This window comes from Type-E symbiont of Plautia stali (genome assembly GCF_059731115.1).
Genome location: NZ_AP035906.1, coordinates 2,184,977 through 2,242,647, shown reverse-complemented (window position 1 = coordinate 2,242,647; position 57,671 = coordinate 2,184,977). Strand labels below are relative to the sequence as shown.

50 protein-coding genes (2 of these 50 running past the window's edge) are annotated in these 57,671 nt (G+C 54.5%); 23 read left to right on the top strand and 27 right to left on the bottom strand.

The genetic code is table 11. The features are described 5' to 3' along the window. The 3 genes from AC6I8L_RS10255 to AC6I8L_RS10245 all read right to left on the bottom strand — a co-directional run. On the bottom strand, window positions 1–1,091 hold the 5' portion of the coding sequence (locus tag AC6I8L_RS10255; RefSeq protein ID WP_058959793.1) for a carbon starvation CstA family protein. It extends 976 nt beyond the left edge of the window; the window shows 1,091 of its 2,067 coding nt (coding positions 1–1,091); it begins with the start codon at window positions 1,089–1,091; its stop codon lies beyond the left edge, outside the window. Between the two features lie 184 nt (window positions 1,092–1,275). Next, window positions 1,276–3,210 carry an exoribonuclease II gene (locus tag AC6I8L_RS10250; RefSeq protein WP_058959792.1) on the bottom strand — a complete coding sequence of 645 codons (1,935 nt, stop codon included), beginning with the start codon at window positions 3,208–3,210 and terminating at the stop codon, window positions 1,276–1,278. A 126-nt stretch (window positions 3,211–3,336) separates the two neighbouring features. Continuing rightward, window positions 3,337–5,646 (bottom strand): FdhF/YdeP family oxidoreductase, encoded by a 2,310-nt coding sequence (locus AC6I8L_RS10245; protein ID WP_058959791.1) that lies wholly within the window; start codon window positions 5,644–5,646, stop codon window positions 3,337–3,339. A gap of 248 nt (window positions 5,647–5,894) precedes the next feature. Between AC6I8L_RS10245 and AC6I8L_RS10240 the strand changes: the two genes are divergently transcribed. After that, the gene (locus AC6I8L_RS10240; RefSeq protein ID WP_058959790.1) at window positions 5,895–7,484 is read left to right on the top strand and encodes a PTS transporter subunit EIIC; all 1,590 of its coding nucleotides are present in this window, start codon (window positions 5,895–5,897) and stop codon (window positions 7,482–7,484) included. A 252-nt stretch (window positions 7,485–7,736) separates the two neighbouring features. Beyond that, the gene (locus tag AC6I8L_RS10235; RefSeq protein WP_058959849.1) at window positions 7,737–8,633 is read left to right on the top strand and encodes a LysR family transcriptional regulator; all 897 of its coding nucleotides are present in this window, start codon (window positions 7,737–7,739) and stop codon (window positions 8,631–8,633) included. Here the strand turns inward: AC6I8L_RS10235 and AC6I8L_RS10230 are convergent. From AC6I8L_RS10230 to sapA, 7 genes are all read right to left on the bottom strand, one after another. Further along, complete coding sequence (locus AC6I8L_RS10230) at window positions 8,630–9,751, bottom strand: CMD domain-containing protein (protein WP_058959789.1); 1,122 nt, start codon at window positions 9,749–9,751, stop codon at window positions 8,630–8,632. The genes AC6I8L_RS10235 and AC6I8L_RS10230 overlap by 4 nt on opposite strands. A gap of 287 nt (window positions 9,752–10,038) precedes the next feature. After that, window positions 10,039–10,827: an enoyl-ACP reductase FabI gene (fabI, locus tag AC6I8L_RS10225; RefSeq protein ID WP_007892455.1), complete on the bottom strand. Its 789-nt coding sequence runs from the start codon at window positions 10,825–10,827 to the stop codon at window positions 10,039–10,041. A 140-nt stretch (window positions 10,828–10,967) separates the two neighbouring features. Continuing rightward, complete coding sequence (gene sapF / locus AC6I8L_RS10220) at window positions 10,968–11,771, bottom strand: putrescine export ABC transporter ATP-binding protein SapF (protein WP_058959848.1); 804 nt, start codon at window positions 11,769–11,771, stop codon at window positions 10,968–10,970. 2 nt (window positions 11,772–11,773) lie between these two features. Further along, window positions 11,774–12,769, bottom strand: a complete 996-nt coding sequence (gene sapD, locus AC6I8L_RS10215) for a putrescine export ABC transporter ATP-binding protein SapD (RefSeq protein ID WP_058959788.1) — start codon at window positions 12,767–12,769, stop codon at window positions 11,774–11,776. Next, entirely contained in the window at window positions 12,769–13,659 is an 891-nt protein-coding gene (sapC, locus tag AC6I8L_RS10210; RefSeq protein WP_058959787.1) for a putrescine export ABC transporter permease SapC, read from the bottom strand. The genes sapD and sapC overlap by 1 nt, the downstream gene beginning before the upstream one ends. Next, a complete protein-coding gene (gene sapB / locus AC6I8L_RS10205; RefSeq protein ID WP_034821411.1) occupies window positions 13,646–14,611 on the bottom strand; it encodes a putrescine export ABC transporter permease SapB in 966 nt (321 codons plus the stop codon). Before sapB ends, sapC begins: the two co-directional genes overlap by 14 nt. Before the next feature lie 2 nt (window positions 14,612–14,613). After that, window positions 14,614–16,236: an ABC transporter substrate-binding protein SapA gene (sapA, locus tag AC6I8L_RS10200; protein WP_058959786.1), complete on the bottom strand. Its 1,623-nt coding sequence runs from the start codon at window positions 16,234–16,236 to the stop codon at window positions 14,614–14,616. 170 nt (window positions 16,237–16,406) lie between these two features. Here sapA and AC6I8L_RS10195 point away from each other — a divergent pair, with 170 nt between their 5' ends. After that, a complete protein-coding gene (locus AC6I8L_RS10195) occupies window positions 16,407–16,589 on the top strand; it encodes a hypothetical protein (protein WP_058959785.1) in 183 nt (60 codons plus the stop codon). A gap of 210 nt (window positions 16,590–16,799) precedes the next feature. Here the strand turns inward: AC6I8L_RS10195 and pspF are convergent, their stop codons facing one another. Next, on the bottom strand, window positions 16,800–17,798 hold the full coding sequence (gene pspF / locus AC6I8L_RS10190; protein ID WP_058959847.1) for a phage shock protein operon transcriptional activator: 999 nt from the start codon (window positions 17,796–17,798) through the stop codon (window positions 16,800–16,802). Window positions 17,799–17,961: 163 nt separating this feature from the next. Here pspF and pspA point away from each other — a divergent pair, with 163 nt between their 5' ends. The 7 genes from pspA (at window position 17,962) to tyrR (ending at window position 23,792) form a co-directional block, all read left to right on the top strand. Next, window positions 17,962–18,627 (top strand): phage shock protein PspA, encoded by a 666-nt coding sequence (gene pspA / locus AC6I8L_RS10185; protein WP_034821385.1) that lies wholly within the window; start codon window positions 17,962–17,964, stop codon window positions 18,625–18,627. A gap of 59 nt (window positions 18,628–18,686) precedes the next feature. Further along, window positions 18,687–18,914 (top strand): envelope stress response membrane protein PspB, encoded by a 228-nt coding sequence (gene pspB / locus AC6I8L_RS10180; protein WP_034821383.1) that lies wholly within the window; start codon window positions 18,687–18,689, stop codon window positions 18,912–18,914. Continuing rightward, window positions 18,911–19,258, top strand: a complete 348-nt coding sequence (gene pspC, locus AC6I8L_RS10175) for an envelope stress response membrane protein PspC (RefSeq protein WP_034821381.1) — start codon at window positions 18,911–18,913, stop codon at window positions 19,256–19,258. Before pspB ends, pspC begins: the two co-directional genes overlap by 4 nt. A gap of 58 nt (window positions 19,259–19,316) precedes the next feature. Next, a complete protein-coding gene (gene pspD / locus AC6I8L_RS10170) occupies window positions 19,317–19,565 on the top strand; it encodes a phage shock protein PspD (protein ID WP_034821379.1) in 249 nt (82 codons plus the stop codon). Continuing rightward, complete coding sequence (locus AC6I8L_RS10165) at window positions 19,546–20,943, top strand: YcjX family GTP-binding protein (protein ID WP_058959784.1); 1,398 nt, start codon at window positions 19,546–19,548, stop codon at window positions 20,941–20,943. The genes pspD and AC6I8L_RS10165 overlap by 20 nt, the downstream gene beginning before the upstream one ends. Then, window positions 20,940–22,013, top strand: coding sequence for a YcjF family protein (locus AC6I8L_RS10160; protein WP_058959783.1), 1,074 nt, complete (start codon window positions 20,940–20,942; stop codon window positions 22,011–22,013). Before AC6I8L_RS10165 ends, AC6I8L_RS10160 begins: the two co-directional genes overlap by 4 nt. A gap of 213 nt (window positions 22,014–22,226) precedes the next feature. Continuing rightward, window positions 22,227–23,792: a transcriptional regulator TyrR gene (gene tyrR, locus AC6I8L_RS10155; RefSeq protein ID WP_034821366.1), complete on the top strand. Its 1,566-nt coding sequence runs from the start codon at window positions 22,227–22,229 to the stop codon at window positions 23,790–23,792. Window positions 23,793–23,868: 76 nt separating this feature from the next. Here tyrR and tpx read toward each other — a convergent pair whose 3' ends face one another. Then, window positions 23,869–24,372 carry a thiol peroxidase gene (tpx, locus tag AC6I8L_RS10150; protein ID WP_034821364.1) on the bottom strand — a complete coding sequence of 168 codons (504 nt, stop codon included), beginning with the start codon at window positions 24,370–24,372 and terminating at the stop codon, window positions 23,869–23,871. A 153-nt stretch (window positions 24,373–24,525) separates the two neighbouring features. On the opposite strand from tpx, the gene ycjG reads away from it, so the two are divergent. Next, a complete protein-coding gene (gene ycjG / locus AC6I8L_RS10145; RefSeq protein WP_058959782.1) occupies window positions 24,526–25,512 on the top strand; it encodes an L-Ala-D/L-Glu epimerase in 987 nt (328 codons plus the stop codon). On the opposite strand, the gene mpaA is transcribed toward ycjG, so the two are convergent. After that, the gene (mpaA, locus tag AC6I8L_RS10140; RefSeq protein ID WP_058959781.1) at window positions 25,481–26,194 is read right to left on the bottom strand and encodes a murein tripeptide amidase MpaA; all 714 of its coding nucleotides are present in this window, start codon (window positions 26,192–26,194) and stop codon (window positions 25,481–25,483) included. The genes ycjG and mpaA overlap by 32 nt on opposite strands. 211 nt (window positions 26,195–26,405) lie before the next feature. Between mpaA and AC6I8L_RS10135 the strand changes: the two genes are divergently transcribed. The 3 genes from AC6I8L_RS10135 to AC6I8L_RS10125 all read left to right on the top strand — a co-directional run bounded on the left by AC6I8L_RS10135 (window position 26,406) and on the right by AC6I8L_RS10125 (window position 29,674). Beyond that, window positions 26,406–28,025 carry a peptide ABC transporter substrate-binding protein gene (locus AC6I8L_RS10135; RefSeq protein ID WP_058959780.1) on the top strand — a complete coding sequence of 540 codons (1,620 nt, stop codon included), beginning with the start codon at window positions 26,406–26,408 and terminating at the stop codon, window positions 28,023–28,025. 212 nt (window positions 28,026–28,237) lie between these two features. After that, window positions 28,238–29,221, top strand: coding sequence for a zinc transporter ZntB (gene zntB, locus AC6I8L_RS10130; RefSeq protein ID WP_034821343.1), 984 nt, complete (start codon window positions 28,238–28,240; stop codon window positions 29,219–29,221). 306 nt (window positions 29,222–29,527) lie between these two features. Beyond that, the gene (locus tag AC6I8L_RS10125) at window positions 29,528–29,674 is read left to right on the top strand and encodes a hypothetical protein (RefSeq protein ID WP_167347098.1); all 147 of its coding nucleotides are present in this window, start codon (window positions 29,528–29,530) and stop codon (window positions 29,672–29,674) included. A 52-nt stretch (window positions 29,675–29,726) separates the two neighbouring features. On the opposite strand, the gene ttcA is transcribed toward AC6I8L_RS10125, so the two are convergent. Further along, window positions 29,727–30,662, bottom strand: a complete 936-nt coding sequence (gene ttcA / locus AC6I8L_RS10120; RefSeq protein WP_058959779.1) for a tRNA 2-thiocytidine(32) synthetase TtcA — start codon at window positions 30,660–30,662, stop codon at window positions 29,727–29,729. Window positions 30,663–30,932: 270 nt separating this feature from the next. On the opposite strand from ttcA, the gene AC6I8L_RS10115 reads away from it, so the two are divergent. Further along, window positions 30,933–31,133: a DUF2767 family protein gene (locus AC6I8L_RS10115; protein ID WP_034821329.1), complete on the top strand. Its 201-nt coding sequence runs from the start codon at window positions 30,933–30,935 to the stop codon at window positions 31,131–31,133. Between the two features lie 39 nt (window positions 31,134–31,172). Here the strand turns inward: AC6I8L_RS10115 and nifJ are convergent, their stop codons facing one another. Both nifJ and AC6I8L_RS10105 read right to left on the bottom strand, forming a co-directional pair. Then, entirely contained in the window at window positions 31,173–34,700 is a 3,528-nt protein-coding gene (gene nifJ / locus AC6I8L_RS10110) for a pyruvate:ferredoxin (flavodoxin) oxidoreductase (RefSeq protein WP_058959778.1), read from the bottom strand. Window positions 34,701–34,836: 136 nt separating this feature from the next. Next, complete coding sequence (locus AC6I8L_RS10105) at window positions 34,837–35,493, bottom strand: MgtC/SapB family protein (RefSeq protein WP_058959777.1); 657 nt, start codon at window positions 35,491–35,493, stop codon at window positions 34,837–34,839. A gap of 188 nt (window positions 35,494–35,681) precedes the next feature. On the opposite strand from AC6I8L_RS10105, the gene AC6I8L_RS10100 reads away from it, so the two are divergent. Next, window positions 35,682–35,954, top strand: coding sequence for a putative hemolysin (locus tag AC6I8L_RS10100; protein WP_058959776.1), 273 nt, complete (start codon window positions 35,682–35,684; stop codon window positions 35,952–35,954). Between the two features lie 16 nt (window positions 35,955–35,970). Here the strand turns inward: AC6I8L_RS10100 and AC6I8L_RS10095 are convergent, their stop codons facing one another. Continuing rightward, the gene (locus AC6I8L_RS10095) at window positions 35,971–36,963 is read right to left on the bottom strand and encodes a 2-hydroxyacid dehydrogenase (protein ID WP_058959846.1); all 993 of its coding nucleotides are present in this window, start codon (window positions 36,961–36,963) and stop codon (window positions 35,971–35,973) included. Window positions 36,964–37,128: 165 nt separating this feature from the next. On the opposite strand from AC6I8L_RS10095, the gene AC6I8L_RS10090 reads away from it, so the two are divergent. Genes AC6I8L_RS10090 through AC6I8L_RS10080 form a run of 3 tightly spaced genes read left to right on the top strand, consistent with a single transcriptional unit; the run spans window position 37,129 to window position 40,264 of the window. After that, window positions 37,129–39,747 (top strand): YdbH family protein, encoded by a 2,619-nt coding sequence (locus AC6I8L_RS10090; protein WP_058959775.1) that lies wholly within the window; start codon window positions 37,129–37,131, stop codon window positions 39,745–39,747. Beyond that, complete coding sequence (locus AC6I8L_RS10085; protein WP_013509194.1) at window positions 39,744–39,932, top strand: YnbE family lipoprotein; 189 nt, start codon at window positions 39,744–39,746, stop codon at window positions 39,930–39,932. The genes AC6I8L_RS10090 and AC6I8L_RS10085 overlap by 4 nt, the downstream gene beginning before the upstream one ends. 11 nt (window positions 39,933–39,943) lie before the next feature. Further along, window positions 39,944–40,264, top strand: a complete 321-nt coding sequence (locus AC6I8L_RS10080; protein ID WP_034821318.1) for a YdbL family probable chaperone protein — start codon at window positions 39,944–39,946, stop codon at window positions 40,262–40,264. Between the two features lie 104 nt (window positions 40,265–40,368). On the opposite strand, the gene azoR is transcribed toward AC6I8L_RS10080, so the two are convergent. Beyond that, a complete protein-coding gene (gene azoR, locus AC6I8L_RS10075) occupies window positions 40,369–40,968 on the bottom strand; it encodes an FMN-dependent NADH-azoreductase (protein ID WP_034821315.1) in 600 nt (199 codons plus the stop codon). A gap of 255 nt (window positions 40,969–41,223) precedes the next feature. On the opposite strand from azoR, the gene hrpA reads away from it, so the two are divergent. Next, on the top strand, window positions 41,224–45,120 hold the full coding sequence (gene hrpA, locus AC6I8L_RS10070) for an ATP-dependent RNA helicase HrpA (RefSeq protein ID WP_058959774.1): 3,897 nt from the start codon (window positions 41,224–41,226) through the stop codon (window positions 45,118–45,120). A 110-nt stretch (window positions 45,121–45,230) separates the two neighbouring features. Here the strand turns inward: hrpA and AC6I8L_RS10065 are convergent, their stop codons facing one another. The 6 genes from AC6I8L_RS10065 to rstA all read right to left on the bottom strand — a co-directional run bounded on the left by AC6I8L_RS10065 (window position 45,231) and on the right by rstA (window position 50,500). Continuing rightward, a complete protein-coding gene (locus AC6I8L_RS10065) occupies window positions 45,231–46,037 on the bottom strand; it encodes a trypsin-like serine peptidase (RefSeq protein WP_034821307.1) in 807 nt (268 codons plus the stop codon). A 116-nt stretch (window positions 46,038–46,153) separates the two neighbouring features. Further along, window positions 46,154–46,234 (bottom strand): small membrane protein YdgU, encoded by an 81-nt coding sequence (ydgU, locus tag AC6I8L_RS10060; protein ID WP_455843913.1) that lies wholly within the window; start codon window positions 46,232–46,234, stop codon window positions 46,154–46,156. Between the two features lie 82 nt (window positions 46,235–46,316). Next, on the bottom strand, window positions 46,317–46,796 hold the full coding sequence (gene asr, locus AC6I8L_RS10055; protein ID WP_479400860.1) for an acid resistance repetitive basic protein Asr: 480 nt from the start codon (window positions 46,794–46,796) through the stop codon (window positions 46,317–46,319). Between the two features lie 171 nt (window positions 46,797–46,967). Then, window positions 46,968–48,455: a carboxypeptidase M32 gene (locus tag AC6I8L_RS10050; protein ID WP_058962095.1), complete on the bottom strand. Its 1,488-nt coding sequence runs from the start codon at window positions 48,453–48,455 to the stop codon at window positions 46,968–46,970. Window positions 48,456–48,467: 12 nt separating this feature from the next. Continuing rightward, window positions 48,468–49,778 (bottom strand): two-component system sensor histidine kinase RstB, encoded by a 1,311-nt coding sequence (gene rstB, locus AC6I8L_RS10045; RefSeq protein ID WP_058962094.1) that lies wholly within the window; start codon window positions 49,776–49,778, stop codon window positions 48,468–48,470. Then, entirely contained in the window at window positions 49,775–50,500 is a 726-nt protein-coding gene (rstA, locus tag AC6I8L_RS10040; RefSeq protein ID WP_034830927.1) for a two-component system response regulator RstA, read from the bottom strand. The genes rstB and rstA overlap by 4 nt, the downstream gene beginning before the upstream one ends. 176 nt (window positions 50,501–50,676) lie before the next feature. Here rstA and AC6I8L_RS10035 point away from each other — a divergent pair, with 176 nt between their 5' ends. Continuing rightward, window positions 50,677–51,090: a hypothetical protein gene (locus AC6I8L_RS10035; protein WP_058962093.1), complete on the top strand. Its 414-nt coding sequence runs from the start codon at window positions 50,677–50,679 to the stop codon at window positions 51,088–51,090. Here AC6I8L_RS10035 and AC6I8L_RS10030 read toward each other — a convergent pair whose 3' ends face one another. Both AC6I8L_RS10030 and ydgH read right to left on the bottom strand, forming a co-directional pair. Further along, window positions 51,091–52,482, bottom strand: coding sequence for a basic amino acid/polyamine antiporter (locus AC6I8L_RS10030; RefSeq protein WP_058962092.1), 1,392 nt, complete (start codon window positions 52,480–52,482; stop codon window positions 51,091–51,093). It lies immediately after the preceding gene. A 211-nt stretch (window positions 52,483–52,693) separates the two neighbouring features. Beyond that, the gene (ydgH, locus tag AC6I8L_RS10025) at window positions 52,694–53,650 is read right to left on the bottom strand and encodes a DUF1471 family protein YdgH (protein ID WP_058962091.1); all 957 of its coding nucleotides are present in this window, start codon (window positions 53,648–53,650) and stop codon (window positions 52,694–52,696) included. Between the two features lie 539 nt (window positions 53,651–54,189). Between ydgH and pntA the strand changes: the two genes are divergently transcribed. Together pntA and pntB are read left to right on the top strand one after the other, a co-directional pair. Next, window positions 54,190–55,722: a Re/Si-specific NAD(P)(+) transhydrogenase subunit alpha gene (gene pntA, locus AC6I8L_RS10020; protein WP_034830919.1), complete on the top strand. Its 1,533-nt coding sequence runs from the start codon at window positions 54,190–54,192 to the stop codon at window positions 55,720–55,722. 11 nt (window positions 55,723–55,733) lie between these two features. Continuing rightward, window positions 55,734–57,122 (top strand): Re/Si-specific NAD(P)(+) transhydrogenase subunit beta, encoded by a 1,389-nt coding sequence (gene pntB / locus AC6I8L_RS10015; protein ID WP_058962090.1) that lies wholly within the window; start codon window positions 55,734–55,736, stop codon window positions 57,120–57,122. Between the two features lie 46 nt (window positions 57,123–57,168). Here pntB and uspE read toward each other — a convergent pair whose 3' ends face one another. After that, window positions 57,169–57,671: the 3' portion of a universal stress protein UspE gene (gene uspE / locus AC6I8L_RS10010; RefSeq protein ID WP_034830915.1), read on the bottom strand. The gene runs 454 nt beyond the window's last position; only the last 503 of its 957 coding nucleotides appear in the window; its start codon lies beyond the right edge, outside the window — the gene reads right to left on this strand; it ends in the stop codon at window positions 57,169–57,171.

Genomic DNA, 57,671 nt, shown 5'->3' with positions numbered 1-57,671 from the left:
CCGATGAATCGGATATGACTTTCACGTTCCACCAGTTTTGGCGTGGTGCCACTGGAGACCAGCGCATGGAAACCGGAGATGGCGCCACAGGCGATAGTGATAAACAGGAACGGGAACAGCGCACCCGAGAACACCGGACCGCTACCGTCTATAAATTTGGTCACTGCCGGCATCTTTAGTTCCGGCATTGCAAACACAATGCCAATTGCCAGACCAATGATGACGCCGATCTTCAGGAAAGTTGACAGGTAATCACGCGGAGCCAGCAACAGCCACACCGGCAGCGATGAAGCGACAAAGCCATAGATCACCAGCACCCAGGTCAGTTCGGTGCCTTTCAGTGTGAACAGCGGTCCCCAATAAGGATCGGCAGCCACATCGCCACCGTAAATGATCGCCGCCATCATCAGCACAAAGCCGATAATCGACACTTCAGCGATCTTGCCGGGGCGCAGATAGCGCATATACACGCCCATAAACAGCGCGATTGGAATGGTTGCGGCGATGGTAAACAGTCCCCACGGACTGTTGGCTAACGCTTTCACCACCACCAGCGCCAGCGCTGACAGGATGATGATCATCACGCCAAGCGCACCGAGCATGGTGACCACGCCCGCAAACGAACCCAGCTCCTGACGTGCCATTTCACCCAACGAGCGACCATCACGACGGGTAGAGATGAACAGGATCAAGAAATCCTGCACCGCACCAGCCAGCATCACGCCAACCAAAATCCAGATGGTGCCAGGCAGAAAGCCCATTTGCGCCGCGAGGATTGGGCCAACCAGCGGACCGGCACCAGCAATCGCCGCAAAGTGGTGGCCGAACAGTACCCATTTATTGGTCGGCACATAATCGAGACCATCATTCAGCCGCTCGGCAGGCGTGCGGCGACGGTCATCCAGTTCGAAAATACGTTCAGCGATAAACAGACTGTAGAAGCGATACGCAATGCTATAGCAGGCAACGGACGCAATAACCAGCCAGACGGCGTTGACGTGTTCGCCACGGCTGAGCGCCAGCATGGCAAACGCACCCGCACCAATTAACGCCACCACTAACCAGATCAATCCGGTTTTGACGTTGTTCATGAGTTAACTCCTTGTAGAGACCGGGAAAATAGGCGATCGGATACAACAAGTTAAAAGTAATGTAATGAATTGTTAACGACAGGGAATCGAATCAGAAGTGTGAAGCGGAAGGCAAATTTAACATCAGATAAAACTTAGGGGGAAAAATGCGGGATAACGGCTGTTATCCCGCAGATATTCATGCTCAGGCAGCCGGGCGCGCCACCACGCTACGGGTTTCCATACGCACTTCGGCGATGGTCACGTCGATAATGTCGGTCACGCGATAAGCGACTTCGCCTTTGATCTGCACGGTGCCGCTCTCTTGTGAGCAGACCAGCTCATCACGCACCGCGTGGATGAACGGGGCAGGGATAAAGGCAACGGCGCCGTTCTCCAGCAGACGTACGCGCATACCACCACGAGACACATCGATGATCTCGGCGCTGAATTTGCGATCGGTCCCGGCAGAGGGCGCGAGGAAGCGCGCATACAGCCAGTCACCCACATCACGTTCGGCCATGCGGTTCAGGCGACGACGCTCACTCATAATGGTGGTGAACTCGTCTTTTGGACGCGCAATGCTGTCGCCGCGCACAATCGCTTTCAACAGGCGATGGTTGATCATATCGCCGAATTTACGAATCGGCGATGTCCAGGTTGCATAGGCTTCGAGACCCAGACCAAAGTGCGGACCCGGTTCGGTGCCGACTTCAGCGAAGCTCTGGAAGCGACGAATGCGGCTGTCGAGGTACTGCGTTGGCTGGGCATCCAGTTGACGACGCAGCTGTCGGAAACCTTCCAGCGTGGTGATCGCCTGAGGATCCACGGTAATACCGTGACCGGCCAGCACACCAGCAGCTTGCTCTGCGTTTGCCAGATCGAAGCCGGTGTGCAGGTTATAGATACCGAAGCCCAGCTTCTCCTGCAGCACTTTGGCCGCGCAGACGTTAGCCAGAATCATCGACTCTTCAACGATGCGGTTGGCGATGCGGCGCGGCTCAGAAATGATATCCAGCACTTCACCTTTTTCACCTAGCACAAAGCGGTAATCAGGGCGATCTTTGAACACCAGCGCGTGAGTTTGACGCCACTCGCTGCGCGCCAGACACACACGATGCAACAAGCGAATCTGCCCGGCGATCGCCTCATTCTCTGGCTGCCAGCTACCGGCGTTTTCCAGCCAGTCTGACACTTCGTCATAGACCAGCTTGGCTTTAGATTCGATCCAGGCCGCAAAGAAATGCACTTCACCCGTTACGCTGCCGTCTGCCGTGAGCGTCACGCGACAGGCCAGCGCTGGACGACGCACATTTGGGCGCAGCGAACAGATGTCATCAGACAGTTCGCGCGGCAGCATAGGGATGTTGAAGCCAGGCAAATAGTTGGTGAAGGCGCGCTTTGAAGCCAGCTTATCCAGATCGCTGCCTTCCGCTACGTAAGCGGTCGGATCGGCAATCGCGATGGTTAGCTGCAGATTGCCGTCAGCCTGCTCTTCAACATACAGCGCATCATCCATATCTTCGGTGCTGGCGCTGTCGATGGTGACGAAGTTGAGCGCGGTAAGGTCTTCGCGCTGCAAGTGCTCATCCAGCATTTCGCCGAAGCCAACGTTCGGGGCTTCGCGCTCCAGATTATGGCGCGACAGGGTGACCCACCACGGCGCAAGATGATCGTCCGCAGTGACAATGAATTCGGTCAGTTCAGCATAGAATCCGCGATCGCCTTTCAGCGGATGGCGGCGCATTTCAGCCACGGCCCAGTCGCCATTCTGAAAATCATGGGTGACGTCACGGGCAGCGCGGCACTGGATCGCCTCTTTCAGCAGTGGATGGTCAGGTACAATCGACAAACGATCGTCCTTCTTCTGCACGCGGCCCACAAAGCGGGTCAGGAACGGCTCAATCAGGGTTTCCGGCTCGGCGCTCTCGCGATCTTTATCAGTGTGGATCACCGCAGAAATACGGTCACCGTGCATCACTTTTTTCATCTGCGGAGGGGGAATGAAGTAGCTTTTTTGGGCATCGACTTCGAGGAAGCCAAAGCCTTTTTCCGTGCCTTTCACAACACCTTCGGCGCGCGGAGTTTGCGCGTGAAGCTTCTCTTTCAGCTGCGCGAGCAGCGGGTTATCCTGGAACATAATGTATTTAGTTTCGTGGCCTAAGAGCGGTGGACAGTTTTACGCGAATCAGGGGCGCGCGGCAAGGCCAAAACAGGCTAAAAAGCCGCATTACGCGGCTTTTTACCTTCTGATAACGCTGACGACTCAGGCGATACGTTGGGTCGGTACAGCGGCGGTTAACGCCAGTTTTACCGGCACCGATTTCGAGGTCGGCGTCCCGCTGCCGTCACCATAGCTGGAGAGCGGCACCAGCGGGTTGGTTTCCGGATAATAGGCCGCGAGATTACCGCGCGGAATGTTATACGGCACCAGCTTAAAGCCACTCACACGGCGCGTCAGGCCATCATTCCACAGCGTTTCGATATCCACCAGCTGGCCTTCGCTGAAGCCGAGTGATGCCATGTCATCCGGGTGGATAAACACCACTTCACGCTGACCATACACGCCACGATAACGGTCATCGAGGCCGTAAATGGTGGTGTTGTACTGGTCATGCGAACGCAGGGTTTGCAACGTGAACGGCACCTCCACTTCGCTGCCCAGCTGTGGGAACAGCGAGGTTGGCAAGGCTGCCGCGCTGAACTCCGCCCGTTTGCTTGGCGTATTGAAACGCAACTCCGCCGCGGCGCTACCCAGGTAGAATCCGCCCGGAATATCACACTTGTTATTAAAGTCGGCAAAGCCAGGAATAGTGGCACCAATGTGATCGCGGATCACGTTGTAATCATCGGCCATGCCCAGCCAGTCAATCTTGTCACTGCCCAGCGTGGCGTGTGCAATACCGGCCACAATCGCGGTTTCGGAGCGCTGGGTATCTGCCAGTGGAATGCCCACACCTTCTGAGGCGTGTACCATGCTGAAAGAGTCTTCAACGGTGATGAACTGGTTACCGCTGGCCTGACGATCGCGCTCAGTACGGCCGAGCGTCGGCAGAATCAAACCTTCGTGGCCCGGCACCAGATGGCTGCGATTGAGTTTGGTGCTGATGTGCACGGTCAGACCGCAATGCTGAAGCGCTTCCTCTGTCACCGGGGAATCGGGTGCGGCAGCCGCAAGGTTGCCGCCCAGGGCGATCAGCACTTTCACTTCATCACGCAGCATCGCGCCAAGCGCTTCAACGGTGTTATGACCGTGTTCACGCGGCGGTTCGAAGCCGAAATGCGCGCCCAAGGCATCAAGGAACGGCTTATTGGGTTTCTCATCGATCCCCATGGTGCGGTTCCCCTGCACGTTACTGTGGCCGCGCACCGGACAAAGGCCAGCGCCTTTTTTACCCAGCTGTCCAAACAGCAGTTGCAGGTTGGTTATCTCACGCACCGTATCAACGGAGTGTTTATGCTGAGTCACGCCCATTGCCCAGGTAATGATGACACGCTCAGCGCTCTGGTAGATCGCGGCCGCTTCCCGAATCTGCGCTTCGCTCAGGCCGGATTGACGCACGATATCGTCCCAGCGCGTGTTATCCACGGCAGCCAGATAGCTCTCAATGCCATGGGTGTTGGCGTCGATAAATTCTTGATCAAAGATGCCTGGTTCACCCGCAGCTAAACGCTCGCGTTGCACTTGCAGCAGAGTTTTCACCATGCCGCGAATCGCTGCCATATCGCCGCCGAGATTGGGCTGATAATAGGCAGAACTAATGGTTCCCGCCATGGAGGTGACGACTTCCAGTGGTTTCTGCGGGTCGGCAAAACGTTCTAACCCACGCTCGCGCAGTGTGTTGAACGTCACAATTTTCGCACCGTGATCGGCTGCGTGGCGCAGGCTGTGCAGCATACGTGGATGGTTAGTGCCCGGATTTTGACCAATAACAAAAATCGCATTGGCGTGGTCAAAATCATCGAGACGAATGGTGCCTTTCCCGACGCCGATGCTGCGCTTCAAGCCGGTGCCGCTGGCTTCGTGGCACATATTGGAACAGTCAGGGAAGTTATTGGTGCCCATCACGCGGCCGAAAAGCTGATAGAGCCATGAGGCTTCGTTACTGGCGCGACCGGAAGTGTAAAGCTCCATCTGGTCGGGATGATCCATCGCCTTAAGATGACGGGCGATCATCGCCAACGCATCGTCCCAGCTGATCGGTTCATAGTGATCGGTGGCGCTGTTATAGCGCATCGGATGCGTCAGGCGTCCCTGATACTCCAGGAAATAGTCGCTCTGTTGATACAGGGTGCTCACGCTGTGTTGAGCGAAAAACTCGGGCTCCACCACACGGCGGGTCGCTTCCCAGGTCACGGCTTTCGCGCCGTTCTCACAGAAGCTGAAGGTGCTCTTGTTGTCATCACCCCATGCACAACCCGGGCAGTCAAAGCCACGCGCTTTGTTCATGCGCATCAAATTGCGCATGTTTTTCAGCGCAGCTTTACTATCAAGGACGAAACGGGTGGTAGCTTCCAAAGAGCCCCAGCCGCCAGCAGCGGCACGATAAGGCTGAATTTTACGTTTAAATTTCATAGTCGTTGCAGGCTTATTGTTTATGAATTGTTATCAGAATATGACTTCTGTTGTGAGGAAGTGTGCGACTGACAGCAAAAGTTGTCTAATTGATTGGTTTAATGGTGCGATAGGCGGCGTTTATCGCGATCAAACAGTCAGAAGCGTGATGTGGTTCAAACTTTACCTGCTGGCAGGACAGCGTCGCGACGTGACAATCCAATAACTGGCTAATAATTGCTCTTTCAATTGATGAAAGGGCGCGCACCATGAAGAATCTTGCCAGCCAAATTCACGCCTTCGGTAAAGCCTTAATGATGCCGATCTCCGTTATTGCCGCCGCCGGGATTTTTCTCGGGCTGGCTGCGGCGATGCAGAACCCCGCCGTCACCGGTGATGCCTTTGCCAATATGCAGGTGCCACAACTGATTATTGGTTTTATCCGCAAAGTGGCGGCGGCCTTATTTGCCAATCTGCCCGTGTTCTTCGCCGTAGCCAGCGCCATTGGTCTGGCGAAAGCGGAGAAGCCTACTGCGGCTTTTGCGGCAGTCATTGGCTATGTCGTGATGAATGTGGGCATCAGTGCTACGCTGGCGGCCAAAGGGCTGACGGCGGCCACCACGACCCCAGAAGCCTTACAGCAAGCAGGCCTGGATCAAACCACGGCGATGATGACTTCGGCAGAGTACATCGAGATGCTGGGCATCTTTACTTACAACATGAGTGTGCTTGGCGGCGTGATTGCCGGGCTAGTCACCGTGGCACTGCATAATCGCTTTTACACGCAACCATTGCCGACGGCGATTAGCTTTTTCGGCGGGCGGCGCTTTGTCCCCATCGTCACCGTTATCGTCTTGCCGCTGATTGGCGTGCTGCTGGCCTTGATCTGGCCCACGATCGGCGAAGGCATTGCCTGGGTCGGCAAGATGATTGGGAAAAGCGGCCAGTACGGCGCGTTTCTGCTGGGAACCGGCGAACGTCTGCTTATCCCGACTGGCTTGCACCATATCCTCAATGAAACAGTGCGTTTCACCCCTATCGGTGGCATGGCGACGGTGGACGGGCAAACCATTGTTGGTGCACTGAATATCTTCAACACTTCGCTCACCAACCCAGGCGCTATACCTGATGAGACGGTGCGCAGTGCCACCCAATTCCTGGCTCAGGGTAAAATCCCGGTGATGATGTTCGGCTTGCCTGCTGCTGCACTGGCGATCTACCACACCGCGCGTCCGGAGCATAAACAGCGGGTTAAAGCGCTGGTGATGGCAGGTGCGTTGACCTCCTTCACCACCGGCATCACTGAACCGCTGGAGTTCTGTTTTATCTTCGTATCACCGGTGCTCTACATCCTGCATGCGTTATTGACCGGACTGTCATTTATGCTGATGTCGATGCTGCATTTAATGATCGGCAACGTGCAGGGCGGCGCCATCGATCTGGTGGTGTTCGGTATTCTCGGCGGCAGTAAAACCCAATGGTGGTGGACGGTAGCGCTGGGGGTGATTTATGCGCCGATCTACTATTACGGCTTCCGTTTTGTCATAACGCGCATGCAAGTGGAAACGCCGGGGCGTGAATCAGATGAGGAGCCGCAAACCGCGCAGGTGACAGCGGATGAACGCACTCAGGTGATCATCAGCGGGTTGGGCGGCGAGGCCAATATAGAGGACGTCGATTGCTGTTTCACACGCCTGCGGGTACGCGTGAAAGAGATGAAAGAGGTGGTGGATCAAACGCTGCTGACTACCGGAGCTAACGGGATTAACCGTGTCAGCGATCACGATGTGCAGGTGATTTACGGTCCGCAGGTGGAGAAAATTGCTAACGAAGTAAAAAGTGCATTAGGCGTGGCGTAACACACTTAGTTATCATGCTAATAATAAAATGAGCAATCAATGTTAAATGCAGTTTGCCCTAATTTGCGAAGATGCATTTGCCCCTTCAAGAGCTAAGCCATTAAGAGTGCCGGAGATAAGCGCCGGGTGGGGCATCAACTTTCCACCGAAGGCTGCCGTTGGGCGGCCTTCGTGCTTTTTGTGCCGTGAACAGGATAAAGCGGTGCGGGTTTGCTACCATAGCGCGATCGTGACTTTAAGGTGGATGCCAAAATCGACATCAAGCAATTGATATATCTCTGTAATTTAGAGCGTGAGCGCCATTTTGGCCGCGCGGCAGAGGCCAGTTTTGTCAGTCAGCCGACCTTATCGATGCGGTTAAAAAACCTTGAGCGCGAACTGGGTTTATCGCTGATTAATCGCAGCAACAACTTCGATGGCTTTACGCCGGAAGGGGAACGGGTGCTGACCTGGGCGCGTGAGATCGTGTCGGTTTACTCGGGACTGAAGCTGGAAGTCGAGTCGCTGAAGCATGGCGTCAACGGCACGCTGCGACTCGGTGTGATGCCACAGTGTAGTGTCGCCTTGCCGGCGTTATTAAAAGCGGTTGAAACACGTTATCCGCAGCTGGATTATCGCGTCTCCGCCATGAGTGCGGACCAACTGCTGGAGGCACTCAATAGCCATACGGTGGACGGCGGGATTGGCTTCTTCGAGCTCACCGCTCTGCGAGAACTACACTTTCAGACCGCGCTGTTAAAAGATCCCGGCGTGGAGGCGATTTTTAATCCTCAGCACTTCCCAGATTTACTTCAACACGACACGGTTTCACTTGCGCAACTGGCGCAGCTTCCGCTGTGCCTTGCGGAACCCACGCGCTATTTCCGTCGTTACGTGGATAGCCAACTGCGCGAAACCGGTTTGCTACCACGAGTGATTGTGGAAAGTGCCTCGATTATGCAGCTATTACAGAGCGCGCAGGTGGGATTAGGCGTGATGGTGTCGCCGCGCGGACATTTACTGCCGGAAATGCTGCAAAATGTGGCGCGGAGGCCGATTGCGATGGCACCCATGGGACGCCAGGCCGCGTTGGTGGTTGCCGAGCCGGGCAGGGCATCGCCGCTGGCTCAACATTTCTTTGACGAAGCGCGGCGCCATCTGCCGGATTAACGCGTTTCACCCAGCGCCATCCCTAACCGATCCTGCCAGCTGGCAAACGCCACTGCTTGCAACAGTGTGAAAATGCGCTCGGTTCCCCATCCCGCATTCAGCAATGGCTGCAGGTGTGCTGCGCTAAACCGCTCTGGTATGCGAACCAGCTGAGCGGTAACGCCAATTAACGGCTGCGCTTCGCCCGCTTTATCCACATCTGCAAGCAAAACTTCGCGCTGACTGCCGGCATGACGTGCGAACTGGCGCTGACAGCCCAGGATGCGCGCACTGGTTGCCAGCGCCAATGCGGTTTCCTCGTCATGATTTTCGCTGATGCGCTGTTGCAGGGTTGCCCAGCCATACAACGCCTGCGCATCATGCACCAGCAACCAAATCGCATCGTCTAAACCTTCTATACCCTGACAAAAGGTCATCGCCGCCAGTTGATCGGCGCTGGCATAGCGCAATTCAACCGGCTTAAGTGCGTGCTGCCATGCAACGTCACGGGCAAAGAACGTGACATCAGCATCCGCTGGCGGTGTTACGCCGGGTATCCAGCGCACCGGCAAGCCCATCAGAGCCTGCAGTGCCGCGACCACTCGCGCCTGATAGCTGACAAATCCCACCAGTTGATTGAGGGTGACAATATCCGGCTCAGTGAGCCCGACGGCATCCAGTGCGCTAATGCTCCCGGCGTTAATCAGTGCCGGTTGCATTGCCAGCTGACGCGCGTACTGGGTGATTTGTGTCAGGCGATTGTTGCTCTCACGCGATGAATCCGGCCCCGGCAGCGGATTGAGTCGTGCAGAGTAGTGATTACACAGACGCTGCACCCCCGCAACCTGCGCCACCGTCAACGCGGTACTGAGACGATCGTAGAGCGTTAAGGTATGGGTTAATGAGTTGCTGAGACTATCCGGCAGCAAAATCTGGCTGAGATCGCGCGCTGCCAGCAACGCCGGCTGGAAGCGAGTGAACAGCGGCTGCAGTGCAGTGGCTTCCTGCTGCAGACCCAATAAAAAACGATCTTCGATGTAAGCGGCTTCGGGCACTAATGGCGCAGTGGCCTGGGTGTGCGGGCGAGTCTGGCTTTCATAAAACCAGTGGTCATGGCCGGGAGAACGGCGTTGTTCCATGGTCATTCCTTGCGCAAAAAACGGTCTGGGTACGCGACGGGCAAATCTGAAAAGCGCATCGCCACCAAAAGGCTAGCTTATCGTCGCTGAAGCACTGGCTGTGGCAAAAGAATGAAGGGGAATAATTAAGATCGAATGAATCTATACGCCTGAAAATTCAAGCGGTAGCTAGCAGGGAGAGGTGAGTTTGCGGGAGAAATCAGTCGAAAGTGAACAGGGCGAAAATCGGCGAAGACAGCCGAGACTTCGCTAAGAAAAAAGGCGAGCACCCGGCTCGCCTTCAGAACTTATTTCAGTTCCAGCTCGTTCATCGCGGCAATGCTGAAGCCGCCATCAACGTGTACCACTTCACCAGTGATACCACCCGCCAGGTCAGAGCACAGGAAGGCCGCAGAGTTACCCACGTCTTCGATGGTGACAGTACGGCGAATTGGAGTAACAGCTTCACAGTGAGCCAGCATCTTACGGAAATCTTTGATGCCTGATGCTGCCAGAGTACGGATTGGACCCGCGGATACGGCGTTAACACGCGTACCTTCAGGACCCATCGCGTTCGCCATATAACGTACGTTGGCTTCCAGAGACGCTTTAGCCAGACCCATCACGTTGTAGTTCGGGATCGCGCGCTCTGCACCCAGGTAAGACAGGGTCAGCAGGGCTGAGTTCGGGTTCAGCATCGCACGGCACTCTTTTGCCATCGCCACGAAGCTGTAGGCAGAGATGTCGTGAGCGATTTTGAAGCCTTCACGGGTCACGGCGTTCACGTAGTCACCATCCAGCTGATCGCCAGGTGCGAAACCGATTGAGTGAACGAAACCGTCAAATTTTGGCCAGGTTTTTGCCAGTTCGGTGAACAGCGCAGTGATGCTCTCGTCTTCTGCCACATCGCACGGCAGAACAATGTCAGAACCCAAATCTTTAGCGAACTCTTCCACACGACTTTTCAATTTGTCGTTCTGGTAGGTGAAAGCCAGTTCTGCGCCCTGTTTGTGCATCGCCTGTGCAATACCGTAGGCAATGGAGAGTTTACTGGCAACGCCAGTAATCAGAATGCGCTTACCGGAAAGAAAACCCATAGCTGTAATCCTTATGGTCATTGTTGTTGGCGGTCGCAATGATTAAATAGTAGGCGACCGACGTTAATCGACGTGCGGATTCTAGCACGTCTCTCTCAAATGCGGTAAATCGCACCGCGTTTTCGCGATGTGATGATCAATTAACGAACTTTTCGCCAGGCTTCGGCGGTTAAGGCTTCGCCAAAGTGGCTGGTGATCAGGCGTTTGGTGAGGTCGTGCAGCGGCGAGGCCAGCACATCTGCTGTGCCGCCACGTTCCACCACTTCGCCCTGATGCATCACCAGCACCTGATCGCTAATGTGCTTCATCATGCCGATATGTTGCGTCACATAAATATAGGCGATGCCGTGCTTCTCCTGCAGTTCCAGCATCAGATTCACCAACTGGGAACGCATGGTCATGTCCAGTGAGGCGAGGGCTTCATCGGCGACAATCACCTTCGGCTGCAGGATGAGTGCGCGAGCCAGCGCCAGACGCTGTTTCTGGCCGGGGGCCAGCATATGCGGATAGTAACCGGCGTGATCGCGCAGCAAACCCACCTGGCGCAGTGTGGCAATAATGCGCTTCTCTCGCGCTTCATCATCCAGTTCGGTATTCAGGCGCAGCGGGAAATCGAGGATCTGACTGACGCGCTGGCGCGGATTAAGCGAGGTCGAAGGATCCTGAAAAATCATGCGAATACGCTGGCTACGATAACCGTAATCGCCATACTCCAGCGGATGATCATCAATCAGCATCTCGCCATCGGTGGGTTCCACCATCCCGCTCAGCATCTTGGCCAGCGTCGATTTACCTGAACCGTTTTCACCTATCACCGCCAGCGTCTGTTTCTCACGCAGGGTGAAACTCACGCCTTTCACCGCCTCAACATGTTGTCGGCGAAACAGACCGGTGCGATAGCGATAGGTTTTACTCAGGTTGCGCACTTCCAGCAGCGTTTCCATGCTCATTGCCCCTCCACATTTAACGGGAAGTGACAGGCAAACAGGTGGGATTTAGTGCCGGTGAGGCGCGGCGTCTCAATGCATTTACGCTGCGCATACGGGCAACGCGGGCCCAGACGACAGCCAATCGGTAAATGCTCCAGTGAGGGAATCGCGCCGGAAAGTGTGTTCAGGCGGCTTTTATGCGGTAGCGCACTGCCAAAGTCGGGCATCGCGCGGATCAGCGCCTGGGTATAGGGATGATGCGGCGTATCCATTAAATCTTCACTCTGCGCGGTTTCAACGGTCTGACCGCAGTACATCACGTTGATGCGATCGGCCCACTGGCTCATGGTGCGCAGATCATGGCTGATCAGCAAAATCGTGGTGTTGTTATTTTGGTTGAGGCGGCTTAGCAAGCGGAATATTTGTGCCTGCGTGGTGGGCTCCATGGCGTTAGTTGGTTCATCGGCGATCAGCAGACGCGGCTGATTGGCCAGTGCGATGGCGATCATCACCTTCTGACATTCACCTTCCGTCAACTCATACGGGAAACTGCGCATGATGTCTTTGTGATCTTTAATGCCCACGCGGTGCAACAGTTCGATGGCGCGCGCTTTGCGCCAGAACCACAAACGCTGATACCAGCGGCCTTTAAAGGTCCAGCGCGGAATAGCCTGCATCAACTGGCGGCCAATACTTTCTGAAGGATCCAGACAGGATTGGGGTTCCTGGAAAATCATCGACACGTTATGGCCGACAATACGACGTCGTTCGCGCGGCGACAGGCGAAGTAAATCGACATCGTCGAACACCATGCGATCGGCGGTGACGCGCCAGTTATCTTTGGTTACACCACAAATCGCCTTGGCAATCAGACTTTTGCCAGAACCAGATTCACCCACCAGCCCACGCACTTCACCTTCACTGAGTGTCAGGTTAATGCGATCAACGGCCTTCACCGGACCTTCTGAGGTCATGAACTCGATAGTGAGATTGCGAATATCCAGTAACGGCATTATTCAGCTCCCGCTTCTACAGCGCGACGGATGCCATCGCCCAGCAGGTTAATGATCAACACACTGACCATCAGCGCGACGCCGGGCAGCATCACGGTCCAGGGCGCGACATAAATCAGCTCCAGCGCATCGCCCAGCATCGCTCCCCATTCCGGTGAGGGCAGTTGCGCCCCTAAATCGAGGAAACCGAGCGCGGCAATGTCGAGAATGGCCATGGATAGCGAACGGGTAAATTCACTTACCAGCAGTGGCAACACGTTTGGCAGCACCGCGTTCCACAGAATATTCAGGTTACGCGCGCCGTCCAGACGCAGCGCCACCACATACTCTTTTTCCATCTCATTATGTACCGCAGTATAGATCTCACGCACCAGACGCGGGATGATCGCCAGCAAAACGGCCAGCATGGCGTGTTCAAGACGCGGGCCTAAAAAGGCCACCACGATAATCGCCAGCAGTAGCGACGGAATGGAGAGCAAAGTATCCAGCACGTGATTCATCACGGCAGAGCGTAAACCATGAGTAATGCCCGCCAGAATGCCGAGAATCAGCGCGCAGATTGCGGCCAACACCGTGACCAGCAGGGCCGAGCCCACGGTCGGAGCCACACCGCTTAGTAGGCGACTGAGCACATCGCGGCCCAAATCGTCGGTGCCGAGGAAGAAGGAGACATCCCCATAGCGCGACCAGGAGGGCGGCAACAGTTGATAACCAAGGAATTGCTGGTCGATGCCGTAAGGCGACAGCAAGCCGCCAAACAGGCACAGGAACAGCAGGGCGCCGAAACCGTACAACCCAATCATGCCACTGGTATCACGATAAAAACGCTGCCAGAACAGACGAAACGGGCTGGGCAGCCGCTTCTCTGCATAGATATCATCGTAAGGCATACCATTCCTTGTGTTTCAACGGATTAAGCGCCGCACCCAGAATATCTGACAGCACGCTGACCAGAATCACCAAACCGCCGACCACCATCACACCGGCAGAGATGGCCGCATAATCCTGCTGACGAATGGCGTTGATCAACCAGCGGCCAATGCCCGGCCAGTTGAACACCACTTCCGTAATCATCGCCAGCGTCAGCATGGTAGAAAACTGCAAACCCAGACGCGGGATGACGGGCGGCAGCGCGTTGTGCAGCACATGGCGGCGAATCACGGTGAAGCGAGATAATCCGCGCGTGGCTGCCGCTTTCACATAGTTTTTATCCATGACATCGCTAGTGCTGCTGCGCAGTAAACGAATGACCTCGGTGGTTGGCGCGACCGCCAGGACCACCACCGGCAAAATCATATGAGTCAGGGCACTCATCAACATCTCATGGCGCCACGGTGAAGGACTCAGCCAGGCATCAATCAGTGCAAAGCCGGTCACGTTTTGTACCGGGTAGAGCAGATCAAAGCGTCCGGAAACCGGCAACCAGCCCAGTGTCAGGGAGAAGAACAGGGTGAACAGCAGTGCCAGCCAGAACACCGGCATCGAGAAACCGAGCAGTGCCAGTGCGCTGATGGCTTTATCCTGCCATTTTTTGCGCATCACACCCGCGCAAATTCCCAGCGGAATACCCACCAGCAGCGCCAGCATGAAGGCCAGAATGCAAAGCTCCAGCGTGGCGGGGAACACCTCGCGCAGTTGCAGGTCGATCAGCTGGCCGTTGGTGCTGGAAACACCGAAGTCAAATTGCAGCAGGCCTTTAAACCAGAACCACCAGGCATCGAACAGTGAGGCACCTTCCAGCGGCGCATTCGGCGTAAAGTAGCTAAGGCTGAAACTCACCAGCGACAATAAAAACAGGGTGATCAGCAGCAACAGCAGGCGACGCAATATATAGATGATCATGCTTATTCCTCGCTGCTCTCATCACGGTAAACCCCGGCAAACGAGGCATTCCCGAACGGACTTAGCACCAGACCTTTAATATCATGGCGATATGCCTGTAAACGCAACGATGACGCCAGCGGCAATACCGGTAATTCCTGCGCCAGAATTTGCTGTGCCTGATCGTAGCTGTCGATGCGCGCCGAAAGTTGTTGCGACAACAGCGCCCGTTGCAATGATTCATCAAAGGCCGGTGAACACCAGTGCGCAAAGTTGGTCTGCGAGCGGATGGCCGCACAGCTCAACAGCGGCCGGAAGAAGCTATCCGGGTCGTTACTGTCTGTTGCCCAGCCGGTCAGCGTCAGATCATGATTCATCGCCATCAACTGCGCTTCCTGGAAACGGCCTTCCACCGGCGCGATGGTGACGCGCACGCCAACCTGAGCCAAATCGGCTTGCAGCAGTTCAGCGGTTTTCAGTGGGCTGGGGTTCCAGGATTGTGAGGTGGTAGGCACCACCAGTCGCAAGTGCATATCTTCCAGCCCGAGCGCTTTCAGCGCTTCACGAGCTTTCGCCGGATTGTATTCGGTGACCCGCGCATCATTATCATACGCCCAGGAAGCACGCGGTAAAATGGAGGCGGCGGTTTCGGCAGTGCCGTAATAGATCGATTCCATCAGGCGTTCGTTATTGATCGCCAGTGCCAGCGCGTGACGCACTTCCGGGCGATCCAGTGGCGGTTTACGCGTATTGAACGCTAAATAGGCGATGTTCATGCCAGGACGCAGCGTCATGCGCAGTCGCGGGTCATCACGCAAAATGGAGAGCTGGCTGGCCGCCGGATACGCCAGCACATCGCATTCACCTGTGAGCAACTTCGAAAGACGTCCTGTTCCGCCTACGCCAAGATCGATCACCACTTGCTGCAGACGCGGCACACCTTTCCAGTACTGCGGATTGCGCGCCAGGCGCAGATATTGCCCGGTACGGTACTCGCTCAACTGGAACGGACCGGTGCCCACCGGCTCGCGATCAAGGCGCTCCTGCTGGCCTTTCGCCGTCAGCTGGTCGGCATATTCCTGCGACAGGATTGGCGCGTAATGTGTAGCAATGTGCCAGAGGAAAGAGGCATCCGGACTGTTGAGACGGATTTCTACCGTGTCGTTGTCCAGTTTTTTAACACTTTGTACCGAGTCAGAGAACTGCAAACTATCGAAATAGGGATAGCTGCCACCGTTGACGTTATGCCACGGATGCTGGCGATTAAACATGCGCGCAAAGCTGAACACCACGTCATCGGCATTCATTTTTCGCGTGGGTTTAAACCAGTTGGTGTGCTGGAAAGAGACATCTTTGCGCAGATGAAAACGATAAGTGGCACCGTTGTCACGCACTTCCCAGCTCTGTGCCAGGTCAGGAATCAGGCGATAAGTGTAAGGGTCCACATCCAGCAGGCGGTCATAGAGCTGTGCCGCCAGCGTATCCACAACCAGGCCGCTGCTGACCATTTGAGGATTAAAGGTATTGACCGTGCCATTGACGCAATAAACAAAACCGCTATTACGGATGTTATTGGTTGGTGCGGCCAGCGCAGACGCACTCAATACGCTGAGACCGAGCAGCAGCGAGGAGAATAATTTTGGCATAGAACTCAACGATTCTGAGGCAATAGCGTGAGTGTATCGCAAACGTCACGCACTCCCCAAATTCATGATGGTTCTGCGTTGTTTTTCGCCAATCTGGCGAAGGGGTAATCACAATGTTAGTGTGGAAATGAGAAAAATTCTCAATTAGGGCTTTACAGATGATAATAAGAATGATTATTATTCTTCTGCGCTTCGACGGTGGCTCTACCGAAGAAGAGCACGACATTGCTCACATTGCTTCCAGTATTAAGTTGCCCGCATCTAATGCGGGCTTTTTTTGTGTGTCGTTTTTCCCGTCATCTTTTGCACTGCTGCTGCGTTGGCTGCGCGCACTAACCCCAGTCACATACTGATGTATGCTCCCGGGGATTAGCGCACTTGCCGCCTTGCATCAGCACAAAAGCTATAGGGAAAACCGACCCACACCTGTGCTGTCGTTGAAAAACCTTTCGACCAGTTAAACGATGATGTGGGGATTTCTCCGCTAGCAGCAAAGCCACGATGTACTCCAAAATAATCACCGGGGGCTTTTCATCTTACGTGGCTAACGTTCCCCCCATTGGCTAATCCTCATCCCGCGCCTGGATGCCGTGCTTTTTCATCATGGCGCGTAACTGATGGTAGGTAACGCGCAGTAGCTCGGCGGCGCGGCGTTGGTTGTATTTTGCCTGTTGCAAGCTGGCTTCGACCAGGTCGCGCTCCTGCTGATTTTGCCACTGGCGCAGATCAAGTGGCAGGGAGGGTAAGCCGCTGGTGCTGGGCTCGGGTAGGGTTTCAGGCGGGGCGCTGCGCGGAGCGAACGGATTGATAATGATGTTATCCAGTTCCTCTTCTGCACTGTGATGGCGATACACCGATCGTTCCACCACATTCTTCAATTCACGTACATTACCGGGCCAACTGTGGGTGAGTAGCGTGAGCTGAGCGCGCTCGCTGAAGCCGGGAAACAACGGCAGGCCGAGCTCGCGGCACATCTGGATAGCAAAATGCTCGGCCATCACCAGAATATCGCTGCGGCGTTCGCGTAATGGTGGGAGTTGCACCACATCAAAGGCGAGACGATCGAGTAGATCCGCGCGGAATTTTCCTGCCGCAGCCAGTGCGGGTAAATCCTCATTGGTGGCACACACCAGACGCACATTGACCTGCAAGGACTGATTGCCGCCAACACGCTCTAACTGGCCGTATTCGATGACACGTAGCAGCTTTTCCTGCACCAGCATCGGCGCGGTCGCCAGCTCATCGAGGAATAAGGTGCCGGCATCAGCGCGTTCAAAGCGGCCAAGATGACGTTTTTGCGCGCCGGTAAACGCCCCGGCTTCGTGGCCGAACAGTTCGGAATCGAGCAGGTTTTCATTCAGTGCCGCGCAGTTCAGCGACACAAAAGGCCCTTGCCAGCGATCGGAGAGATAGTGCAGGCGGCTGGCAATCAACTCTTTACCGGTTCCGCGTTCGCCAATGACCAGCACCGGTTTTTCCAGCGGCGCGAGACGGGAAACCTGCTCCAGCACCTCCAGAAAGTTATTCGACTCGCCCAACAGGTTATCGTTACCATTTGCCATGATGAATTTCGCCACTGGTTAATCAATTTCACTACATTAATGGATGCCAGCGCGAATGTAAAATATGCAAACCTCTTAAAATCAATGAATTAAAAGTTGGCACGGCATTTGTATTAAGTAACCGTGCACCGCACAACCACATGACAATCAGAGGAACATCATTATGGGTATTTTTTCTCGTTTCGCCGACATCGTGAACGCTAACATCAATTCCCTGCTGGAACGCGCCGAAGATCCGCAGAAACTGGTACGCCTGATGATTCAGGAAATGGAAGACACGCTGGTGGAAGTTCGCTCCACCTCAGCGCGCGCGCTGGCAGAAAAGAAACAGCTGCTGCGCCGTATCGAGCAGGCCGAAATCCAGCAGGCTGAATGGCAGGAAAAAGCCGAACTGGCCATCAGCAAAGAAAAAGAAGACTTAGCGCGTGCTGCGCTGATTGAAAAACAGAAACTAACCGATCTGATTGCAGCACTCAAACAAGAAGCCATTCAGGTTGAGGAAACACTGGACCGCATGAAAGGCGAGATCGGTGAGCTGGAGAAAAAACTCAGCGAAACCCGTGCACGCCAGCAGGCCCTGACGCTGCGTCATCAGGCGGCATCTTCTTCCCGCGATGTGCGCCGTCAGCTGGACAGCGGCAAGCTGGATGAAGCCATGGCGCGTTTCGAGTCTTTCGAACGCCGTATCGACCACATGGAAGCGGAAGCGGAGAGTCAGCGTTTTGGTAAGCCAAAAGGTCTCGACCAGGAGTTTGCCGAGCTGAAAGCTGACGACGAAATCAGCCAGCAACTGGCCGCGCTGAAAGCCAAAATGAACCGCAGCGAGTAAGGGACGTGGGGCTCGACGCTGAGCCCCTCGACCAGAGTGTTAATGATTAAGGAGAGTCAATGAGCGCACTTTTTCTCGCCATACCCCTGACGATCTTCGTGCTCTTTGTGGCGCCGATCTGGTTATGGCTGCACTACAGCAACAAACGCAACGGTGGCGCGGAACTGTCATCAGGCGATATGCAGCGTCTGCAACAGCTGACGCAAGACGCGCGCCGCATGCGTGAACGTGTGGAAGCACTCGAAGCCATTCTGGATGCGGAGCATCCAAACTGGAGGCAACCATGATGAATGGCCGCAAATTGTGGCGCATCCCGCAGCAAGGCAAAGTGCGCGGCGTCTGTGCCGGTCTGGCGGAGTATCTGGATATTCCGGTGCGCCTGTTACGTGTGATTGTGGTGCTGTCGCTGTTTTTCGGGTTGTTCATGTTTACCGTGGTGGCGTACTTCATCCTGGGCTTTGTGCTGGATGAAAAGCCCGCAGATGCACCCGACCAGCATACGCCAACTGCACGTGATTTACTGGATGAGCTGGAAACATCGTTGAAAAGTGATGAGCGTAACGTGCGAGATATCGAACGCTACGTTACCTCCGAGACCTTCAGTGTGCGTAGCCGCTTCCGTCAAATCTGATTTTTTTCCGCCGGGCCCACTGCGGGTCCGCTTCACCGCATATTCTTAAGGAGTGGAGATGTACAATTCTCGTATGACTGCTCTGCGCCGCCGCGCAACACCTGCGTTGAAGTCGGCGGGGAAATTCATCATCATCAGTGCAGTAACCTATGGGCCCGGCGGGTTAGCTGGCTGGGCAGTGAAATCGGTGGCGCGTCGCCCGTTGCGCCTGCTTCTGGCGGCCGCCCTGGAACCGTTGCTGAGTAAGGCATTCAAACGCCTGTCAGCACGTTTCGTCAGGGAGATGGATGAAAAGACTGCAAAATGAACTGGCGGCGTTGATGAATCGCGGTGTTGACCGCCACTTACGCCTTGCCGTAACGGGGCTGAGCCGCAGCGGCAAAACCGCCTTTATCACCTCGCTGGTGAACCAACTTCTCAATGTACACAGCGGCGCCCGTTTGCCGCTGTTTTCCGTTGTGCGTGAAGAGCGCCTGCTGGGCGTCAAACGTGTGCCGCAGCGTGAGCTGGGGACGCCGCGTTTTACCTATGACGAAGGGCTGGCGCAACTCTATGGTACGCCTCCCATCTGGCCAACGCCGACACGCGGTGTCAGTGAAATGCGTCTGGCGCTGCGCTATCGGCCAGAGCAATCGCTGCTGCGCCACTTCAAAGATACCGCCACGCTCTATCTGGAAATCGTCGATTACCCTGGTGAATGGCTGCTCGATCTGCCGATGCTGGCGCAGGATTATCTCAGCTGGTCGCGACAGATGATGGGGTTGCTGCAGGGCGATCGTCAGCAGTGGGCGGCACACTGGCACAGCTTGTCACAGGATCTCGATCCTTTTGCCGCAGCGGATGAAAATCGTCTGGCGGAGATTGCCGCGGCCTGGACGGATTATCTGCATCAGTGCAAAACCGAGGGGTTGCACTTTATTCAGCCAGGCCGCTTTGTGCTGCCGGGCGATATGGCAGGTGCCCCGGCACTGCAGTTCTTCCCCTGGCCACAGGTGGATGAGATTCACGCCAGCAAGCTGTTGCAGGCTCCCGCAGGCAGTAACTTTGCCGTGCTGCAACAACGCTTTAACTACTACTGCCAGCATGTGGTGAAGGATTTCTACAAAAATTATTTTCTGCGATTTGACCGCCAGATCGTGCTGGTGGATTGTCTGCAACCGTTAAACAGCGGGCCGCAGGCGTTCAATGATATGCGGCTGGCACTGACGCAGTTGATGCAAAGCTTCCATTACGGGCAGCGCACGTTGTTCCGTCGTCTGTTTTCCCCGGTCATCGACAAACTCTTGTTTGCCGCCACCAAAGCCGACCATATCACGGCCGATCAGCACGCCAATATGGTGTCGCTGTTACAACAGCTGGTTCAGGATGCCTGGCAAAACGCGGCGTTTGAAGGGATCAGCATGGATTGTATTGGACTGGCGTCGGTGCAGGCCACCGAAAGTGGGCTGGTGGACCATCGTGGCGAAAAGCTGCCCGCGCTGCGCGGTCATCGTCTTCATGACGGCGAAGCGCTGACCTTCTATCCCGGCGAAGTGCCGCCACGTTTGCCCGGGCATCAGTTCTGGCAGCAGCAGGGATTTCAGTTTGAACAGTTCCGGCCGCAGCAGTTGGATGTTGATCGGCCGCTGCCGCACATTCGCATGGATGCCGCGCTGGAATTTTTACTTGGAGATAAATTGCGATGAGCGACGAAACCCCATTAAAACCGCGCATTGATTTTGCACGACCGCTTGAAGCGGAGGCGCAGCAACCACTACGTGCGGCGCAAACTTTTAGTGAGGAAAGCGAGAGCGCGTTTCTAGCCACTCAAGAGTCAGAGCCGCTGGCAGAGGGCGAAGGTGAAAAAGTGGTTGAGGCCGCGCTGCGCCCCAAACGCAGTCTCTGGCGCAAGCTGGTAGGGGCCGGCCTGGGGATTTTTGGCATCAGCGTGGTCGCACAGGGCGCTCAGTGGATGCACGATGCCTGGATCACGCGTGATTGGTTTTCACTCGGCACCGGCGTGGCTGGAAGCCTGATTGTGATTGCCGGAGCCGGGGCATTAATTGGCGAGTGGCGTCGTCTTTATCGACTGCGCCAGCGAGCCGAAGAGCGGGATATCGGGCGGGAATTACTGCACAGCCACGGTATCGGCAAAGGCCGCGCTTTTTGCGAAAAGCTGGCCCAGCAGGCGCAGCTCGATCAGGCGCATCCGGCTTTGCAGCGCTGGCACGCGGCGCTGCATGAAACTCATAACGATCGCGAAATTGTGATGCTTTACGCGCAACTGGTGCAACTGGTGCTGGATCGTCAGGCGCATCGCGAGATCAGCCGCCACGCTGCGGAATCGACACTGATGATTGCGGTGAGTCCACTGGCGCTGGTGGACATGGCGTTTATTGCCTGGCGCAACCTGCGGCTGGTCAATCGCATTGCGGCTATTTATGGTATCGAGTTGGGGTATTTCAGCCGTATCCGCCTTTTTCGTTTAGTGTTGCTGAATATGGCCTTTGCCGGTGCTTCCGAGCTGGTGCGTGAAGTGGGGATGGATTGGATGTCGCAGGACATCGCGGCCCGTCTCTCGGCACGCGCTGCTCAGGGTATCGGTGCTGGTTTGCTAACCGCGAGATTAGGCATCAAAGCTATGGAATTATGCCGTCCGCTGCCCTGGCTGGAAGATGATAAGCCGCGTCTCGGAGATTTCCGTCGGGAACTATTGGTTCAGCTAAAAGAATCCCTGTCTAAGAGTGGGGGAAAAGCAGGGCAGACTGCTAAATAATTTCCTGTTGCTCACCTTTCACGCTGTCAATCAGGTGGAAGGTGAAATTATCTTTGTTAAATGTGATATTTGGCGGGATTATTGTGGGTCATTCCGCTACACTTCTTCACGTCACCTGCCTTAAACTGTCAACTTTTCATGACAGGCCTCTTCTGAGGCGCTGCAAGTTAGCGTATTATCTCTAAAATCAAAACCTGACTAAGGCTCATCGCAATGCGTTTGGAAGTTTTCTGCCAGGACCGCATCGGTCTGGCGCGCGAGCTACTCGACCTGCTGGTTGCGCGCAACATCGACCTGCGCGGTATTGAAATTGCGCCACTCGGTCGCATCTATCTCAACTTTTCTGCCCTTGAATTCGAACCCTTCAGTACGCTGATGGCGGAAATCCGTCGTACACCTGGCGTAACAGATGTGCGCACCGTTAGCTACATGCCCTCTGAGCGTGAACATCGCGCGTTAAGTGCATTACTCATTGCTATGCCGGAGCCGGTGTTCTCTATCGACCTTAAATGCAAGGTGGAACTCGCCAACCCGGCAGCGCAAAACCTGTTTAATCTCGATGAACAGAAGCTGCGTAATCAGAACGCCGCGACTCTGATCACCGGTTTCAATTTCCAGCGCTGGATCGAGAATGAGCGTGTGGAAGCCCAGGCACATCACGTTGTTATTCAGGGCCGTGATTTCCTGATGGAAGCCCGACCAATTTATCTGGCGGAAGAAGAGGGGCAGAGCGATCAGCCCGTCGGCGCAATGATCACGCTGAAATCCACCGCCCGTATGGGACGACAGCTGCAAAATCTCACCGTGACGGATGAGTCGGAATTTGACCACATCGTGGCGGTGACGCCAAAAATGCGTCAGGTGATCGATCAGGCACGTAAACTGGCGATGCACGACGCGCCACTGCTGATTGTCGGCGATACCGGCACCGGCAAAGATATGCTGGCACGCGCCTGCCATCTGCGCAGCGCACGCGGTAAAAAACCTTTTCTGGCGCTTAACTGTGCGTCTCTGCCGGATGATGTGGCCGAGAGTGAGCTGTTTGGTCACGCGGCGGGCGCTTATCCGAACGCGCTGGAAGGCAAGAAAGGTTTCTTTGAACAGGCCAATGGCGGCTCGGTGCTGCTGGATGAGATTGGTGAGATGTCACCGCGCATGCAGACAAAACTGCTGCGCTTCCTCAACGATGGCACTTTCCGTCGCGTGGGTGAAGAACATGAAGTGCATGTGGATGTGCGCGTCATTTGTGCCACGCAGAAGAACCTGATCGAGCTGGTGCAACGGGGTGAGTTCCGTGAAGACCTGTTTTACCGCCTTAATGTACTGACGCTCAATTTGCCGCCTTTACGTGAGCGCCCGCTGGACATCCTGCCGCTAACAGAGATGTTTGTGGCGCGCTTTGCCGATGAGCAGGGACTGCCGCGTCCGCGTTTGTCACCGCAGTTGGCACCGTTCCTGACGCGCTATAACTGGCCGGGTAATGTGCGGCAGTTGAAAAATGCGCTGTATCGCGCACTGACGCAGCTGGAAGGCTACGAGTTACGTCCTCAGGACATCATTCTGCCTGAGCAGGCGTTAGATGTGACGCTGGGCGAAGAAGCGATGGAAGGTTCGCTGGATGAGATCACCAGCCGTTTCGAACGTTCGGTGCTGACGCGGCTCTACTTGTCTTACCCAAGTACGCGCAAACTGGCAAAACGTCTGGGTGTGTCGCATACCGCGATTGCCAATAAACTGCGTGAATATGGGTTGGGGCAGAAGCGCGGCGAGAGCGAGTAATTTTACAGCGCTTATCTTAATGCAATAAATAAGGGCGCACTTTGTGAAGTGCGCCCTTATCACATCATATTAATGCTTACTTCAGTGCAGCCAGTGCCGCATCATAGTTGGGCTCTTCGGTGATTTCGTTCACCAATTCGCTGTAAATTACTTTGTCGTTTTCATCCAGTACCACTACTGCACGGGCAGTCAGGCCTTTCAGTGGGCCATCAGCAATCGCCACACCGTAATCTTCTTTGAACTCCGCACCGCGCAGCGCAGACAGGGTCACCACGTTGCTCACGTTTTCTGCACCGCAGAAACGAGACTGGGCAAACGGCAGATCGGCAGAGATGCACAGCACTACAGTGTTGCTGGATTCGCCAGAACGTTCGTTGAACTTGCGCACTGATGCCGCGCACACGCCGGTATCAATACTTGGGAAAATGTTCAGAACTTTGCGTTTACCTGCATACTGAGAAAGGGAGACGTCACTCAGGTCCTTTGCGACCAGAGAGAAAGCTTTTGCCTGTTCGCCAGCCTGCGGGAAGTGACCTGCAACCGGGACCGGATTGCCCTGAAAGTGAACATTCTGAGACATACGATTTCCTTTTAGCGATGAAAAAGTCTGGCATTAAGCCTGCCAGAGCAGATATAGCGTTTGTTTATGACATAATTTTGAAGGGTTTACGAGCGCATTTCGTCGCGATAGCAGATGCACATCGCAATTAAGCCACGGATTTAAGGAGAATTAATGAGAACAGTGAAGAGTTATCCAGAGGCCTGGCCGTTACATTCGCCGTTTGTTATTTCACGCGGCAGCAGGACGGAAGCGCATGTTGTGGTGGTCGAGATTGAACAGGACGGCCTGAAAGGGGTAGGTGAAGCGACTCCATACGCACGCTATGGCGAAAGTGAAGACTCGGTGCTGCAACAAATTGCCGCGCAGTTGCCTGCGATACAAAATGGTATGACGCGAGCGGAGTTGCAACAGGCATTAGCGGCCGGTGCCGCGCGGAATGCGCTTGATTGTGCCTTATGGGATCTGGAACGCCAGCAACAGAATAAAAGTTTGCAAGCGCTGTGCGGTGTTGAGTTGGCAGAGGAAATCATTACGGCGCATACGGTGAGTATTGATACACCAGAAGCGATGGCCAGCAGTGCATTAGCGTTGTGGCAACATGGTGCGCGTTTACTGAAGATAAAACTCGATCATCATTTGATCAGTGAACGTCTGGTGGCGATTCGCAGTGCCGTACCGGAAGCGACGTTAATTGTGGATGCCAATGAGTCCTGGCAGGCAGAGGGACTGGCAGCACGCTGTCAGCTACTGGCAGATTTAAACATTGCGATGCTCGAACAACCGCTTCCGGCAGCCGAAGATGCCGCATTGGCGAACTTTGTCCACCCACTTCCTATCTGTGCGGATGAGAGTTGTCACACCCGGGAGAATCTGGCGCAGTTGAAAGGGCGCTATGAGATGGTGAATATCAAGCTGGATAAAACCGGTGGATTGACGGAAGCCCTGGCGCTGGCAAATGAGGCGCGTCAGCAAGGGTTTGCAGTGATGCTCGGCTGTATGCTGTGTACTTCAAGGGCAATCCGCGCGGCGTTACCGCTGACACCGATTGCAAAATTCGCCGATCTTGACGGCCCAACCTGGCTGGCTGCCGATGTTGAGCCGTCGCTGCATTTTTCACACGGCGTGCTTAAGCCTGCGGCTGCCAGCGCAGCAGGTTAATCATCGCATCAAGGTACACATCAGTCGCTTCATCCACTGAAATGGGCGGCATCTCGGCGGTTATGCACAACAAGCCGAGATCGTCGCACCAGCTGCCAAATGATCCCGGCGTGGCATAGCCCACGCTGCTCACCACCGGTAATTGCGTTTGTTCTGCCAGCCACTGCGCAAGGTGACTGTGGTGGGGATCGTCAATGCAGGCCAGAGGCTCATGCCAGGACACCACCCAGCGCGGCTTGATTTGATGGATCAACTGACATAGCGCGCGCGTTTCCGGCTCGGAAGCGGGGCTGCTGCCCGTTGACAGCAACACATCACGTTCGTCCGCTGCGCTGTTCCAGCGATATACCGTGTCGCCATTTTGCCAGTTGGCGGCCGGGAAATTGCGGTTGAGATCGACACCGTTGGCATTGGCACGCAGGCCCAATTGGCATCCATCCGGATTCACCGCCAGCACCACATGATGGCGGCGCAGTGGCTCCGGCAGCGTGCGCATCGCACCGGATAAGGTCGCGACGGCGGCATTTTCATCACCGTGCGTGCCGGCAATGATCAACCCACTGTCGGCATCGGCCGCCGGGGCCGGGAACCACAGCAACGGTGCGCCGAGCACCGATTGCCCATATTGTTGCCAGACCGCGTCGAGTTTGCCGCGCAGCGGGCGGGGATGATGTGACGACATGACATTCCTCTCTGAAATCGTGCAATGAGCGCATGGATAGCAAGGCGCTTCAGGATTAAAAAATGTGACCGACAATTCAGCCTCAACATAACGGTAAACAGCAGACAGGGAAATAGCTATATATCAATCAGCAATTTGCGATAGAGTCACTAAAGACGCTGGCGACGCAGACCTCTTCGCAGTCGCCATTTTTTTGGGTAAAGGAGTGGTGATGACATTAACTTTCCGCAAGACGCTGGCCGCCGTAATGATTGCTGGTGTTTTCTCACCGGTGTTTGCTGCTAATGTGCCAACGGGCGCACAGTTAGCGCCGACTCAGGAAATTGTTCGCCATATCAAAGACGAACCCGCCTCGTTGGATCCCATGAAAGCCGTGGGCCTGCCAGAAATTCAGGTGATGCGCGATTTGTTCGAAGGGCTGACCAATCAGGATGCGCACGGCAAAATCGTGCCGGGCGTGGCAGAAAGCTGGCACAGCAACGACAACAAAACCTGGATCTTCACGCTGCGTAAAGATGCGCGCTGGTCTAACGGCGAACCGGTCACAGCACAGGATTTCGTTTATAGCTGGCAGCGCCTGGTGGAGCCGAAAAACAGTTCTCCCTTTGCGTGGTTTGCCGCGCTGAGTGGCATCGAAAACGCGGATGCCATCACCAAAGGGCAAATGAGTGCCGATAAGTTGGGTGTCACAGCCACCGATGCCAATCATCTCAAGGTGACGTTGTCACGCCCTGTGCCGTGGTTCCCGAGCATGGTAGCCAATGCCGCGATGTATCCGGTATCGCAGAAGGTGATTGAGCAAAATCCTGATAGCTGGACGTCGCCCGGTAAACTGGTGGGCAACGGCGCCTATCAATTGCAGGATCGCGTGGTGAACGAAAAAATTGTGTTGGTACCTAATCAAAACTACTGGGATAACAGCCATTCCGTACTGACCAAAGTGACCTTTATCCCTATCAATGAAGAGTCTAGCGCCACCAAACGTTACCGCGCGGGCGATATCGATATCACCGAATCCTTCCCGAAAAATATGTATGCGCTGCTGAAAAAAGAGCTGCCAGGTCAGGTGTATACGCCGGATCAGTTGGGCACCTACTATTACGCCTTTAACACCGAAAAGGGTCCGACCGCCGATGTGCGTGTGCGTAAAGCGCTGTCATGGAGTATCGATCGCCGCATTATTGCCGAGAAAGTGTTGGGTACCGGGGAGAAACCGGCCTGGCACTTTACACCGGATGTCACCGCAGGATTTACACCGCAGCAAAGCTATCTGCAACAGCACAGCCAGCAGGAATTGAATGCACAGGCAAAAGCGCTGCTGACGTCGGCGGGCTACGGTCCCGGCAAGCCGCTGCATTTGACGCTGCTGTATAACACCTCGGAAAGCCATCAGAAGATCGCCATCGCCGTGGCGTCGATGTGGAAAAAGAACCTTGGAGTGGACGTTACGCTGCAAAACCAGGAGTGGAAAACCTACATCGACAGCCGCAACAGCGGTAACTTTGACGTGATTCGTGCGTCATGGGTCGGGGATTACAATGAACCTTCCACTTTCCTGAGTTTGCTGACCTCAACACACACCGGCAATATCGCCCGTTTCCACAGCGCGGATTATGATGCGGTGCTGACCAAAGCCAGCATGGAAACCAGCGTGGCTGCCCGCAATACCGACTACAACAAAGCGGAGCAGATCATTGCCGATCAGGCACCGATCGCCCCGATCTACCAATATACCAACGGGCGACTGATCAAACCGTGGGTCAAAGGTTATCCTATCACCAATCCCGAAGATGTCGCTTACAGCCGCGAACTGTGGATCGAAAAGCACTGATATACGACGCTAATCAGCAGAGTGGTGTGATTGTGTGCGTCTCCATAACCGGAGCAACGGATTAAGGAGACGCATCCAATGACGATGTTGCCGCTCTCGCTTTCTGCGGATGCTCACCTTTATCTTGTCATCTTTGCTCACAGCCTGATGATTGCAACTCGTCTGCGCCACGCTAGACTGTATCGTATTGATTTTGATAGTGAGGCGAGTTAGTGAACGTCATTGAAGGAAAAGCGTTAAAAGTTTCGGATGCCATTATCTCCTGCCAGCTCGACGGCAAAGGCGGGGTTATCCCGATTGAAGATAAAGATGTCATCAACTGTGAGCGTCCGTGCTGGCTGCATCTGAACTACACCCAACGGCAAAGTGCCGAGTGGCTGCAAAATACCCCGCTGATCCCCGATTCCGTGCGTGATGCGTTAGCGGGCGACAGCATGCGCCCACGCGTCACGCGCCTGGGCGACGGTTTTATGATTGTGCTGCGCAGTGTCAATCACAACGCCGATTCACGACCGGATCAACTCGTCGCCATGCGCGTGTTTATCAACGATAAAGTGATCGTCTCCACGCGTCGCCGCAAAGTCTATGCCATTGATGAAGTGCTGGCTGATTTGCAAAACGGTAACGGCCCGGTGGATGGCGGTAGCTGGCTGGTGGATGTTTGCGATGCGCTCACCGATCACGCCAGCGAATTTATCGAAGAGATGCACGACAAAATTATCGAGCTGGAAGATGCGTTGATGGACCAGCAGGTTCCGGCGCGCGGCGAGTTAGCGCTGCTGCGTAAGCAACTGATCGTGATGCGTCGTTATATGGCGCCACAGCGTGATGTTTATGCCCGCCTGGCGAGTGAAAAACTACCGTGGATGAATGATGACGACCGTCGTCGTATGCAGGACGTTGCTGATCGTCTGGGACGCGGACTGGATGACCTCAATGCAGGCGTAGCGCGTACCGGGATTTTGGCCGATGAAGTCGCGTCTTTGCTGGCAGAGTCGATGAACCGCCGCACCTATACCATGTCGCTGATGGCGATGATTTTCCTGCCAGCGACATTCCTGACAGGATTGTTTGGCGTCAACCTTGGCGGTATTCCGGGTGGTAGTTGGCCACTGGGCTTTACCGCGTTCTGCGTACTACTGCTGGTGATGGTGGTGGGCGTGGCGATATGGCTCAAACGACGCAACTGGTTGTAATGTAAGGTTCAGGTTATAAGCGTTAACCCGCTGTTAAATAAGGTGCTGCAAGCAAAAAAGCGGAAAAAACCTGATCGATATCAATAAGTGGATCGCCTAACAGGGGCAAACTCTCTCTCGCAGGTGAATGCAACGTCAAGCGATGGGCGTTGCGCTCCATATTGTCTTACTTCCTTTTTTAGAATTACTGCATAGCACATTTGATTCGTACAACGCCGGCTAATCCGCCGGCTTTTTTTTGCCCGCTTGGCTTGGCTGTGTTTCCTTTCCTATGCTTAAAGGACATTCAGCGATAAGGAGCAGGGCATGCAAGAACTCATTGCCAGCGATCCCATTCCAACCGATCCGCCACCGATTCCAGAACCGATTCCTCATCCGCAGCCAATTCCGGAACCCGATCCTCCCTACGATCCCGAGTTTCCACCGATCATCGATCCGCCACCTCACCGGTAATAAAAAAGGCGCAGAGCCGAAGCGCTGCGCCTTAATTAGAATCGTCTGCGAATTACTTAATTTCTAACACATCCAGTCGCACGCTCATTTCCGGCGCATCTTCTTCGTCCGGCTGCCAGCCCGCAGGTTTTACCGGCAAGGTTTCGCGATCAAAGCCAATATCGCCGCCGTCGACCACTTCATCGCCGTGCTGAATGCCTTTAAAGTCGAACAAATTAATGTCCGCCATGTGCGAAGGCACAATGTTCTGCATCGCGCTGAACATGGTTTCGATACGGCCCGGATAACGTTTATCCCAGTCACGCAGCATATCGGCAACAACCTGACGCTGCAGGTTAGGCTGTGAACCACACAGGTTGCACGGAATAATCGGATACTGGCGCGCTGCAGCGAAGCGAATGATGTCTTTTTCGCGGCAGTAGGCCAGCGGACGAATGACAATATGTTTGCCATCGTCACTCATCAGTTTCGGTGGCATGCCTTTCATTTTGCCGCCGTAGAACATGTTCAGGAACAGGGTCTGCAGGATATCGTCGCGATGATGGCCCAGCGCAATCTTGGTACAGCCTAATTCGGTAGCGGTGCGGTAAAGGATCCCGCGACGCAGACGTGAACAGAGCGAACAGGTGGTCTTGCCTTCCGGAATCTTCTCTTTAACGATGGAGTAAGTATCTTCGTCAACGATTTTATACTCGACACCCTGTTCTTCCAGATACGCGGGCAGAATATGTGCCGGGAATCCTGGCTGTTTTTGGTCGAGATTGACCGCCACCAGTGAGAAGTTCACCGGCGCGCTCTTCTGCAAACTGCGCAAAATTTCCAGCATGGTGTAGCTGTCTTTACCGCCAGACAGACAGACCATGATGCGATCGCCTTCTTCAATCATGTTGAAATCAGCAATGGCTTCGCCCACGTTACGACGCAGACGCTTCTGAAGCTTGTTCAGCTTATATTGTTCTTTCTTCGTTACTTCTTGATTTTCTGACATTATTTTCACGCTTGAGAATGAACGCAAGGGTCGTTGGCGGCTGAATAAAGCTTCAGCGGCAATAAACCCTTATGACATGAGTGCGTATGGTACGGATTGCGCAGGCGAATGCCAGTCTGATGTGATCTCTTTTCACGGATTCCTGCGATAAAACCGCACACTTTGCCAGAACAATCTGCCCATTTATTGATCTGGGTAAAGATTGTGCTCATCGCTGCCTGACAGGATGGATGAAGTGTTTTTTTAGTTTCTAAAGGTGAGGAGAGGCAGATGCAAACGTACGACATGGTTTTTGAAGAAGCGTGCCGGCTAGTCGGGCAATGTTATCTCGAGCTGGCGCAGCGCGGATCAGCAACAGAAAAAGAGGTGGTAGCGACAGAATTGCGTAATCTGCAACTCCGCTATCGGGAATTAACCGGCTCGCCCAATCGCGCGGTTGAAATGGCGATTATTCAGCTTCAGCCCTGTTAAAATAATAAGCCCGGCCAGTGAGCGCCGGGCTTAGTTCATTTAGTCACTTTTCTCTGCTTTACCGGCCATTTCCGCCAGTCGCTGATAGCGTTGATAGGCGGCTTCGGTTGCTTCCTGCCATAGCTGAGCAGCGGCTTCCGGTTCATGGGTTTGCAACTGGCGGAAACGCTGCTCGTTCATCAACGCCTCTTCCAGCACCGAGGTGGGCGGGCGAGAGTCCAGCGCCAGTGCCGCTTTGCCTTGCTCGGCCCGACGAGGGTCAAAACGATACAGCGGCCAGAATCCGCTGGTGGTCAACAATCGCATCTGCTCATGGCTGTAGGCGAGGTCGTAACCGTGCTCTTCACACGGACTGTAGGCGATGATCAGCGATGGGCCGGGCCAGGCCTCCGCTTCCTGAATCGCTTTCACCGTCTGATTCAACTGCGCGCCCAGCGAAATTTGGGCCACATACACATGCCCATACAGCATGGTGGCAACGCCTAAATCCTTACGTGCTTTGCGCTTCCCTTGCTCGCCAAACTTGGTGACTGCGCCGAGCGGCGTGGCTTTGGAGGCTTGTCCGCCGGTATTGGAATAGCACTGGGTGTCGAGAACCAGCACGTTGACGTTTTCGCTCAGGCTCATCACATGATCAAGACCGCCATAGCCGATGTCATAGGCCCATCCATCGCCTCCAATCAGCCAGACAGATTTCTCCACCAGCGCATCGGCGATAACCCGCAATTCGCCTGCGTGCGCTGATGATGAAGCCGCCAGCTGCTGACGCAGTTCAACGATTTGCTCGCGACGAACAGAGGGCAGGACATTTTCCTCTTTCAATGCTGCCACTAAAGCGTCAGGCAACTGTGGCGCACACTGATCTAACAGACGTAGCGCACGCTGTTGCTGCTGATCAACGCTCAGGCGGAAACCGAGCCCGAATTCAGCATTATCTTCAAACAGGGAATTGGCCCATGCCGGTCCGCGTCCTTCAGCGTTAGTGGTGTAAGGGGTGGAGGGGAGATTACCGCCATATATGGATGAGCAACCGGTGGCGTTGGCAATCAACAGTCGATCGCCATACAGCTGCGTCAGCAACTTGATATACGGCGTCTCCCCACAGCCGGAACAGGCGCCCGAATACTCAAACAGCGGGGTGATCAGTTGTGAGGTGCGAATATCAATGCGTTCCAGCTGTTCCGCCGTGATTTCCGGCAGCGCAAGAAACGCATCGTAATTCACCTTTTCAGTTTCAACATGCTCAAGACGGGATTGCATGTTGATGGCTTTTATCTCCGGATGCTGGCGATCGCTGGCCGGGCACACTTCGACACACAGATTACAGCCAGTGCAATCCTCAGGTGCTACCTGCAACACGTATTTCTGGCCGCGCATATCGCGTGATTTGACGTCGAGAAAAGCAAGTGAATCGGGTGCTGAGTCCATGGCTGCAGGCGCAACAACTTTAGCGCGAATCGCCGCGTGCGGGCAGGCTGCTGCGCAGTGATTACACTGCGTACACAGGTCGGGTTGCCAGATGGGGATCGCTTCGGCGATGTTGCGTTTTTCCCACTGGGTGGTGCCAACGGGCCAGGTGCCGTCTGGCGGCAGTGCGGACACCGGCAATTTGTCGCCTAATCCTGCCAGCATGGCGGCGGTGACGGTTTTGACAAAATCCGGTGCGCTATCGGATACCACCGGCGGACGGTGCGGGCTGTGCTGATCAACCACCTGTAGCGGTACCGCTTCCAGCGCCTGTTGAGCCATCGCCAGCGCCTGCCAGTTACGCTGCACCAGCTCCTCGCCTTTACTGCTGTAACTGCGTGCAATGGCGTTTTGCAGTTCGGTTAATGCACTGTCGCCGGGCAAAATCTGCGTCAACTGGAAGAACGCCATTTGCATCACGGTATTAATGCGCGCACCGAGCTGGCATTCACGCGCAATACGCGCCGCATTGATGACATAAAACCGCGCCTGCTTGTCATTAAGCTGGCTCTGCACTTCCTGCGGCAGGCGTGACCAGACTTCATCAGCGGCATAAGGCGTATTCAGCAGAAAAATGCCGCCCGGTTTCAACTGATCAAGCATCGAATATTTATCGATGAACTGCAGCTGATGGCAGCCAATAAAATCAGCCTGTTGCACCAGATACGCCGACTGGATGGGATGTTCACTGACGCGCAGATGCGAAACGGTCAGGCCGCCCGCTTTTTTCGAGTCATAAACGAAATAGCCTTGCACGTGCCACGGCGTGGCATTGCCGATGATCTTCAGGTTGTTTTTGCTGGCGCTCACGCTACCGTCACTACCGAGGCCGTAAAACAGCGCTTCCAGTCGCGCCCGGTTCGGCACGATGTTGGCCTCCATCGGCAGCGATAAGTGCGTGACATCATCATAAATACCCACGGTGAAACGCGCAGGCGGTTGTTCACGCTGCAGCGCACGGAACACAGCGAGCACGGCATCAGGGGCAAACTCTTTCGATGACAGACCGTAGCGTCCGCCGATCACTTTCGGCAGCGTCGGGCGTTCACCCCGGCTAAAGGCTTCAGCCAGTGCGGTCATCACATCCAGGAACAGCGGCTCACCCAATGCGCCGGGCTCTTTGGTGCGATCCAGCACCGCCACGCGCTGAACCGAAACGGGCAGCGTTTTGATCAGATGCGCCGCTGAGAACGGACGATAGAGGCGCACTTTCACCAATCCGACCTTTTCGCCGCGCTGCAACAGCACATCAATCGCTTCTTCGGCGGTGCCGCAGCCCGAACCCATCATTACTATCACGCGCTCAGCCTGCGGATGACCATAAAACTCAAACGGCTGATACTGGCGGCCGGTGTTAGCGGCAAACGCGTTCATGGCGGCTTCAACATGGCCGGTACAGGCGTCGTACCAGCGGTTAGTGGCTTCGCGTGACTGGAAATAGGTATCAGGATTGGCGGAGGTGCCGCGAATGGTTGGACGATCCGGCGTCAGTGCGCGTGCACGATGTTCTGCGATCGCTTGTGCTGGCATCAGTGCTTGCAGGGTTTCATCACTGATGGGGACGATCTTATTGATCTCATGTGAGGTGCGGAAACCGTCGAAGAAGTGGATAAAGGGCACGCGGCTATTCAGTGAAGCCATCTGAGAAATCAACGCGAAATCCTGTGCTTCCTGCACGCTGGAAGCACACAGTTGTGCGCAACCGGTCTGGCGCACCGCCATCACATCAGAGTGATCGCCAAATATCGACAGCGCATGCGTGGCAACAGTTCGCGCAGCAACATGCAGGACAAACGGCGTCAGCTGCCCGGCGAGTTTATACAGCGTCGGGATCATCAGCAGCAGGCCCTGAGATGACGTGAACGTGGTGGAAAGGGCGCCGGTTTGTAACGCACCGTGCACGGTAGCAATCGCGCCGCCTTCTGACTGCATCTCCACCACGCGAGGGATATCACCCCAGATATTGCGGCGACCTTCGCCAGACCAACTGTCGGCCAGTTCCGCCATGGTGGAGCTGGGCGTGATGGGATAAATGGCGATCACTTCACTGGTGCGGAAAGCGACCGAAGCCACCGCACCGTTGCCGTCGACGGTAATCATAAATCGTCCTTTGCTACGCTGAGAAACCCGAAACTTTACGGGGGTAATGATTCAGTTTAGCAAAGCAATTTGGTCGGACTTTTTCATCTGTGTGGTGGCGACAGGTGAGCGCACTGCCATCTAAGGTTGTTGATTTTTACATCATTTCTAATGATTGAACGCCTTTGATTTCCATCACTTTATCGTAGATGGTGTGAATAGCGGCACTGCGTGACAATGTCACCTCAACGCTGAGTTCACACAGGCCATTCTCCACATCCCGATTTACCACAGCAATGTGACCGTAACGGATATTCTCGCGTTGCAGCACCAGCAACACCAGCGGCACACTTTTGGGTTTAAGGTGCACCATTAGCGTGTGATGGCGGCCGATCAGCCAATGACTGATGCGACGGAAGGTTTCTAACACCACCAGCGCTAGCACCGTGCCATAAATACCAATTTCATACATGCCGCTACCAATCACCAGGCCAATCGCGGCGGTGACCCACAAACCTGCGGCGGTGGTTAAACCCTTGACCACTTGTTTTTGGATGATGATGGTACCGGCGCCGAGGAAGCCCATCCCACTCACCACCTGTGCGGCAATTCGGCTGGGATCGAGCGCCACGTGATCACTATCAAGCATGTCGGCGAAGCCATACTTCGACACCAGCATAAACATAGCACTGCCAATACCCACCAAAATGTGGGTGCGTAATCCGGCCTCTTTGGCGCGCATCTGACGCTCGAGGCCAATCAATCCACCCAAAATGCCGGCGAGCGCAATACGGATCAACATGTCTGTTAGCATGATTCCTCCTTATGCATTGATAAATAGGATTGTTTCGGTGAAAAAAGGCTGTTCAGGTCCAATCAGGATAATTCTGCTTGCAAAAGGCGATAAAAAAATTTGTAAAAAGCTGTGTCGCCTATCGATCCCTTAACGCACCTGACATATGCTGGGGGCTCTTTTACGCCCAACTCCCCGGAGCCCGACCGATGAAAGCCGCTACCTTCCTGCTGGCCGGTGCAGCACTGTTACTTTCTGCCTGCAGCAGCAACAGTGATGACGAACCACCGCAACAGGCTACCGCAGCACACGTTCAACCGCATGTTGTTATGGCATCTATGGCCGAAGTGAATTGCAGTAATGCCGGGGGAACATTGGCGTTTTCACGCCAGCTGGATGGATCGCGTATTGGCATGTGTCAGCTAGCCAATGGCCGTCGTTGTGACGAGCAGGCGCTGATGGGTGGACAGTGCGCCCGCTGAGGCAGGCGCCACATCTTTACGCTTTCACCTGATTCGGGCAGTCTTCGCCACGTTCAAGCTTCTGTAAATTGCTGAGCGTGGTTTCGGAAATCGCCGTCAGGGCTTCGGCAGTCAGGAATGCCTGATGGCCGGTGAACAACACGTTATGGCAGGCTGACAGGCGACGGAACACATCGTCCTGAATCACATCGTTCGATTTATCTTCAAAGAACAGATCGCGCTCATTTTCATACACATCCATACCGAGTGAACCTATCTTTTGCTGCTTCAGCGCATCAATGGCTGCCTGTGAGTCGATCAGGCCACCACGGCTGGTGTTGATGATCATCACCCCATCTTTCATTTGATTAAAGGCTTGTGCATTCAGCAGATGATGATTTTCAGGCGTCATTGGGCAATGCAGCGTAATTACATCGGATGCGGCAAACAGCGTTTTCAGATCGACATACTCGGCACCCAGTTCGAGTGCAGCAGCACTTGGATAAGGATCGAACGCCAGTAAACGCATGCCAAAGCCTTTCAGGATGCGCATGGTCGCCACACCGATTTTACCGGTGCCAATCACACCCGCCGTTTTGCCGTGCATATTGAAACCGGTCAGGCCATCCAGCGAGAAGTTAGCATCACGTGTGCGTTGATAGGCGCGGTGAATGCGGCGATTCAGCGTCATCATCAACCCCACCGCGTGTTCAGCCACCGCTTCCGGCGAATAGGCCGGTACGCGTACCACCTGCAAACCGAGGGCGGCAGCCGCTTCAAGGTCGACGTTATTAAATCCGGCACAGCGCAGCGCGATGGTTTTCACGCCCAGTGCCGCCAGCTCCTCCAGCACCCCTTTACTGCCATCATCATTAACGAAAATGCACACCGCATCGCAGCCCGCCGCATTTTTGGCCGTGGTTTCGCTCAGCAGGAAGTCAAAAAACTGCAGCTCAAATCCAAAGCTGGCATTGACGTGTTCAAAGTATTTCTGGTCGTAGTGTTTGGTGCTGTAAACCGCAACTTTCATTATTTCGCTCCTGAAAAATGCAACGTCGGTATCATCACAGAATAACGTTTTCTGCATCATTTTGCTGATCTTCAGCCAGGCTATATAGCTAACACCTTCATTTGCCGGGCATAACATGACATCATCACCGTCAGGATTGCGTAAAGAACAGGATAGTTAACTGCCATGTCGCGGGGCCTCCGTCGAACACTTGCTGCGCTACTGGCGCTGATATTGCTGCTGTTGGGATTGCTGCTGACGCTGACGCAATGGTTGCCGCGTCTGGCGGGCATCTGGCTGCCGGAAAATACCCGCGTTGAGCTCAATGGTTCACCACGCTGGCATAACGGCGGCGTGCACTTTCCGGCGGTAAGCTATCTGGCTGGTGACTGCGAGTTGGCGAATGTCAAAGATGTCGCGCTGGGTTGGCAACATAAACGCTGGCAGCTCAGTGCACAGGCCGTACAGCTCAACAGTGAATGCCTGCAAGCCCTGCCACAGAGCGATTCCAGCGGTGCACCGCGCAGTCTGGCCGAATGGCAACAAATGTTACCGGGTGCCGATATCCATCTTGAGCAACTGAGTATTTTACCCTGGCAGCAATATGCCGGACGTTTTGATCTCAGCCTCGATAAAAGCGTCCAGCAGTTACATTATCAGGGCGATAACCTGCAACTGGATGCACGTTTGCAGGGGCAGCAACTGCAGATCGCACAACTTCAGCTCAGTCATCCTTTGCTGCCGAAACCGCTCGATTTGCACGGTGAGCTGACGCTGCCCACCTTTGCTAACGGTTTGCCGGTGGCGGGTGAACTCAGCGGTGATGTCAATCTGGCGCAGTGGCCGCAGCCGCTGGCGATGACGCTTAACTGGCAGCAGCAGCAAGGCACGCTGGTGATTAATCAGCAGGGTGACGATCAGCCGTTGTTGCAGTTACCGTGGCAGGTCGATGCGCAACAGATACGTATCACTCAGGGACATTGGCGCTGGCCGCAAGCTGGCCAACCGCTGTCGGGTGGTTTGGCGCTCACCCTCGACAACTGGCAGCAGGGTCTGGAAAACACCCAGGTCAGCGGGCGGTTCAATCTGCTTACCCAAGGCCGCGGCGGTAAGGGTAACCTGGTGCTGAGTGTCGGGCCGGGCACATTGAGCCTTACCGACAGCGCGTTACCGTTCCAGCTGACCGGCGAAAGTAAGTTTGCCGACCTGCAGTTGTTCGGCAGCATGCCGGGCATATTGCACGGCATGTTGACCGATCCGCAAATCACACTTAAGCAAGGTGCGCTGCTGCGCCTGCGTGGACGCTTGCTTTCGACGCTGGAAGTGGATGAAGCACGCTGGCCGTTAGCGGGCGTGACACTTGCCTCGCGCGGTATCAATGGCAGATTACAAGCAATTCTAAAAGCTCACGATCCCAACTTCGGTCGCTTCACGCTGCATCTTGATGGCCGCGCCAGCGATTTTTGGCCAGACAGCGGACGCTGGAACTGGCGATACTGGGGCGATGGAATGATGCAGCCGCTCAATGCCAAATGGGATGTGAAGGGCACGGGTAGCTGGCAGGATACGTTAATCAGTCTGGACACACTCAATACCGGCTTTGATCAATTAGCCTATGGCATGGTGCAAGTCGACAAACCGCGCCTGACCTTAACCGCACCGGTGCGCTGGCAGCGAGACGTCGCGCATCCGGCTTTCAACGGGGGTTTTACCCTGAAATCCGGTCAGACGCAGTTTAGCTATGGCGGGTGGTTGCCGCCTTCAGAACTGCGCTTTGAGGCCAAAGGCAGCGATCCGAGTCGCTTTATCTGGCGTGGGCAACTTACTGCTGAGGATATCGGCCCGGTGCGGGTTCATGGGCGCTGGGATGGTGAACGTCTGCGTGGTGAGGCCTGGTGGCCAGCACAATCATTGACGGTGTTCCAGCCGTTGCTCAGTAGCGATTTGAAGATGCGCATTCAGTCAGGTGAATTGCGGGCACAAATGGCGTTTTCTGCGGCCATCAAACAGGGCTTTGAAGCCGGTGGTTTCTGGGCAGTGAAAAAGGGCAGCGTGTGGATGCCGGATAGTGAAATCAATGGCATCGACTTCACGCTGCCGTTCCGTCTCAAGGATCACCAATGGCAGTTAGGGCGTCGCGGTCCGGTTTCACTGCGCATCGCTGAGGTCAAAAATCAGTTTGCGTTGCAGAACATCACTGCCGATCTGCAGGGCCACTACCCATGGCAGGAACGCCAGCCGTTGACGCTCAGTAACGTGAATCTCGATCTCTTAGGCGGCCATGTCAGCATGCCAGAGCTGAGGATGCCGCAGCATGAGCCCGCGCGCGTTACACTGCGCGAGATTGACCTTAGCAGGCTGATCACGGCAATCAAACCGAAGCAGTTTGCCATGTCGGGCAAAGTGAATGGTGAGCTACCGCTATGGGTGAATAATCCGCAATGGCTGATTGAAAAGGGCTGGATTGCCAACAGCGGCCCGCTGACCTTCCGCATGGATAAAGATATGGCGGATGCCATCGTCAGTAATAACTTTGCCGCGGGAGCCGCCATGGACTGGCTGCGTTACATGGAGATTTCCCGTTCATGGGCCACTTTGGACCTCGATAACTTCGGCAATCTCACGATGCAGTCCGAAGTGAAAGGCACCAGTCAGTTTAGTAATCGCCGACAGTCGATTAACCTCAACTATCGGCATCAGGAAAATCTGTTCCAGCTGTGGCGCAGCCTGCGCTTTGGCGATAATTTGCAATCCTGGGTGGAACAAAATGCCACCCTGCCATCGAAGAAGGATCCCCAACCATGAGCCTCAGGGCATTGCTGGTGTTGGCAGCTGGGCTGCCGCTGATCGGTTGCGTGCCGCGCATTGAAGTGGCGGCACCGAAAGAGCCGATCACCATCAATATGAACGTGAAGATCGAACATGAAATCCACATCAAGGTCGATAAAGATGTGGAAGCGTTGCTGAAAAACCAAAGCGGCCTGTTTTGAGGAGCGGCATGATGAAATCGAAAGCGATGGCATTGTTGCTGGCGCTGCTGCTGGTGCCTTCAGCGTGGGCGCTGACGCTGGACGAGGCGCGGCAGCAGGGACGCGTGGGGGAAACACTCAGTGGCTATGTGGCGGCGCGACAACAGGATGATGAAACCCTGGCGCTGGTGAAACGGATTAATGATGGCCGTATGCAACAATATCAGCGCGTCGCGCAGCAGAACAATCTGAGCACCAGTGAAGTGGCACGTATCGCGGGCGAAAAGCTGGTGAGTCGCGCGGGCAGCGGTGAGTATGTGCGCGGTATCAACGGGCAGTGGTTACGTAAGTAAAACCCATCATTATCTGAGTCACAGCCATAAAAAAGCCGGGCACTCAGGCCCGGCAAAGATGGCATCATACCCATTATTCTCGGGTATTCATCACGTTCTTAAGATTACGCAGCAACAATTTGCTTGATGGCGTCTTTCGCGTCGTTAGCCGCTTTGGTCGCCACTTCTGGACCATAAGCAATACCTTCAGCGAACACGAAGTTCACATCGGTGATGCCGATGAAGCCCAGGAACAATTTCACGTATGGGGTCAGCAGATCGGTTGGGGTATCTTTGTGAATACCGCCACGGCTTGACAGGATCACGGCACGTTTACCGGTGACCAGACCTTCCGGGCCTGCTTCGGTGTAACGGAAAGTCACGCCAGCACGCGCAATCAGGTCGAAGTAGTTTTTCAGCTGAGTAGGGATGTTGAAGTTGTACATTGGCGCAGCGATAACCACAGTGTCATGCGCTTGCAGTTCTGCAATCAGCTCATCAGACAGCGCCAGGGCTTCCTGCTGACGTGGAGACAGCGGAGCATCAGAAGGACGCAGTGCGCCAACCAACTCGCCATCCAGAACGGGAATTGGCTGAGCAGCCAGATCGCGAACAGTCACTTCATTACCTTTGGCGCGCGCTTCTTCAGCGTAGAAGTCAGCCAGTTGGTTTGACTGAGAGTAACCGGCCAGAATGCTTGATTTCAGAACTAAAACTTTGCTCATGGTATTTTCCTGTGCGTTACGCGGTTGGCTTACCGCTCAATGCGTTACACTCTACGGAGATCCTCCGCGAGGTAAAAGCGCAATATTTCGAGACCTATGTTCGAAATTATTGAATAAGGTCGCACGTCCGGTCAGGTGAGGTTGTCCAGAGTGTGCTATTATGCCGGGCAATAATTGATTGAATCCGCCGGGAAATTTCAGCCGGCATCGAGCGCACTTTGCCAGGCTCGCCGCGACCACAGGTAACACACCACTATGTCATCATCCGTCACTTCCCCTTTGGCCCCACTCTGGACGCGGCTCGATAACCTGATGCTGCGCGACCGCCAGCGCTTGCAGCGCCGTTTGCATGGCGCAGCGAAGGTGAAAAATCCAGCCGCGCAGCAGGGCATTGCAACAGAACTAGAAGCCGAATTTGCTGCCGCTGAACTGCGCATTGCCCAGCGCACGGCGGCCACGCCACGCATCACCTTCCCGGAAAATCTGCCGGTCAGTCAAAAGCAGCAAGAAATAGCCGAGGCGATTCGCGATCATCAGGTGGTGATTGTGGCCGGGGAAACCGGTTCAGGGAAAACTACCCAGCTACCGAAGATTTGTCTGGCGCTCGGGCGTGGTGTCAAAGGGTTGATTGGTCATACGCAGCCGCGACGTCTGGCGGCACGTACCGTCGCCAACCGTATTGCCGATGAGCTGGAAACCTCGCTCGGCGGCACTATCGGTTATAAGGTGCGCTTTAACGACCAGGTCAGCGACACGACGCAAGTGAAGCTGATGACCGACGGTATTCTGCTGGCGGAAATCCAGCAGGATCGTCAGTTGTTGCAATATGACACCATCATCATCGATGAAGCGCACGAACGCAGTCTGAACATCGATTTTCTGCTGGGATATCTGCGTGAGCTGCTGCCGCGCCGTCCCGATTTGAAAGTGATCATCACCTCGGCGACCATCGATCCGCAGCGTTTCTCTCGCCACTTCCATAATGCGCCGGTGATTGAAGTCTCAGGACGCACCTATCCGGTCGAAGTGCGCTACCGCCCAATGGTGGAAGACGCTGACGATACCGACCGCGATCAGCTGCAGGCGATTTTTGACGCGGTTGATGAGTTAGGTCACGAGAGCCGTGGCGATATCCTGATCTTTATGAGTGGTGAACGCGAAATTCGCGATACCGCCGATGCGCTGATGAAGCGCGATATCCCGCACACCGAAATCTTACCGCTGTATGCGCGGCTGTCGAATGCCGAACAGAACCGGGTGTTCCAGTCACACAGTGGACGCCGCATCGTGCTGGCCACCAACGTGGCCGAGACTTCACTCACCGTACCGGGCATTAAATACGTTATCGATCCCGGTACGGCGCGCATTAGCCGCTACAGCTATCGTACTAAGGTGCAGCGCCTGCCGATCGAGCCGATTTCTCAGGCATCCGCCAATCAACGTAAAGGGCGTTGCGGACGTGTGTCGGAAGGGATCTGTATCCGTCTCTACTCTGAAGACGACTTCCTCAGTCGTCCGGCGTTTACCGATCCGGAAATTCTGCGTACCAACCTGGCGTCGGTTATCTTGCAAATGACGGCGCTCGGCCTGGGCGATATCGGCGCATTTCCGTTTGTCGAAGCACCCGATAAGCGCAATATTCAGGATGGCGTGCGCTTGCTGGAAGAGTTGGGCGCTATCACGCTAAGTGAGGATGAAACCTACAAGCTGACGACGTCTGGCCGCCAGCTGGCGCAATTGCCAGTCGATCCGCGTCTGGCACGCATGGTACTGGAAGCGCAAAAATTTGGCTGTGTGCGTGAAGCGATGATCATCACTGCGGCCTTATCGATTCAGGATCCGCGCGAGCGCCCAAGTGATAAACAGCAGGCATCCGATGAAAAACATCGGCGTTTTGCTGACAAAGAGTCGGATTTCCTCTCATTTGTGAATCTGTGGAATTATCTGCAGGAGCAGCAAAAAGCGCTGTCGGGCAATCACTTCCGTCGTCAGTGTAAAACCGACTTTCTCAACTATTTGCGCGTGCGTGAATGGCAGGATATTTACACGCAGTTGCGTCAGGTGGTACGCGAACAGGGTATGCCGGTTAACAGCGAACCCGCGCCCTATCGTGAAGTGCACTGCGCTTTACTGACCGGATTACTGTCGCATATTGGTCAGAAAGACAATGAGAAGCAGGAATTCACCGGCGCGCGTAATGCCCGCTTCTCCATTTTCCCTGGCTCCGGCCTGTTTAAGAAGCCGCCGAAGTGGACCATGGTCGCGGAACTGGTGGAGACCAGCCGGTTGTGGGGCCGCGTGGCCGCACGTATCGATCCCGAATGGATCGAACCGCTGGCCCAGCATCTGATTAAACGCAGCTACAGCGAACCGCATTGGGAGAAAGCCCAGGGCGCGGTAATGGCGACAGAAAAAGTCACGCTGTATGGCCTGGCAATTGTGCAGGCGCGTAAGGTCAACTACAGCCGCATTGATGCGCCACTCAGTCGTGAGCTGTTTATCCGCCACGCGCTGGTGGAAGGCGACTGGCAGACGCGTCATGCGTTTCTGCGCAACAACCTCAAATTGCGCAGTGAAGTGGAAGATCTGGAACACAAATCACGTCGTCGTGACATTCTGGTCGATGATGAAACGCTGTTTGCTTTCTACGACCGCCGCATTGGCGCTGATGTGGTCTCTGCTCGCCACTTTGATAGCTGGTGGAAACAGGCGAGCAAGGACAATCCTGACCTGCTGAGTTTTGATAAGCAGATGCTGATCAAAGATGGCGCGGATAAAGTCAGCCAGCTCGATTACCCGAATTTCTGGCATCAGGGCAATCTGAAGCTGAAACTGAGCTATCAGTTTGAGCCCGGCGCGGATGCCGATGGTGTTACCGTTCACATTCCGTTGCCGTTGCTGAATCAGGTTGAAGAGGGTGGTTTTGAGTGGCAGATCCCCGGTGTCCGCCGTGAGTTGGTGATTGCACTGATTAAATCGTTACCAAAACCGACGCGCCGTAATCTGGTGCCTGCACCGAACTACGCAGAAGCTTTCCTTGGTCGTGTAAAAGCGATGGAGTTACCGCTGCTGGATGCGCTGGAGCGCGAGTTCCGCCGCATGACCGGGGTGACCATTGATCGTGAAGCCTGGCAGTGGGATCAGGTGCCCGATCACCTGAAAATGACCTTCCGCATTGTGGATGAACACAATCGCAAGCTGCAGGAAGGCAAAGATCTGCATCAATTAAAGCAGGTATTGAAAGGTAAAGTGCAGGAAACGCTGTCGAAAGTCGCAGACGATGGGCTGGAGCAGAGCGGACTGCACATCTGGAGCTTTGGTGATTTGCCGCAAAGTTACGAGCAGAAACGCGGCAGCTATCAGGTTAAAGCCTGGCCCGCACTGGTCGACGAGAAAGACAGTGTCGCCATTCGCCTGTTCGACAACGAGCTTGAGCAGCAAAAGATGATGTGGCGAGGCCAGCGTCGCCTGCTGCTGCTGAATATCCCGTCGCCAATCAAGTATCTGCACGAGAAACTGCCCAACAAAGCTAAACTCGGCTTGTACTTCAATCCTTACGGCAAAGTGCTGGATTTGATTGATGACTGCATCGCTTGTGGTGTCGACAAACTGATGGCGGAAGCGGGCGGTCCGGCATGGCAACAGGAAAATTTCGAGCAACTGCGCGACAAAGTGCGTGCTGAATTGAACGAAACTGTGGTGACTATCGCCAAACAGGTCGAGCAGATTCTGACCAGCGTGTTCAATATTAACAAGTTCCTGAAGGGGCGTGTCGACATGACGCTGGCGCTGGCACTGTCTGATATTAAAGCGCAAATGAGTGGCCTGGTATACCGCGGCTTTGTCACCGGTAATGGCTATCAGCATCTGGGCGATACGTTGCGCTATTTACAGGGCATCGAGCGCCGCCTTGAAAAACTGCCGACTGACCCTTACAGCGATCGTGCGCGCATGCTGAAAGTGCAGGCCACAGAGCAGGCGTGGCAAGCATGGCGCAATAAACTGCCCCCGCAGCGTCAGGATGATGCTGAAGTTCAGGCGATCCGCTGGATGCTTGAGGAGTTACGGATTAGCTATTTTGCTCAGCAGCTGGGCACACCTTATCCTATCTCTGATAAGCGTATTCTGCAGGCGATGGAACAAATTAGCTGAGTCACCCAAAGCACAGAGGCGCTCTTTCTGCGCCTCTGTGAGTGAAATATCGCTGACTGCGCATGAAACACCCTGGCGCGAAGAAGGTGCGCGATTCTGTGGCGAAAATCTTATTTCGCCAGCTCTTCCAGACTGTCTTTAAACGACGTCACCGCGATGGCACGGTTATCAGCGCGATAACGGTCCGCTGGCGCGGGTGCAGAGCTTTGCACGGCAATCAGTTTCCAGCCATCACCACTTTTCAGTAGCAGCGGCGATCCGCTGTCGCCTGGCAACGTATCACATTGATGCGACAACACCGCGCGTTGCGCCCAGCCGGTAATCAGGCAGTCGCTGTGAGAATAGAGCGTGTCGAGGTGATCAGCAGGGTAACCGGCTTGTGTCACTTTGCGTTCGGTGGTTTTCAACGCATCGGTTAAATCGCTACGTGAGCCGTCAAATAAGGGGATGGGTACGATACCCGACGGCGGATTATGCAAAATGACCAGCCCGTAATCGTAAGGTGCCGCGCCTGGTGGCACGATCCAGCCTTCACCATCGGCCTGTAGCCTGCGCGCCAGTGAAGGTTCTACACGCGCATCAATATCATGTATTTCGTAACGCCAGCCTTTAGCACCTGACATAAAACGCAGCGCCACCGGTTTATCAAATTTACCCGGAGGGGCGAGCAGGCAGTGTCCAGCGGTTAATGCCAGATGGGCGGATATCAGGGTGGCCGTGCAGAGGTTGCCACTTTCGGTCTCCAGTTGGCCAATGGCATCCCAGGGAGCGGCACTCACATCCGTAATGGCTTTGCGGTGGTCTTTGCCAAAAAATAGCGTCTTGATGTCTTCCGGGCTTGGCCCATCTTCATCATCGGCATGTGCTGCGAGGTTAAAACTGAAAATTCCAACAAGTAACAGGATAGCCAGGCGCATAGTTCTCTCAATGGCGAGAATAAGAAGAGGTTATTGTCATCACGCTTGAGCGATAACTATAGTCGGAGAGCGGGAAAAAAGGGAGAAATATTGGAGTAATCAGCACGCTACAACGACTAGATAAAAAAGCTGGCTGCAACAATGCCGCACAGGATCATCACAATCAGGATAATTTCGAAGCGATAGCGACGCACCATTTTTCGCTACTCCAGTAAATAAACACCCGGCATAACCGGGTGTTTTCAATCGTTAATGCGGTGTTGGCGCTAAGAGGCCGACTTATTTAGCCGCTTTTTTCACTTTGTGGTGCTTTTTAGCAGCCTGAGCTTTCTGAGCAGCTGGTTTGGTTACTTTTTTGTGGTGCTTTTTAGCAGCCTGAGCTTTCTGTGCAGCTGGCTTGGTTGCTTTTTTGTGGTGCTTTTTAGCAGCCTGGGCTTTCTGTGCAGCTGGCTTGGTTGCTTTTTTGTGGTGCTTTTTAGCAGCCTGGGCTTTCTGTGCAGCTGGCTTGGTTACTTTTTTGTGGTGCTTTTTAGCAGCCTGAGCTTTCTGAGCAGCTGGCGCTTTCTTCGCTACTTTTTTGTGTTTCTTAGCTGCCTGAGCTTTCTGGGCAACTTTCTTATGATGAACTGCTTTGTGCTTAACAGGTGCTGCGGTAGTGGTAGCGGCAGCAGCCGGAGCAGCTGTAGTGGTCTCAGCAGCGAAAGCAACAGAAGACATACCCATAGCAGCGGCGATCACCAGTGCAACTAATTTTTTCATCGCAAAATCCTCGAACTATTTTTTCATGTGTAGCCCACTGCGGGGCCGGTGAAAGAACTATATGAAAAACAATTCGGTCTTTCCGTGAGGCATTGGTATCGGCGTGTAACGGAATGTACAAAGGCGGGTTAAGGAAGCGAAAAGGGGCGGCCGATCGGGCCGCCGCGCAGTTTACTCAGAGAGATAGCGTTGTTCAAGGTGCTGGCGGAAATAGTGCGGATTCAGTGTTTCACCCGTGGCATTCACCAACAGTTGCTGCGTCGGGAAGCGGCTGCCGTGCTGCCAGATGTTCTGCTGTAACCAATCAAACACCGGCTGCAACTCCCCGTTACGGATCAGCTCATCCACTTGCGGGATAGCGCGCTTTACCGCCTGGAACAGCTGGGCGGCGTACATGGCACCCAGCGTGTATGTTGGGAAGTAACCAAAGGCGCCATCGGTCCAGTGAATGTCTTGCATGCAGCCATCACGGTAGTTGCCACGCGTATCCATCCCCAGAGACTGCTGCATTTTCTCATCCCACAGCGCAGGGATGTCATCAACTTCAATCTCGCCTTCAATCAACGCACGTTCGATTTCGTAACGCAGAATCACATGAGCTGGATAGCTCAGTTCATCGGCATCCACGCGGATAAAGCCCGGCTTCACGCGTTGTGTCTGGCGAACAAAGTTATCCAGCGCTAATGCGGGCTGGTGACCCATCAGGGCGACGACCTGCGGATGAATATGCTGCAGGAACGCCTTGCTGCGGCCCAACTGCATCTCCATAAACAGGCTTTGTGATTCATGCATGGCAGTCGAGCGAGCGTGGGCCACCGGTTGTCCACGCCATTGCTTTGGTAGGTTCTGCTCGTAACGTGCATGACCGGTTTCGTGGATCACGCCCATCATGGCACTGAGGAAGTCGCTCTCATTGTAACGCGTGGTAATGCGCACATCTTCCGGCACGCCGCCACAGAAGGGGTGGGCACTGACATCCAGGCGACCATGATTGAAATCAAAGCCCAGCGTTTTCATCACACTTAAGCCGAGCTGTTTCTGCGCTTCAACAGCAAAGGGACCCACCGGCGCCGCGATGGCGGTTTTCTGCTGCTTCTCGACGGCTTTCTGTAGCAGCGAGGGTAGCCAGCTTTTTAATTCGCCAAAGGTATTGTCGAGTTGTGCACTGGTCATACCCGGTTCGAACACATCCAGTAACGCGTCATAACGAGAGACACCCAGCGCTTCGGCGCGTAACTGGGCTTCCTCACGGCTGAGTTTCACCACTTCTTTCAGGTTAGCCGAGAAGCCTTGCCAGTCGTTGGCGGGGCGCTGTTGGCGCCAGGCATGCTCACAACGCGAACCGGCCAGCGATTTGGCTTCAACCAACGAAGCGGGCAGAATCGTTGCCTGCTGCCACGCACGCTGCATCTCGCCCAGGTTAGCTTGCTCTACATCGTTCAACGATTCCTGCTGGGCGGCATCGAATAAGCCGCCAAGGCGTTTATCGGTCAACAGTTCATGCATAAACACACTGAGTTCCGCCATGGCTTCACCGCGCGCCTGGCTGCCGCCGGGTGGCATAGTGGTTTGCATATCGACACCGGCAATAGCCCCAAGATGGCCAAAGCGTGCCAGGCGCTGGAAAGTTTTGCTAAGTTCCTGATAAGCAGAAGTCACAATTAAAGCTCCTTATGACGGTAAACGGGGCGAAATATCTCGCAAGGGTAGATCAACCGGCCAGCAGAAGCGAACGCTGGCACCACCGAGCGGACTGCTCTCAATAGTGACCTGTCCCTGCAGTGCCTGCGCAATAGAGTGGACAATCGCCAGCCCGAGCCCACAGCCGCCGGTCGCGCGATCGCGACTAGGGTCGAGACGCACAAAAGGTTCAAAAACGCGTGCGCGCTCTTCAGGTGGAATACCTGGACCATCATCTTCAACCTGTAAATTACCGATGGCGCCGTCAAACCACAGACTGACGCGCAAACGCTGTTGGGCATAACGCAGCGCATTGTTCACCAGATTATCCAGTACGCGTTCCATCAAACGGGTATCGGCGGAACCCACATTCTCAAGTTGCGGAATATCCAGCGCGATATGCGCTTGAGGATTCATGGTTTGCACATCTTCGATATGCACACGCAACCACTGCGCCAAATCAAACGACTGAAGGTTGAGATCGACGCGTGGGCGGTCGAGGCGCGCATAGGTTAACAGCTCTTCAATCAGGCTCTCCAACTGGCCGACATCGCGGTTCAACGCAGCCGACTCGGCGTCACTGAGGTTATCGCTCATTTCCAGGCGATAGCGCAGTCGAACCAGCGGTGTCCTTAACTCATGGGCGATGCCATCAATCAGCTGCTTTTTGCTGGCAACCAGCGTATTGATATTGTCCGCCATCTGGTTAAACGCCACGCCGAGGCTGTGCAGACTCGATGTACTTTCAAAATGGGTACGCACATCCAACTCACCGCGACCAAAACGTTGCGCGGCTTTTTCCAGCCGCTGCATCTCCTGCCAGTGCGGACGTAGCCAGATAAACACCGGCAGCGCCAACGACATGCCGATAAACGCCAGCAGCGCGATATCCAGAATGCGCATCTGATGCAGATAAAACAGATAAGGGATCGGGCCGACCGACAGCACATAATGGCTGCGCGGTATGTGCTGCAGGAAAGTGTATTGATCGTCGAGTGCGACGATCTCACCGGCGCGCAGGCGGCGCATATCAGGCTCATCCAGCTGATATTTACTCATCGGTTCGATATGCAACTCAAAAGACAAATCGAGATCGAGATTGCGGATGGTTTTATTCCAGTCACGCGGGGGGATCTCACGCAATTCACTGCGCATTAAAAACAGCGAACTCGCCATCAAATCATTCATTGACTGGCGGCCCGCACGTTCAGCGGTGAACTTGTACACCAAGCCCACCAGCAAAGTCATCACCAGAAAGCAGACGAACAGCAGCAGATAGAACTGGATAAAGAGCTTTCTCATGCGGAGCGGGTATCCCAGGCCTGAGGCGCGAACAGGTAACCTTTATTGCGGATGGTTTTGATACGAAACGGCTCGGTGGCACTGTCATACAGTTTTTTGCGCAGGCGGGATATCGCCACATCAATACTGCGATCCATGCCGTCATAGCTTACCCCTCGCAAGGTTTTCAGCAATGCATCACGATTCAGGATCTGGCCTGCATGCGTGGCCAACTCCCACAGCAGATCAAAATCGGCGGTGGAGAGGGTGATGTTCTCGTCAAACAGCGTGACCTGGCGATTGAGGGAGTCGATGGTCAGCGAACCAAAACGCAAAACCCGCTGTGAACTTTGTATAGCGGGCGCCACTTCAGGCTGAGAACCCTGCGCCTGGCGCAGATGCAGACGCAAGCGTGCCAGCAACACAGCGGGCGGCGTGGTTTTCAGAATGTAGTCGTTGGCGCCCATCTCCAGCGCCAGAATGTGGTTCATGTCACTGTCGAGCGAGGTCAGCAGCACAATCGGCCCTGACCAGTGCGCGCGCAAGTCGCGGCAAACGGTCATGCCATCTTTGCCCGGCAACATAATATCCAGTAGCACCAGATCGGGATCGGCTTCTAAAATAGTCGCTTCAGCACGGTCACCGCGCGTTTCAACAGTCACTTCAATATCGTGGCGGCCAAGATAAGCGGCGATCAATTCACCGACTTCTGGCTCATCTTCCACATAGACAATTTTGTTCATATTTCACGGCAAGTGATGAGAATGACAGCAGCATAACTTTTCCTGGTCCTGAGCTCTACGCTATCGCACGAAATATCCCTGCCTGACTGGTATAATTACGGTGAAATGTGCCATTATTAGCGGCGCGTTGTAGCGCAAGGTTCGGAACCGTAACGAAAACCAGGAGGAGTGCGAGGGTGTCTGATAAAGAGCTGGCTTCAGCCGGATACAGTGACCGCATCTGCTTCAATTACAGCGATTTTCTCTCCGCTTCCTGCAAAAAACGCTGGAGTTTCGTTGACGCCATTTACGGTGTCATGCCGATTTTTGGCATGGTGACGCGTAAATCTGCACACGGCTTAGCGGCAAGCGACGATCATCTGAAAGAATTAGCATTACAAATCATTTCAACGCAGGTCAGCGACGAGATCAATATCGCGCGACTGATTACTCTCGCGGAACAACAGCACATCAGCCGTTTTGACATTCAACTGCCTTATCCGTTGTCAGAAAATCAGCTGGACGCGATTCATGAGGAATACCGTAAAGCGCTCAATCTGACACAGCAGGATGACCTGCTGTGCGTCTCAATCCCGGTTCAACCTCACTAATTACTGCGTAAGCTGCCACATTGCTGGCAGTGCTGCCGCAATCAGTAATCCAATCGCGATGCGCTCAAGTTGTGACAACACTCTGTTACCACGGCCGCCGCGTCGCGCGTAAAGGAACAGCAGTAATCCCGGCGCATAAAGCACCACAGACAACAGCAGGTGCAGCGGGCCAGAAGCATAAAGCAGCCAGAATCCGTAGGCACTGGCACCCAATCCTACCGCCAATGCCAGCGGATTTTTTTGTCCGCCAACCACTTTAATTAAATACAGACCCACCAGCAGATACGGCACCAGAATCATCTCTGACGCGATGGTCAGCAGCGTATTGTAATCCGCGCCAGTGACCGCAATCAGGATCAGACAAACCTGCACGCTGCCGTTTGTGAGCCACAACGAAGCGGCTGGCGAATCGTGACGATTCTGCCGCGCAATGCTGCGGGGAAAAGCCCCTTGCTGTGCCGCCAGAAAAGGGACTTCTGCCGCCATAATTGTCCAGCTTAAATACGCGCCGCACACGGAAATAATCAGACCCACCGCAATCACCGTATTGCCCCAATGCCCTAACAGATGCTGCATCAAGCCGGCCATGGAGGGATTTCGCATTTGCGCCAACTCTGCACGCGGCACCACGCCCAGTGCAAGCAGGGTCACCAGTAAGTAAACCAGCAGTGCCGCGATAACCGCCAGCATGGTGGCGCGTCCCACATCTTTCTTATGACGTGCCCGCGCGGAGACTACCACGGCGCCTTCCACACCAATAAAGACCCACAAAGTAATCAACATGGTCTGCTTGACTTGCTGCCAGAGTGGCTGGCCCAGCGCGGCGCCGCTGAAGTCAAAGTGGAAGCGATCGTAGTTGAATGCGAGTAAAGCCAACACCACAAACAGCAGCAGCGGTACCAGTTTCCCCAGGGTAGCGAGCAGGTTGATGCTGGCAGCCGTTTGCACACCTCGTAACACCAGCCAGTGCACCAGCCATAACAGGACTGACGCACCAAGCATCGCTTGCCAGGTATTGCCATCGCCAAAGACCACGTGGTCAGGCGAATCGGTGAAGAAACTCAGCGCCGAAAAGACAATCACCAGATACGACACGTTGGCGATGACCGCACAGAGCCAGTAGCCCCAGGCAGAACAAAATCCTACCAACTCACCAAATCCGGCGCGCGCATAGGTAAAAATCCCGCCATCCAGTTCGGGTTTTAAGCGTGTCAGCAGCAGCATGGCCAGCGCAAGAAACAGGATGCCCACACCAGTGATCAGCCAGCCAATCAGCAGTGCAGCGGGGCCGGCGACGGCAGCCATATTTTGCGGCAGGCTGAACACGCCCGCGCCGAGCATCGAGCTGAGTACCAGCGCAGTGAGCGCGCTCAAACCTAATTTTTTATCCAAAACACCATTCCTGGGTAGCAGAGTATGCTGGGTAGTGACGATTCCGCTGGAGTGTAACGTGGCAATTGGCCGGATTTAAAACGGAATACCCTGAAAACAGACGAAGGATTTTACGGAGAGCGAAAAGGGAAGGCAATGCAGGATTATGCAGATCTGCGCACAGACTATGCAAATAGATGAGCAGGGCGACAAAAGCCGCCCCGCAGGAGAATTACTTGAACAGATCCGCGGTCACGGTCAGGTTACCACCGCTCTGGCTCGACCACTGACGGGTGATGTGATAGTACTTCGCACCCTTATCTGCTGCGCGTTTAGCCACGGCTTCAGAGACTTCAGTCGGTGTACCAAAGTGATCGGAGAAGGTCACAGTATCAAACGGCTGCATCTGTGCGGCAGTAATCGCATTCACTTCCTGCACGCTACGGCCATCTGCCAGCTTAACGGTATAACGCTGACCGGTTGAACTCTGCGTTTCAAAGAAACGGCCTACGCTACGGCTAGGGCTATCAGACGAGGCAACACCCGGAATGGCCACTTTGCTGGCTGCAGCGCCACCAGCAGCCAGTGCTGCTTTGCCGGCTTCAGAATCGGCAGGAATCGAATCTGAAACATTCTGCACCTTACGTTCTGGTGCATCAGCTTTATAGACATAAGCCGTCACGTACTGGTTGCCGCCGTTGTTGGCATCAACCTGACGCACAATAAAGAAGGATGCCGCGCCTTTGTCTTTCGCCTGTTTGGCAATGGCATCATTCACATCTGGCTGGCTGGCGAAGAAACCGCTAACAGAAACAGTATCGAATGGCTCTAAACGATACGCTTCGGCTTTTGGCAACTCTTTCACACCGCTAAAGGTGCGGTATTGGGTGGTCTCATCCGCTTTTGGCGCATTCGCTTTGTAAAGATCCGCCGTTACGCGCCAGTTGCCGCCGTTGCCATTGGTATCGTTAATGCCCTGCACATAGAAGGAGTCAGCGCCTTTTTCATCGGCTGCTTTGGAGATGGCATCGGTGGCATCGCCAATAGCATTAAAGCGACCGTTGATATTAATACGTTTGAATGGCTTCAACGCGGCCGCTTGTTCTGGCGTCAACTCTTTGGCGGCAAATGCATTTGCTGCCAACAGTGATAACAAGGTGGTCGCCAGAATGGTGTTCTTCAGCTTCATAAAAATGATCCTTCGCCTTACGCAAAATGAGTACGAAAACGTGCTGGACTCTTGATGTATAACAGATTAGCCGCTGATTATTGCATGTAATAATCAACCTGTCTCAGCCAATTTATGCGCATAAGATTGACAATCTCCGCAAATTATTCATCGACATGTCATTTACCTATGCTATGGCTTTTTTTTGACCGCTTTACCACTTATTCTGGTAACACATAGCATCATAATAGTTAAAGTATTGTTAAATAAAGGTTTTTGAAAAAACTAAATTCGACATGACACGATTTTGCGTAGCAGAATATTTTTTATTATGTCGCAAAACTAGTGGCAAAACGTGGCATTCAATCTTTGCATCTGAATATTAGTGTGAATGTCATAAGTGTGCGTTATCGCTGTGGATCACTTTTCACATTTTCAGTAGGTTATAAAGACTTTGTTACATTGCGCATTTTGCTCATAAAAAGCTGAAACGCTGTTTCAGCCTTATGGGCTTGTGCCACTTACAGAACCTCATCCTTTAATTGTTAAAAGGAAACAGTATGTTAATTGGGATACCCAAAGAGCGGTTAGCCAATGAGTCGCGCGTTGCTGCAACGCCAAAGACCGTTGAGCAACTGATCAAGCTGGGATTCAGCGTCACGGTCGAGCAGGGCGCAGGTATTCGCGCAAGTTTTGACGATGAGAGCTTTATCGCCGCTGGTGCCACTGTCAGCACCACCGAAAGTGTCTGGCAGTCTGACATCGTGTTAAAAGTGAATGCGCCAGACGATCAGGAGATCGAACTGACGCGCGCCGGCAGCACGTTAGTGAGCTTTATCTGGCCCGCACAAAATCCGGCACTGCTGGAAAAACTGGCGGCGCGCCAGGTTACCGTCATGGCGATGGATTCTGTGCCACGTATTTCTCGTGCCCAGGCACTGGATGCGCTGAGTTCCATGGCGAACATCGCGGGTTACCGTGCCATTGTTGAAGCGGCGCATGAATTTGGCCGCTTCTTTACCGGGCAAATCACCGCCGCGGGTAAAGTACCACCGGCGAAAGTGATGATTATCGGCGCGGGCGTGGCCGGTCTGGCAGCGATTGGCGCGGCGGGCAGCCTCGGTGCGATCGTGCGTGCGTTTGATACCCGTCCAGAAGTGAAAGAACAGGTGCAGAGTATGGGCGCCGAGTTCCTTGAGCTGGATTTCGAAGAAGAAGCCGGCAGTGGCGATGGCTATGCCAAAGTGATGTCAGAAGCCTTTATTAAGGCAGAGATGGAGCTGTTTGCCGCGCAGGCGAAAGAAGTCGATATCATCGTCACTACCGCTTTAATCCCGGGCAAACCGGCACCGAAGCTGATTACCGCTGAAATGGTTGCCAGCATGAAGCCAGGTAGCGTGATTGTCGATCTGGCGGCAGCAACCGGCGGTAACTGTGATCTCACGGTAGCTGATCAGGTGACTCTAACCAGCAACGGTGTGAAGATCATTGGTTATACCGATCTGCCTAGCCGTCTGCCAACACAGTCCTCTCAGCTTTACGGTACCAATCTGGTCAACCTGCTGAAACTGCTGTGCAAAGAGAAGAACGGCGAAATCACCGTCGACTTCGAAGACGTTGTGGTACGTGGCGTCACTGTGATTCGTGACGGTGAAGTCACCTGGCCAGCACCACCGATTCAGGTATCTGCTGCACCGAAAGCGGCGCAGGCGGCCATTGAGCCAAAAGCAAAAGTGGAAGCCAAACCGGTTTCACCGTGGCGCAAATATCTGCTGCTGGCATTGGCTGTGGTGCTGTTTGCCTGCCTCGCTAACGTGGCACCGCCTGAATTCCTCTCCCACTTTACTGTCTTCGCGCTCTCCTGTGTCGTCGGTTACTACGTGGTGTGGAACGTTAGTCACGCTTTGCATACGCCATTGATGTCCGTCACTAACGCCATTTCCGGCATTATTGTGGTGGGTGCGGTGCTGCAGATGGGACACGGCGGGTGGGTGACTTTCCTTGCCTTCGTCGCAGTACTGATTGCCAGCATCAATATCTTCGGTGGATTCACCGTCACCCAGCGCATGCTGAAAATGTTTCGTAAGAATTAAGGGGTAACAACATGTCTGGCGGATTAGTGACTGCAGCATACATTGTTGCCGCAATTCTGTTTATTTTCAGCCTGGCTGGCCTCTCAAAACACGAGACGTCAAAGCAGGGTAACATCTTTGGTGTCAGCGGCATGGCGATTGCGCTGCTGGCGACCATCTTCGGCCCCAACAGCGGCAACGTGGCGTGGATCCTGCTGGCGATGGTGATCGGGGGTGCAATCGGTGTGCGTCTGGCGAAGAAAGTCGAAATGACTGAAATGCCAGAGCTGGTAGCGATTCTGCACAGCTTTGTCGGTTTGGCTGCGGTGCTGGTGGGTTTCAACAGCTACATCGATCATGCACCAAGACTGGCGCCGGTGATGGAAAATATCCATCTGACGGAAGTGTTCCTCGGCATCTTTATCGGCGCGGTGACCTTCACCGGTTCCATCGTGGCGTTTGGTAAACTGCGCGGCAAGATTTCGTCGAAAGCGCTGATGTTGCCACATCGTCATAAAATGAACCTGGCAGCGCTGGTGGTTTCCTTCTTGCTGATGCTGTGGTTTGTACAGACGAATAGCACCGTTTCACAAGTCGTCGCGCTGTTGTTGATGACGGTGATTGCGCTGGTGTTCGGCTGGCATCTGGTGGCGTCGATTGGCGGTGCGGATATGCCGGTTGTGGTGTCGATGCTCAACTCCTACTCCGGTTGGGCGGCAGCGGCTGCGGGCTTTATGCTCAGCAACGACCTGCTGATCGTCACCGGTGCGCTGGTGGGTTCATCTGGTGCCATCCTGTCCTACATTATGTGTAAGGCGATGAACCGCTCGTTCATTAGCGTGATTGCCGGTGGTTTTGGTACCGATGTGAGTGTCGGTGGCGAGAGCGAAGAAGAGGGTGAACATCGCGAAATCACGGCAGAAGACACGGCGGAATTGCTGAAAGGCTCAACGTCTGTGATCATCACCCCCGGCTACGGCATGGCAGTGGCGCAGGCACAGTACCCGGTGGCGGAAATTACCGAAAAACTGCGTGCGCGTGGCATCAAAGTGCGTTTCGGCATCCACCCGGTTGCTGGCCGTTTGCCTGGCCACATGAACGTGTTACTGGCTGAAGCCAAAGTGCCATATGACGTGGTGCTGGAAATGGACGAGATTAACGATGATTTCAGCGATACCGATACCGTGCTGGTGATCGGTGCCAATGACACCGTTAACCCGGCGGCACAGGAAGATCCGCGCAGCCCAATTGCTGGTATGCCCGTACTGGAAGTGTGGAAAGCGCAGAACGTTATCGTGTTTAAACGTTCAATGAATACCGGTTACGCCGGGGTGCAGAACCCGCTGTTCTTCAAAGACAACACGCAAATGTTGTTTGGTGATGCGAAGGCGAGTGTAGAAGGTATCCTGCGCGCGCTGTAATCTGAAGTGCGATTAAAAAGGCGACCATCTGGTCGCCTTTGTTGTTTTAATCGTCTTCGTCTTCTTCATCGTCATAATCAATCGGCGATTTGAAATCGTCCGGTTTGATTGCCAGCAAATCACAGCGGAGATGATCGATAACCTGCTCAGCGGTATTCCCCAGGAACGCGGCCGAAAGGCCAGTGCGGCCGATGGTGCCGAGTACCACAATTCCCGCCTCCAGATGAGAGGCGATATCCGGTATCACTTCCTCCGGCAAGCCTTTTGCCACATGCGTAAACTCTTCGCCGATGGAGAATTTCTGGCGTAGCGCTTTCATCGCCACCAGATGTTGTCCGCGAATCGCATCGTTATACACGCTGGGGTCAAAGTCGGGGAGTTCAATGGCGATATTGATTGGCGTGATGGGATAAGCACCGACAAGGTGCACTTCGGTGTGATTGACCATATCGGCCAGCAGCACGGTTTCACGAATCAGCTTTTGGTTTAATTCATCGTGATGGGGTTCTTCACTGGCCAGATTGACCGCCACAACGGCTCTGCCACCTT

What these genes read in the sequence shown, in the direction of transcription:
- AC6I8L_RS10080 (WP_034821318.1), top strand. Translation starts at nt 39,944, where the DNA reads ATGAAATCGAAAGCGATGGCATTGTTGCTGGCGCTGCTGCTGGTGCCT.
- nifJ (WP_058959778.1), bottom strand. Translation starts at nt 34,700, where the DNA reads ATGATTACCGTCGACGGCAACGGTGCGGTGGCTTCGGTCGCTTTCCGC.
- asr (WP_479400860.1), bottom strand. Translation starts at nt 46,796, where the DNA reads ATGAAAAAATTAGTTGCACTGGTGATCGCCGCTGCTATGGGTATGTCT.
- AC6I8L_RS10230 (WP_058959789.1), bottom strand. Translation starts at nt 9,751, where the DNA reads ATGGAACAACGCCGTTCTCCCGGCCATGACCACTGGTTTTATGAAAGC.
- AC6I8L_RS10245 (WP_058959791.1), bottom strand. Translation starts at nt 5,646, where the DNA reads ATGAAATTTAAACGTAAAATTCAGCCTTATCGTGCCGCTGCTGGCGGC.
- AC6I8L_RS10090 (WP_058959775.1), top strand. Translation starts at nt 37,129, where the DNA reads ATGTCGCGGGGCCTCCGTCGAACACTTGCTGCGCTACTGGCGCTGATA.
- pntA (WP_034830919.1), top strand. Translation starts at nt 54,190, where the DNA reads ATGTTAATTGGGATACCCAAAGAGCGGTTAGCCAATGAGTCGCGCGTT.
- sapF (WP_058959848.1), bottom strand. Translation starts at nt 11,771, where the DNA reads ATGGAAACGCTGCTGGAAGTGCGCAACCTGAGTAAAACCTATCGCTAT.
- hrpA (WP_058959774.1), top strand. Translation starts at nt 41,224, where the DNA reads ATGTCATCATCCGTCACTTCCCCTTTGGCCCCACTCTGGACGCGGCTC.
- mpaA (WP_058959781.1), bottom strand. Translation starts at nt 26,194, where the DNA reads ATGTCGTCACATCATCCCCGCCCGCTGCGCGGCAAACTCGACGCGGTC.
- AC6I8L_RS10195 (WP_058959785.1), top strand. Translation starts at nt 16,407, where the DNA reads ATGATTATTATTCTTCTGCGCTTCGACGGTGGCTCTACCGAAGAAGAG.
- rstB (WP_058962094.1), bottom strand. Translation starts at nt 49,778, where the DNA reads ATGAGAAAGCTCTTTATCCAGTTCTATCTGCTGCTGTTCGTCTGCTTT.
- AC6I8L_RS10250 (WP_058959792.1), bottom strand. Translation starts at nt 3,210, where the DNA reads ATGTTCCAGGATAACCCGCTGCTCGCGCAGCTGAAAGAGAAGCTTCAC.
- pntB (WP_058962090.1), top strand. Translation starts at nt 55,734, where the DNA reads ATGTCTGGCGGATTAGTGACTGCAGCATACATTGTTGCCGCAATTCTG.
- pspD (WP_034821379.1), top strand. Translation starts at nt 19,317, where the DNA reads ATGTACAATTCTCGTATGACTGCTCTGCGCCGCCGCGCAACACCTGCG.
- pspC (WP_034821381.1), top strand. Translation starts at nt 18,911, where the DNA reads ATGATGAATGGCCGCAAATTGTGGCGCATCCCGCAGCAAGGCAAAGTG.
- sapC (WP_058959787.1), bottom strand. Translation starts at nt 13,659, where the DNA reads ATGCCTTACGATGATATCTATGCAGAGAAGCGGCTGCCCAGCCCGTTT.
- AC6I8L_RS10100 (WP_058959776.1), top strand. Translation starts at nt 35,682, where the DNA reads ATGAAAGCCGCTACCTTCCTGCTGGCCGGTGCAGCACTGTTACTTTCT.
- sapD (WP_058959788.1), bottom strand. Translation starts at nt 12,769, where the DNA reads ATGCCGTTACTGGATATTCGCAATCTCACTATCGAGTTCATGACCTCA.
- pspF (WP_058959847.1), bottom strand. Translation starts at nt 17,798, where the DNA reads ATGGCAAATGGTAACGATAACCTGTTGGGCGAGTCGAATAACTTTCTG.
- AC6I8L_RS10240 (WP_058959790.1), top strand. Translation starts at nt 5,895, where the DNA reads ATGAAGAATCTTGCCAGCCAAATTCACGCCTTCGGTAAAGCCTTAATG.
- AC6I8L_RS10115 (WP_034821329.1), top strand. Translation starts at nt 30,933, where the DNA reads ATGCAAACGTACGACATGGTTTTTGAAGAAGCGTGCCGGCTAGTCGGG.
- sapB (WP_034821411.1), bottom strand. Translation starts at nt 14,611, where the DNA reads ATGATCATCTATATATTGCGTCGCCTGCTGTTGCTGCTGATCACCCTG.
- azoR (WP_034821315.1), bottom strand. Translation starts at nt 40,968, where the DNA reads ATGAGCAAAGTTTTAGTTCTGAAATCAAGCATTCTGGCCGGTTACTCT.
- ttcA (WP_058959779.1), bottom strand. Translation starts at nt 30,662, where the DNA reads ATGTCAGAAAATCAAGAAGTAACGAAGAAAGAACAATATAAGCTGAAC.
- ydgH (WP_058962091.1), bottom strand. Translation starts at nt 53,650, where the DNA reads ATGAAGCTGAAGAACACCATTCTGGCGACCACCTTGTTATCACTGTTG.
- pspB (WP_034821383.1), top strand. Translation starts at nt 18,687, where the DNA reads ATGAGCGCACTTTTTCTCGCCATACCCCTGACGATCTTCGTGCTCTTT.
- fabI (WP_007892455.1), bottom strand. Translation starts at nt 10,827, where the DNA reads ATGGGTTTTCTTTCCGGTAAGCGCATTCTGATTACTGGCGTTGCCAGT.
- tyrR (WP_034821366.1), top strand. Translation starts at nt 22,227, where the DNA reads ATGCGTTTGGAAGTTTTCTGCCAGGACCGCATCGGTCTGGCGCGCGAG.
- tpx (WP_034821364.1), bottom strand. Translation starts at nt 24,372, where the DNA reads ATGTCTCAGAATGTTCACTTTCAGGGCAATCCGGTCCCGGTTGCAGGT.
- AC6I8L_RS10095 (WP_058959846.1), bottom strand. Translation starts at nt 36,963, where the DNA reads ATGAAAGTTGCGGTTTACAGCACCAAACACTACGACCAGAAATACTTT.
- AC6I8L_RS10165 (WP_058959784.1), top strand. Translation starts at nt 19,546, where the DNA reads ATGAAAAGACTGCAAAATGAACTGGCGGCGTTGATGAATCGCGGTGTT.
- AC6I8L_RS10085 (WP_013509194.1), top strand. Translation starts at nt 39,744, where the DNA reads ATGAGCCTCAGGGCATTGCTGGTGTTGGCAGCTGGGCTGCCGCTGATC.
- AC6I8L_RS10135 (WP_058959780.1), top strand. Translation starts at nt 26,406, where the DNA reads ATGACATTAACTTTCCGCAAGACGCTGGCCGCCGTAATGATTGCTGGT.
- ydgU (WP_455843913.1), bottom strand. Translation starts at nt 46,234, where the DNA reads ATGGTGCGTCGCTATCGCTTCGAAATTATCCTGATTGTGATGATCCTG.
- AC6I8L_RS10160 (WP_058959783.1), top strand. Translation starts at nt 20,940, where the DNA reads ATGAGCGACGAAACCCCATTAAAACCGCGCATTGATTTTGCACGACCG.
- AC6I8L_RS10125 (WP_167347098.1), top strand. Translation starts at nt 29,528, where the DNA reads ATGCAAGAACTCATTGCCAGCGATCCCATTCCAACCGATCCGCCACCG.
- sapA (WP_058959786.1), bottom strand. Translation starts at nt 16,236, where the DNA reads ATGCCAAAATTATTCTCCTCGCTGCTGCTCGGTCTCAGCGTATTGAGT.
- pspA (WP_034821385.1), top strand. Translation starts at nt 17,962, where the DNA reads ATGGGTATTTTTTCTCGTTTCGCCGACATCGTGAACGCTAACATCAAT.
- ycjG (WP_058959782.1), top strand. Translation starts at nt 24,526, where the DNA reads ATGAGAACAGTGAAGAGTTATCCAGAGGCCTGGCCGTTACATTCGCCG.
- AC6I8L_RS10065 (WP_034821307.1), bottom strand. Translation starts at nt 46,037, where the DNA reads ATGCGCCTGGCTATCCTGTTACTTGTTGGAATTTTCAGTTTTAACCTC.
- rstA (WP_034830927.1), bottom strand. Translation starts at nt 50,500, where the DNA reads ATGAACAAAATTGTCTATGTGGAAGATGAGCCAGAAGTCGGTGAATTG.
- AC6I8L_RS10105 (WP_058959777.1), bottom strand. Translation starts at nt 35,493, where the DNA reads ATGCTAACAGACATGTTGATCCGTATTGCGCTCGCCGGCATTTTGGGT.